At 62.2% G+C, this 57,671-nt stretch carries 51 protein-coding genes (2 of these 51 running past the window's edge); 27 read left to right on the plus strand and 24 right to left on the minus strand.

Annotated features, from left to right (window positions below; all coding sequences use genetic code 11):
- The 5 genes from urtE to urtA all read right to left on the minus strand — a co-directional run.
- Positions 1 to 48 carry the 5' end (the start) of an urea ABC transporter ATP-binding subunit UrtE gene (gene urtE / locus BUA38_RS08855; RefSeq protein WP_072817591.1) on the minus strand. Its footprint begins 648 nt before the window's first position, so 48 of the gene's 696 nt are visible here — the first part of the coding sequence; the start codon lies at positions 46 to 48; its stop codon lies off the left edge, out of view.
- A gap of 4 nt (positions 49 to 52) precedes the next feature.
- Positions 53 to 814 carry an urea ABC transporter ATP-binding protein UrtD gene (urtD, locus tag BUA38_RS08860; RefSeq protein WP_072817592.1) on the minus strand — a complete coding sequence of 254 codons (762 nt, stop codon included), beginning with the start codon at positions 812 to 814 and terminating at the stop codon, positions 53 to 55.
- A 5-nt stretch (positions 815 to 819) separates the two neighbouring features.
- Positions 820 to 1,989 (minus strand): urea ABC transporter permease subunit UrtC, encoded by a 1,170-nt coding sequence (gene urtC, locus BUA38_RS08865; RefSeq protein WP_072817593.1) that lies wholly within the window; start codon positions 1,987 to 1,989, stop codon positions 820 to 822.
- Positions 1,986 to 3,542 (minus strand): urea ABC transporter permease subunit UrtB, encoded by a 1,557-nt coding sequence (gene urtB / locus BUA38_RS08870; RefSeq protein WP_425304973.1) that lies wholly within the window; start codon positions 3,540 to 3,542, stop codon positions 1,986 to 1,988. The genes urtC and urtB overlap by 4 nt, the downstream gene beginning before the upstream one ends.
- Positions 3,543 to 3,683: 141 nt before the next feature.
- Entirely contained in the window at positions 3,684 to 5,003 is a 1,320-nt protein-coding gene (urtA, locus tag BUA38_RS08875) for an urea ABC transporter substrate-binding protein (RefSeq protein ID WP_072817595.1), read from the minus strand.
- Positions 5,004 to 5,553: 550 nt separating this feature from the next.
- Here urtA and BUA38_RS08880 point away from each other — a divergent pair.
- The 3 genes from BUA38_RS08880 (at position 5,554) to BUA38_RS08890 (ending at position 7,780) form a co-directional block, all read left to right on the plus strand.
- The gene (locus BUA38_RS08880) at positions 5,554 to 6,978 is read left to right on the plus strand and encodes a DEAD/DEAH box helicase (protein WP_072817596.1); all 1,425 of its coding nucleotides are present in this window, start codon (positions 5,554 to 5,556) and stop codon (positions 6,976 to 6,978) included.
- Positions 6,979 to 7,002: 24 nt separating this feature from the next.
- The gene (gene infA / locus BUA38_RS08885; RefSeq protein ID WP_072817597.1) at positions 7,003 to 7,296 is read left to right on the plus strand and encodes a translation initiation factor IF-1; all 294 of its coding nucleotides are present in this window, start codon (positions 7,003 to 7,005) and stop codon (positions 7,294 to 7,296) included.
- 271 nt (positions 7,297 to 7,567) lie between these two features.
- Entirely contained in the window at positions 7,568 to 7,780 is a 213-nt protein-coding gene (locus BUA38_RS08890; protein WP_056299463.1) for a cold-shock protein, read from the plus strand.
- A 155-nt stretch (positions 7,781 to 7,935) separates the two neighbouring features.
- Here BUA38_RS08890 and BUA38_RS08895 read toward each other — a convergent pair whose 3' ends face one another.
- Both BUA38_RS08895 and BUA38_RS08900 read right to left on the minus strand, forming a co-directional pair.
- A complete protein-coding gene (locus BUA38_RS08895; RefSeq protein WP_425304953.1) occupies positions 7,936 to 8,433 on the minus strand; it encodes a pilus assembly protein N-terminal domain-containing protein in 498 nt (165 codons plus the stop codon).
- A 129-nt stretch (positions 8,434 to 8,562) separates the two neighbouring features.
- Positions 8,563 to 9,390, minus strand: a complete 828-nt coding sequence (locus BUA38_RS08900) for a sterol desaturase family protein (protein WP_072817598.1) — start codon at positions 9,388 to 9,390, stop codon at positions 8,563 to 8,565.
- Positions 9,391 to 9,709: 319 nt separating this feature from the next.
- Between BUA38_RS08900 and BUA38_RS08905 the strand changes: the two genes are divergently transcribed.
- From BUA38_RS08905 to BUA38_RS08950, 9 genes are all read left to right on the plus strand, one after another.
- Positions 9,710 to 9,874: a Flp family type IVb pilin gene (locus BUA38_RS08905; protein WP_072817599.1), complete on the plus strand. Its 165-nt coding sequence runs from the start codon at positions 9,710 to 9,712 to the stop codon at positions 9,872 to 9,874.
- 311 nt (positions 9,875 to 10,185) lie between these two features.
- Positions 10,186 to 10,710, plus strand: coding sequence for an A24 family peptidase (locus tag BUA38_RS08915; protein ID WP_072817601.1), 525 nt, complete (start codon positions 10,186 to 10,188; stop codon positions 10,708 to 10,710).
- 137 nt (positions 10,711 to 10,847) lie between these two features.
- A complete protein-coding gene (gene cpaB, locus BUA38_RS08920; RefSeq protein ID WP_072825963.1) occupies positions 10,848 to 11,645 on the plus strand; it encodes a Flp pilus assembly protein CpaB in 798 nt (265 codons plus the stop codon).
- Between the two features lie 17 nt (positions 11,646 to 11,662).
- Entirely contained in the window at positions 11,663 to 13,126 is a 1,464-nt protein-coding gene (locus BUA38_RS08925; RefSeq protein ID WP_072825964.1) for a type II and III secretion system protein family protein, read from the plus strand.
- 21 nt (positions 13,127 to 13,147) lie between these two features.
- Positions 13,148 to 13,888, plus strand: coding sequence for a CpaD family pilus assembly protein (locus BUA38_RS08930; RefSeq protein WP_072817602.1), 741 nt, complete (start codon positions 13,148 to 13,150; stop codon positions 13,886 to 13,888).
- Positions 13,885 to 15,153, plus strand: coding sequence for an AAA family ATPase (locus BUA38_RS08935; RefSeq protein WP_072817603.1), 1,269 nt, complete (start codon positions 13,885 to 13,887; stop codon positions 15,151 to 15,153). Before BUA38_RS08930 ends, BUA38_RS08935 begins: the two co-directional genes overlap by 4 nt.
- A 23-nt stretch (positions 15,154 to 15,176) precedes the next feature.
- The gene (locus BUA38_RS08940; protein ID WP_072817604.1) at positions 15,177 to 16,640 is read left to right on the plus strand and encodes a CpaF family protein; all 1,464 of its coding nucleotides are present in this window, start codon (positions 15,177 to 15,179) and stop codon (positions 16,638 to 16,640) included.
- Positions 16,641 to 16,650: 10 nt separating this feature from the next.
- Positions 16,651 to 17,628 carry a type II secretion system F family protein gene (locus BUA38_RS08945; RefSeq protein WP_072817605.1) on the plus strand — a complete coding sequence of 326 codons (978 nt, stop codon included), beginning with the start codon at positions 16,651 to 16,653 and terminating at the stop codon, positions 17,626 to 17,628.
- A 9-nt stretch (positions 17,629 to 17,637) separates the two neighbouring features.
- Positions 17,638 to 18,612: a type II secretion system F family protein gene (locus BUA38_RS08950; protein ID WP_072817606.1), complete on the plus strand. Its 975-nt coding sequence runs from the start codon at positions 17,638 to 17,640 to the stop codon at positions 18,610 to 18,612.
- A 63-nt stretch (positions 18,613 to 18,675) separates the two neighbouring features.
- Here BUA38_RS08950 and BUA38_RS08955 read toward each other — a convergent pair whose 3' ends face one another.
- Together BUA38_RS08955 and BUA38_RS08960 are read right to left on the minus strand one after the other, a co-directional pair.
- Positions 18,676 to 19,479 (minus strand): tetratricopeptide repeat protein, encoded by an 804-nt coding sequence (locus tag BUA38_RS08955; RefSeq protein WP_072817607.1) that lies wholly within the window; start codon positions 19,477 to 19,479, stop codon positions 18,676 to 18,678.
- A 164-nt stretch (positions 19,480 to 19,643) separates the two neighbouring features.
- Positions 19,644 to 19,850 carry a hypothetical protein gene (locus BUA38_RS08960; protein ID WP_072817608.1) on the minus strand — a complete coding sequence of 69 codons (207 nt, stop codon included), beginning with the start codon at positions 19,848 to 19,850 and terminating at the stop codon, positions 19,644 to 19,646.
- Positions 19,851 to 20,042: 192 nt separating this feature from the next.
- On the opposite strand from BUA38_RS08960, the gene BUA38_RS08965 reads away from it, so the two are divergent.
- Positions 20,043 to 21,431, plus strand: a complete 1,389-nt coding sequence (locus tag BUA38_RS08965; protein WP_072817609.1) for a leucyl aminopeptidase family protein — start codon at positions 20,043 to 20,045, stop codon at positions 21,429 to 21,431.
- Positions 21,421 to 22,269, plus strand: coding sequence for an NlpC/P60 family protein (locus BUA38_RS08970; RefSeq protein WP_072817610.1), 849 nt, complete (start codon positions 21,421 to 21,423; stop codon positions 22,267 to 22,269). Before BUA38_RS08965 ends, BUA38_RS08970 begins: the two co-directional genes overlap by 11 nt.
- A 22-nt stretch (positions 22,270 to 22,291) precedes the next feature.
- Here the strand turns inward: BUA38_RS08970 and BUA38_RS08975 are convergent, their stop codons facing one another.
- Positions 22,292 to 24,562 (minus strand): FdhF/YdeP family oxidoreductase, encoded by a 2,271-nt coding sequence (locus BUA38_RS08975; protein ID WP_072817611.1) that lies wholly within the window; start codon positions 24,560 to 24,562, stop codon positions 22,292 to 22,294.
- Positions 24,563 to 24,840: 278 nt separating this feature from the next.
- On the opposite strand from BUA38_RS08975, the gene BUA38_RS08980 reads away from it, so the two are divergent.
- Positions 24,841 to 25,476, plus strand: a complete 636-nt coding sequence (locus tag BUA38_RS08980) for a LysE family translocator (protein ID WP_072817612.1) — start codon at positions 24,841 to 24,843, stop codon at positions 25,474 to 25,476.
- Between the two features lie 31 nt (positions 25,477 to 25,507).
- Here BUA38_RS08980 and BUA38_RS08985 read toward each other — a convergent pair whose 3' ends face one another.
- Positions 25,508 to 26,134, minus strand: coding sequence for a glutathione S-transferase family protein (locus tag BUA38_RS08985; RefSeq protein ID WP_072817613.1), 627 nt, complete (start codon positions 26,132 to 26,134; stop codon positions 25,508 to 25,510).
- A gap of 163 nt (positions 26,135 to 26,297) precedes the next feature.
- On the opposite strand from BUA38_RS08985, the gene pyrE reads away from it, so the two are divergent.
- Both pyrE and BUA38_RS08995 read left to right on the plus strand, forming a co-directional pair.
- Entirely contained in the window at positions 26,298 to 26,861 is a 564-nt protein-coding gene (gene pyrE / locus BUA38_RS08990) for an orotate phosphoribosyltransferase (RefSeq protein ID WP_072817614.1), read from the plus strand.
- A gap of 325 nt (positions 26,862 to 27,186) precedes the next feature.
- The gene (locus tag BUA38_RS08995; RefSeq protein ID WP_083587952.1) at positions 27,187 to 27,942 is read left to right on the plus strand and encodes a DUF2865 domain-containing protein; all 756 of its coding nucleotides are present in this window, start codon (positions 27,187 to 27,189) and stop codon (positions 27,940 to 27,942) included.
- 16 nt (positions 27,943 to 27,958) lie between these two features.
- Here BUA38_RS08995 and BUA38_RS09000 read toward each other — a convergent pair whose 3' ends face one another.
- The gene (locus BUA38_RS09000; RefSeq protein WP_072817616.1) at positions 27,959 to 28,390 is read right to left on the minus strand and encodes a hypothetical protein; all 432 of its coding nucleotides are present in this window, start codon (positions 28,388 to 28,390) and stop codon (positions 27,959 to 27,961) included.
- 166 nt (positions 28,391 to 28,556) lie between these two features.
- Between BUA38_RS09000 and BUA38_RS09005 the strand changes: the two genes are divergently transcribed.
- Positions 28,557 to 28,739, plus strand: coding sequence for an RNA polymerase sigma factor region1.1 domain-containing protein (locus BUA38_RS09005; RefSeq protein ID WP_072825965.1), 183 nt, complete (start codon positions 28,557 to 28,559; stop codon positions 28,737 to 28,739).
- A gap of 163 nt (positions 28,740 to 28,902) precedes the next feature.
- Entirely contained in the window at positions 28,903 to 31,392 is a 2,490-nt protein-coding gene (locus tag BUA38_RS09010; RefSeq protein WP_244553218.1) for a glycogen/starch/alpha-glucan phosphorylase, read from the plus strand.
- A 6-nt stretch (positions 31,393 to 31,398) separates the two neighbouring features.
- Here BUA38_RS09010 and BUA38_RS09015 read toward each other — a convergent pair whose 3' ends face one another.
- The 6 genes from BUA38_RS09015 to BUA38_RS09040 all read right to left on the minus strand — a co-directional run bounded on the left by BUA38_RS09015 (position 31,399) and on the right by BUA38_RS09040 (position 39,914).
- Positions 31,399 to 33,036, minus strand: a complete 1,638-nt coding sequence (locus BUA38_RS09015; protein WP_072817618.1) for an ABC transporter ATP-binding protein — start codon at positions 33,034 to 33,036, stop codon at positions 31,399 to 31,401.
- Between the two features lie 5 nt (positions 33,037 to 33,041).
- On the minus strand, positions 33,042 to 34,238 hold the full coding sequence (locus tag BUA38_RS09020; protein ID WP_072817619.1) for an ABC transporter permease: 1,197 nt from the start codon (positions 34,236 to 34,238) through the stop codon (positions 33,042 to 33,044).
- Entirely contained in the window at positions 34,238 to 35,347 is a 1,110-nt protein-coding gene (locus tag BUA38_RS09025) for a microcin C ABC transporter permease YejB (protein WP_072817620.1), read from the minus strand. The genes BUA38_RS09020 and BUA38_RS09025 overlap by 1 nt, the downstream gene beginning before the upstream one ends.
- 3 nt (positions 35,348 to 35,350) lie before the next feature.
- The gene (locus BUA38_RS09030) at positions 35,351 to 37,234 is read right to left on the minus strand and encodes an extracellular solute-binding protein (RefSeq protein WP_072817621.1); all 1,884 of its coding nucleotides are present in this window, start codon (positions 37,232 to 37,234) and stop codon (positions 35,351 to 35,353) included.
- Positions 37,235 to 37,248: 14 nt separating this feature from the next.
- Positions 37,249 to 39,138, minus strand: coding sequence for an extracellular solute-binding protein (locus tag BUA38_RS09035; protein ID WP_156898458.1), 1,890 nt, complete (start codon positions 39,136 to 39,138; stop codon positions 37,249 to 37,251).
- Positions 39,139 to 39,368: 230 nt separating this feature from the next.
- The gene (locus tag BUA38_RS09040) at positions 39,369 to 39,914 is read right to left on the minus strand and encodes a c-type cytochrome (protein ID WP_072817622.1); all 546 of its coding nucleotides are present in this window, start codon (positions 39,912 to 39,914) and stop codon (positions 39,369 to 39,371) included.
- Positions 39,915 to 40,137: 223 nt separating this feature from the next.
- Between BUA38_RS09040 and BUA38_RS09045 the strand changes: the two genes are divergently transcribed.
- Positions 40,138 to 40,878, plus strand: a complete 741-nt coding sequence (locus BUA38_RS09045; protein WP_072817623.1) for a 3-deoxy-manno-octulosonate cytidylyltransferase — start codon at positions 40,138 to 40,140, stop codon at positions 40,876 to 40,878.
- A gap of 19 nt (positions 40,879 to 40,897) precedes the next feature.
- Positions 40,898 to 41,767: a prephenate dehydratase gene (locus BUA38_RS09050; protein WP_072817624.1), complete on the plus strand. Its 870-nt coding sequence runs from the start codon at positions 40,898 to 40,900 to the stop codon at positions 41,765 to 41,767.
- Positions 41,768 to 41,784: 17 nt separating this feature from the next.
- On the opposite strand, the gene BUA38_RS09055 is transcribed toward BUA38_RS09050, so the two are convergent.
- A complete protein-coding gene (locus BUA38_RS09055) occupies positions 41,785 to 42,804 on the minus strand; it encodes an LLM class flavin-dependent oxidoreductase (protein WP_072817625.1) in 1,020 nt (339 codons plus the stop codon).
- Between the two features lie 378 nt (positions 42,805 to 43,182).
- Between BUA38_RS09055 and metF the strand changes: the two genes are divergently transcribed.
- From metF to BUA38_RS09075, 5 genes are all read left to right on the plus strand, one after another.
- Positions 43,183 to 44,094, plus strand: coding sequence for a methylenetetrahydrofolate reductase [NAD(P)H] (gene metF / locus BUA38_RS09060; RefSeq protein WP_072817626.1), 912 nt, complete (start codon positions 43,183 to 43,185; stop codon positions 44,092 to 44,094).
- A gap of 4 nt (positions 44,095 to 44,098) precedes the next feature.
- Positions 44,099 to 47,971: a methionine synthase gene (gene metH, locus BUA38_RS09065; protein ID WP_072817627.1), complete on the plus strand. Its 3,873-nt coding sequence runs from the start codon at positions 44,099 to 44,101 to the stop codon at positions 47,969 to 47,971.
- Positions 47,972 to 48,725: 754 nt separating this feature from the next.
- Positions 48,726 to 48,878 (plus strand): hypothetical protein, encoded by a 153-nt coding sequence (locus BUA38_RS37985; protein WP_244553102.1) that lies wholly within the window; start codon positions 48,726 to 48,728, stop codon positions 48,876 to 48,878.
- Positions 48,851 to 49,687, plus strand: coding sequence for an IS110 family transposase (locus tag BUA38_RS09070; protein WP_244553101.1), 837 nt, complete (start codon positions 48,851 to 48,853; stop codon positions 49,685 to 49,687). Before BUA38_RS37985 ends, BUA38_RS09070 begins: the two co-directional genes overlap by 28 nt.
- 328 nt (positions 49,688 to 50,015) lie before the next feature.
- A complete protein-coding gene (locus BUA38_RS09075) occupies positions 50,016 to 50,438 on the plus strand; it encodes a DoxX family protein (protein WP_072825967.1) in 423 nt (140 codons plus the stop codon).
- Between the two features lie 107 nt (positions 50,439 to 50,545).
- Here the strand turns inward: BUA38_RS09075 and BUA38_RS09080 are convergent, their stop codons facing one another.
- The 3 genes from BUA38_RS09080 to BUA38_RS09090 all read right to left on the minus strand — a co-directional run bounded on the left by BUA38_RS09080 (position 50,546) and on the right by BUA38_RS09090 (position 52,457).
- A complete protein-coding gene (locus BUA38_RS09080; RefSeq protein WP_072817628.1) occupies positions 50,546 to 50,761 on the minus strand; it encodes a hypothetical protein in 216 nt (71 codons plus the stop codon).
- Between the two features lie 164 nt (positions 50,762 to 50,925).
- Positions 50,926 to 51,837, minus strand: coding sequence for a LysR family transcriptional regulator (locus tag BUA38_RS09085; protein WP_072817629.1), 912 nt, complete (start codon positions 51,835 to 51,837; stop codon positions 50,926 to 50,928).
- Between the two features lie 62 nt (positions 51,838 to 51,899).
- Positions 51,900 to 52,457: a DUF3617 domain-containing protein gene (locus BUA38_RS09090; protein WP_083587518.1), complete on the minus strand. Its 558-nt coding sequence runs from the start codon at positions 52,455 to 52,457 to the stop codon at positions 51,900 to 51,902.
- A gap of 348 nt (positions 52,458 to 52,805) precedes the next feature.
- On the opposite strand from BUA38_RS09090, the gene BUA38_RS09095 reads away from it, so the two are divergent.
- Complete coding sequence (locus BUA38_RS09095) at positions 52,806 to 56,090, plus strand: efflux RND transporter permease subunit (protein ID WP_072817630.1); 3,285 nt, start codon at positions 52,806 to 52,808, stop codon at positions 56,088 to 56,090.
- Positions 56,091 to 56,097: 7 nt separating this feature from the next.
- Here the strand turns inward: BUA38_RS09095 and BUA38_RS09100 are convergent, their stop codons facing one another.
- Positions 56,098 to 57,123 (minus strand): cobalamin-independent methionine synthase II family protein, encoded by a 1,026-nt coding sequence (locus BUA38_RS09100; RefSeq protein WP_072817631.1) that lies wholly within the window; start codon positions 57,121 to 57,123, stop codon positions 56,098 to 56,100.
- Between the two features lie 126 nt (positions 57,124 to 57,249).
- Positions 57,250 to 57,671, minus strand: partial view of an ABC transporter ATP-binding protein gene (locus tag BUA38_RS09105; protein WP_156898459.1) — the 3' portion only. 313 nt of this gene lie beyond the right edge of the window; 422 of the gene's 735 nt are visible here — the last part of the coding sequence; the start codon falls outside the window, past its right edge — the gene reads right to left on this strand; the stop codon is at positions 57,250 to 57,252.

Below are 57,671 nucleotides of genomic sequence, written 5' to 3' on the forward strand. Positions count from 1 at the left end.
CGCCTGCGCTGCGCCGTAGAACAAACTGATGTTGTCGACCTTCAGCATGACTTTAGCGCCCCAGATACACTTCGACCACGCGCTCATTCGCCGACACCTGGTCGATGGTGCCTTCGGCCAGCACCGTGCCCTCGTGCAAACACGTCACCTTGACGCCAAGTTCGCGCACGAAGGTCATGTCGTGTTCGACCACCATCACGGTCTTGTCCTTGTTGATCTCCTTCAGAAGCTCGGCCGTCTGATGCGTTTCGACGTCGGTCATGCCGGCGACCGGCTCGTCCACCAGCAACAGTTTCGGATCCTGCGCCAGCAACATGCCGATCTCGAGCCACTGCTTCTGACCATGCGACAGGCTTCCGGCGAGCCGGCCGCGCGCGTCCTTCAGGCGGATGGTCTCCAACACACGCTCGATGCGTTCGGCTTCGGTCCTGCTGCCGCGCCAGAACAGCGTGCCCTTGACGCTGTGGTCGACATTGAGCGCGAGCAACAGATTGTCCTCGACCGACTGGCTTTCGAACACCGTCGGCTTCTGGAATTTGCGGCCGATGCCGAGTTCGGCAATTCGCGTCTCGTCGAGCCGTGTCAGATCGGTGACGCCGTCGAACAGTACCGTGCCCTCATCCGGCTTGGTCTTGCCGGTGATGATGTCCATCATCGTGGTCTTGCCGGCGCCATTCGGGCCGATGATGGCGCGCATCTCGCCGGGCTCCAGCGTCAGCGACAGGTTGTTGATGGCATGAAAGCCGTCGAACGAGACATGCACGCCGTCGAGGTAAAGCAGCGCAGACGTCGCACGGGTATCCCTGACGTTCATCGCTCTCACTCCGCCATATGAGGTTCGCTGACGCCGTCTTCGGCGGCGGCACTCTCGGCGTTCGCGCTCATTCGCCGGGCCTTTATCGGCTCCCACCAGCTGTTGAAGGTACCGACGATGCCTTTGGGCAACAGCAGCGTCACCAGGATGAACATAGCGCCGAGCATGAACAGCCAGTAGGGCGCGAGCGGACCCGATGTGAAGTAGGTCTTGGCGTAGTTGACGACGACCGCGCCCAGCGCCGCCCCGACCAGCGTGCCGCGCCCGCCGACAGCGACCCAGATCACGGCCTCGATGGAATTTCCGGGCGCGAACTCCGACGGGTTGATGATGCCGACCTGTGGCACGTAGAGCGCGCCGGCGACACCGGCCATGCAGGCCGACAGCGTGAACACGAACAGCTTGTAGGATTCGACGCGGTAGCCGAGAAACCGCGTGCGCGATTCGGCGTCGCGCACCGCGATCAGCACCTTGCCGAGCTTGGAGGTGACGACCGCCCGGCAGATCAGGAACGTCACGATGACCAGCAGACAACTCAGCGCGAACAGGGCCGCGCGGGTGCCGTCCGCCTGCACGTTGAAGCCGAGGATATCCTTGAAATCGGTGAGGCCGTTATTGCCGCCGAAGCCGAAGTCGTTGCGGAAGAACGCCAGCAGCAGGGCGTACGTCATCGCCTGCGTGATGATCGAAAGATAAACGCCGGTGACGCGGGAGCGAAACGCCAGCCAGCCGAAGCAGAAGGCGAGCAGGCCCGGCACCAGAACGACCATCAACGCCGCAAACCAGAACATGTCGAAGCCGTGCCAGTACCACGGCAGTTTCGGATAGTTCAGGAACACCATGAAGTCGGGCAGGATCGGATTGCCGTAGACGCCGCGGCTGCCGATCTGGCGCATCAGATACATGCCCATGGCGTAACCGCCGAGCGCAAAGAACGCGCCGTGGCCAAGCGAGAGGATGCCGCAATAGCCCCAGATCAGGTCGATCGAGAGCGCGAGCACCGCATAACAGGCGTATTTGCCGAACAGCGCGACCAGATAGGTCGGCACCTGCAACGCCGAGCCCGACGGCAGCAACAGGTTCGACAGCGGAATCAGAACGCCGAGAGCGGCCACCACCAGCACGAAAAGCGCCGCGCTGCGGTCGAGCGATCGCGTCAGAAGATGCGGCATCATGCTTCCACCGCCCGTCCCTTGAGCGCGAACAGGCCGCGCGGGCGCTTCTGGATGAACAGGATGATCAGGACGAGGATCGCGATCTTGCCCAGCACGGCGCCGGCGACCGGCTCGAGGAACTTGTTGGCGATGCCAAGCGTGAACGCGCCGACCAGCGTGCCCCACAGATTGCCGACCCCGCCGAACACCACGACCATGAAGGAATCGATGATGTAGCTCTGACCAAGATTGGGGCTGACATTGTCGATTTGCGACAGCGCCACGCCGGCGATCCCGGCAATCCCCGAGCCGAGCCCGAAGGTCAGCGCATCGACGCGGGAAGTCGCAATCCCCATCGAGGCCGCCATGCGCCGGTTCTGCGTCACCGCGCGCATCTCAAGGCCGAGCGCGGTGTAGCGCAGCATCGCCAGCAGGATCGCAAACACGGCAAGCGTGAAGCAGAGGATCCAGAGCCGGTTATAGGTGATGGTGATCTGCCCGAGTTCGAACGCCCCGCTCATCCAGGAGGGGTTGCCGACCTCGCGGTTGGTCGGACCGAATGCGGTGCGCACCGCCTGTTGCAGCACCAGCGAGAGTCCCCAGGTCGCAAGCAGCGTCTCCAGCGGGCGGCCGTAGAGGAATCGAATGATCGTCCGTTCGATCACGACGCCGATGGCGCCCGCAACGACAAAGGCCAATGGCACGGCGATCAGCAGCGAATAGTCGAACAGACCGGGATAGCTGGTGCGGATGATCTCCTGCACCACGAAGGTGGTGTAGGCCCCGAGCATCACCATCTCGCCATGGGCCATGTTGATGACGCCCATGACGCCGAAGGTGATGGCAAGCCCAATCGCAGCCAGCAACAGCACCGAGCCGAGCGAAATGCCGTACCAGGCGTTCTGCACCGCCGACCATACCGCCAGCGTGCTCTGAATGGCCGAAGTCGCGCTGGCCGCCGCGCGGGCGATCGCGGGCGGCTGTTCTCCGGTCAAGCCGGTTAGCAGCGCCAGCGCTTCCTGATCGCCCCTCGCCTTGACCGTGGCGATCGCCTCGAGCTTTTCCGCATCGCTGGCGTCGGATTTGTAGAGCAGGATCGCCGCGCGCGCCTCGGCAAAGGCTGCTTTCACCGACCTGTTGGTTTCCTTCGCCAGCGCGCCGTCGATGACAGGCAGCATCGTCTCGTCATGAGTCTTGAATACCGATTGCGCGGCCGCAATACGCTTGGCGGGATCGGGCGAGAGCAGGGTCAGGCCGCCCAGCGCCGCCTCGACCGAACGGCGCAAGCGGTTGTTGAGGCGAACCGCGACGGCATTCTCCGGCAGCTTGTCGACCGCAGCGCCGGTGGTGGCATCGACGACCTTGCCGTCATCCTGGGTAATGAAAACCTTCTTGGTGTCGGGATCGGCCGACAAACGGCCGTCCTGGAGCGCGCTGATAATGGGAAAAGCGAGCGGATTGCCCGACGTCGCAACGGCACCGACCGCCTCTTCGGTATCGGAGAATTCGTCGTTGGCGAATTTGGCGACCGCATCCTCAAAGGCGCCGGCGAATGCTGGCAGGCTCAAGCACACGACGACAAAAGCGGAAAGGGCGAGCGAACGAAAGCGCTCGAAAAAATTGACCACTGGACGACCCCGGCAGAAGTTAATGGGGAAGGCAACAGTTTCGTCGCCTTCCCCCTGTCTCGTGGATTGTACTTTAGTTCACGGAGCTCAGGATCCCTGACCGCCGCACTTGTTGGTCTTGGTGTTGTAGTTGCCGCACTTCTTGCCAACCCAGTCGCCGATCAGGTCCTTGGAGCCTTCAAGCTCCTTCGACCATGCATCGCCGGCCACCAGGCCCGGCGTCTTCCACACCACGTCGAACTGGCCGTTACCCTTGATCTCGCCGATGAACACCGGCTTGGTGATGTGGTGGTTGGGCAGCATCTTGGATACGCCACCGGTCAGGTTCGGCGCTTCGATGCCGGGCAGCGCATCGATCACCTTGTCCGGATCGGTCGACTTCACCTTCTCGACCGCCTTCACCCACATGTTGAAGCCGATCACGTGCGCTTCCATCGGGTCGTTGGTCACGCGCTTCGGATTCTTGGTGTAGGCCTGCCACTCCTTGATGAACTTCTCGTTGGCGGGCGTCTTGATCGACTCGAAGTAGTTCCACGCAGCGAGGTGGCCGAGCAGCGGCTTGGTGTCGATGCCGGCGAGTTCTTCTTCACCGACCGAGAACGCGACAACCGGAATATCGGTCGCCTTGATGCCCTGGTTGCCAAGTTCCTTGTAGAAGGGAACGTTGGCGTCGCCGTTGATGGTGGAAACCACCGCGGTCTTCTTGCCGGCCGAGCCGAACTTCTTGATGTCGGCCACGATCGTCTGCCAGTCGGAGTGACCGAACGGCGTGTAATTGATCATGATGTCTTCCTGGGCCACGCCTTTCGACTTCAGGTAGGCCTCAAGAATCTTGTTGGTGGTGCGCGGATAGACATAGTCGGTGCCGGCCAGCACCCAGCGCTTCACCTTCTCGTCCTTCATCAGGTAGTCGACGGCCGGGATCGCCTGCTGGTTCGGAGCAGCACCGGTGTAGAACACATTGCGCTCGCTCTCTTCGCCCTCGTACTGCACCGGATAGAACAGGATGTTGTTCAGTTCCTTGAACACCGGCAGCACAGACTTGCGGGAGACCGAGGTCCAGCAACCGAATACGACAGCGACCTTGTCCTTGGTGATCAGTTCGCGGGCCTTTTCGGCGAACAGCGGCCAGTTGGAAGCGGGATCGACGACGACGGCTTCGAGCTTCTTGCCGAGCACGCCGCCCTTCTTGTTCTGCTCGTCGATCAGGAAGAGAACGGTGTCCTTCAGCGTGGTCTCGCTGATCGCCATGGTGCCGGAAAGCGAATGGAGCACGCCGACCTTAATGGTGTCGTCGGCAGCCTTTGCGTTCGAGAACGCCGACAGGCCAAGCACCAGTCCCGCTGACGCCGCGAGCCACCGGCGACGGCTGAACGTCGCGTTCGCATGAATAAGTTTTGTAAGCATGAAATGTCATCTCCCTGACGCAGAGCGTTAAACGCTGCGAACGGCCCCACGGCCGCCTGCGTTTACGGAATCGCAAGAACCATGCCACGCCCCTTTCGACGGGCAAGCATATGTTTTATTTATGTAATTCGACAAAAGCGCCGGCCGGAATCGCGCTAATGATCTCTTTTTAGGCAGAAAAAATGGGTGGTATTTCCGCAATTTGACTAACTGATAGTCATTTTTGGCATGACTTAAGTGTGAAGGCACAAAAATATAGCACCGGCGCAGCGCGACACCTGGTTTTCCTGATGCTGGCATAACCCCACAATATGGACGACCCACCTTGAAAGCGCCGCGTTCCTGTTCCATATGGAGCCCATGCGACCCGAATCACGGGTTTGCGCGAGCTGCGTGTTCTCTGGCCCTTGCAGAAGTTGCAACGGCTTCTGGCTTGCCCTTTTCAGCTAACAACACCGATGCCCCGTACACGCGGGTGTCCAAGGCACCCAAACGCTGCCGGTCCAGACGACCGGGCGGCCTAACGCCTTGATATGGAAAGTACTCAATTTTGACCTCCTTTCAGGATTTCGGCCTCGCCGATCCCATTTCGCGCGCGCTCAGAGAAGAAAACTACCTGACGCCTACCCCCATCCAAGCTCAAACCATCCCCCTCGTATTGGCCGGCCGCGACGTCGTCGGCATCGCCCAGACCGGCACCGGCAAGACCGCGGCCTTCGCCCTGCCGATCCTCCACCGCATCCTGGCCAACCGCATCAAGCCGCAGCCCAAGAGCTGCCGTGTGCTGGTGCTCAGCCCCACCCGGGAACTGTCCGGGCAGATCCTCGAGAGCTTCAACGCCTATGGCCGGCACATGCGCCTGACCTCGACGCTGGCGATCGGCGGCGTTCCGATGGGACGCCAGGTCCGCAGCCTAATGCCGGGGGTCGAGATCCTCGTGGCCACGCCCGGTCGCCTGCTCGACCTCGTGCAAAGCAACGGGCTGAAGCTCAACCAGGTCGAGTTCCTCGTGCTGGACGAAGCCGACCGCATGCTGGACATGGGCTTCATCAACGACATCCGTAAAATCGTCGCCAAGCTGCCGGTCCGGCGGCAAACGCTGTTCTTCTCGGCGACGATGCCCAAGGATATCGCCGAACTGGCCGACACGATGCTGCGCGAGCCCGCCCGGGTTGCAGTAACGCCGGTCGCCTCGACAGTAGAACGCATCAACCAGCGGGTGCTCCAGGTCGATCACTCGGCCAAGGCAACCGTTCTGGCAGAGCTTCTCAGGCAGGAAGCGGTCGGACGCGCACTGGTCTTTACCCGGACCAAACATGGCGCCGACAAGGTCGTGAAGGGCCTCGCGCGCGCCGGCATCACCGCTGACGCCATCCACGGCAACAAATCGCAAAACCACCGCGAGCGGGTGCTCGCGGCGTTCCGCACCGGCGCCATCCGCACGCTGGTCGCCACCGACATCGCCGCCCGCGGCATCGATGTCGACGGCGTCAGCCACGTCGTGAATTTCGATCTTCCCAATGTTCCCGAAACCTACGTCCACCGCATCGGCCGCACCGCGCGTGCCGGCGCTGACGGCACTGCGATTTCGCTGGTCGCGGGCGCCGAGGAACTCGGCTATTTGCGCGACATCGAAAAGCTGATCCGCATGGCGTTGCCGAAGGAAGACCGGCGTACGCCCGGCCAGCGCGACACAGCGCCTCCGGCCGCGCATCGCGGCGGCGGCCGACCTGCGCCACGGGCGCATGCGGGGCGCGCAAATGGCGCTGGAGAAGGGCCGAAAGGCCCTCGCCGAAAGCACCGTCGTGGTGGTAATAATGACGCTTCAAAATTCAACCGGAACGAGGTCAATCGGCAGCAGCCGAACCGCCCCTCACAAAGCGGCGGTACCGCCGAAGGATTGCAGGGGGTCAGCTTTCTGTACCGGGAAAGCCGTCCGAAAACCCAACCCAACCGCAACCAACGGCCACGCTAGTCGCCTGTCGACCTGGAGAACATCATGGCGAAAGAAGAGCTGATCCAGTTCGAAGGGCTGGTCACCGAAATCCTCCCCGATGCCCGCTATCGCGTCCAGCTGGACGCGGGGCACGAGATCGTTGCCTATACGGCGGGCAAGATGAAGAAAAACCGCATCAAGACGCTCGCGGGCGACCGGGTGACGATCGAGATGTCGCCTTACGATCTCGAAAAGGGCCGGTTGATCTTCCGGCACAAGGACGAGCGACCGGGTGGAGGCGGCGCAGGCGCCCCCCAGCGCGGCGCAGCGCAGCGCGGCCAATTTCGCCGCAGATAAGTCGCACGAAACTGTTGGCCGCGTGACAGGACCGTGTCGGGGGCCGCGCGCCCCCACGCACGGTCCTGCGGACGCGCTCAAAAAATTCGCGTGCCTTGAGGATTGTTTGGGGCGCTACTTTGGAATATTATGACCTATCGATTTTCGGCCGGACGACATTAGCTATCCACCGGTACAGCCGGTTTAGACGCTGACGACCCTTCCAAAAATTCGATCTCACCAGCCAGCGAGAGTTGGCTTAGTTATATCTATCTTGAGAAGGGACTATCCCGTGAGCATGGGAACTGTAAAGTGGTTTAACGCGACCAAGGGTTACGGCTTCATCCAACCGGACGATGGCGGCAACGACGTTTTCGTTCACATCAGCGCCGTCGAACGCGCCGGCCTTGGAACTCTGCGTGAAGGCCAGAAGGTCAGCTACGAAATCGTCGCCGACCGCCGTTCCGGCAAGTCTTCCGCCGACAATCTGCGCGCAGCCGGCTGAATTCTGACACGCTGGAAATCACGGCGGCCGGATTATCGACCGCCGCGATTTTCGGCCTTGTGCCGACGAGTTCTTGTACGAAAGAAAAAGGGCCACGCATTCAGCGCGGCCCTTTTGTTTTGGCTGGACGTTACCGGGCCGAACCGGCGTCGCGCTTACTGCTTGGGCGCCGAGGCGCCAGTGGCTTGGCTGCTCAGATTGCCGGCCTGGTCCATCGCCGATTTGAAGTAGTTGTCGCCGTCGCCAAGCGTAACGCGACGCTGGCACACCGGCATGCAGCTATAGGATTCGCGCTCGACGCCGCGATAGACCGTGATGAGCTGATCGGTCGGACCTTCGACCTGGATCAGCCGGTCGACAAGAACCTCGCCCGAACGATCCATCGCAATGAAATTGGTGGCGCCGTAACCTTTCCCGGTCACGACCAGGACCCCGCCGGACTGAAGCGCGACGTCCGCGATCAGTGGATTTCCGACGACGATGGTGGCGACGCGGGCCGGAAGCTTCACAAGCCTCGCCTGATCGACATTCACCGAGACGGTGTTGGCGGAAGGCTCCGCGATGGCCGCCAGCGGCCATATCAGCATGCCGGCTGCAAGCGCGTGGAACGCGAAGCGCCGACGGGTGGAAAAACGCAAGGACTGAGGCGACATACAATACCCCGGGACGTTGACAAGCCGGCTTAAGCGATACGCAGCGGAGCCGGCGCCCGACGTGGCAAATCTGCCGTCAATTAGTGAATGAACTGCAAATGACGGCCGAATTCGCCAAGCCGCCCAGACCTACTGGCGAAAAGGGTAAGCAAGTTGCCCAACAATTTCATTAGGAATGTGCGGATCGTCGGTGCCGTAGACTTGCGGCAGCCGGTCCTCGGGCATCCGGAAGGTCCCGAATAGGATGTCCCAGATCGGAAAGGTGCCTGCGAAATTGGTATTGCCGCCGTCATCGGCCGCAGTGTGATGCCAGCGGTGAAACACCGGCGTCGCCAGCACATATTTGAACGGCCCCAGCGTCCAGTTCAGGTTGGCGTGCACGAAAGCGGAATGGAACGTGTTGAACGGACCGACCCACAGCATGATGTTCGGCGAGATCCCCGCCATCAGCAGGATGACATCGACCCCGATCGTTCCCAGGAACAGGTTGACCGGATGAAAACGCGCGGCCGAAATCCAATCCAGTTCTTCCGATGAATGATGGATCGCGTGGTACTTCCAGAAGCCGCCGCCGTGAAACAGCCGGTGCAGCCAGTACAGCATCAAGTCGGACAGCACCAGAAACAGCAGCGCCTGGCACCAGAGCGGCAACCGCGACAGCGGACCATGCCCGTTATCGTAGAATGCGATCAGATCGTCGGCGTTGTGGATGTCGAAGACCACCGAGGCGCCGAGCACGAGCAGGCCGATCCGCAGCACCCGTGCAAATACGGGAACGAAAAACCAGTAGCAGACATCGGTGATGATTTCCCGCTTGCTCCACCAGGGCTTTCCGTCATTGCAGGCCCAGAAGTGAGTCAGCACCGAGAACACCAGCGCTAGTGCGATCGTAATCGGCACTACCTTGGTAATCGTCTCGCCAAGCATTTCGACGATTTCCACGGGTAGATTGGACATGGCAGCGGCCTCTCTTGAACGAGTGTCTCAAGGCGTACGCCTCGCCGCTTAAGGAGCCGTAAAGCGAGAAGCCGCGGCAGTTCGCTCTCTCTATTTTATCAGGCGCGAGATGCTGCAAATCCCGTCACTTGAACTTGAGTGAGCCGGTTAATTCCAAATTTACTGTGCTCAAGAACTGCGCCGTTTGCGGCTTTTTACGCGGTCGAATTAACCGTGCCGAAATCGGTCCGCACGTAGGGTCGCGCCCATGGTCACGGTGCTGAGAACGCCGGCGAGACCAAAGTTAGTTCGACCAGCCACGTGTCACATGGAGCTATCTATGAAGAATCTGATTGCGCGTTTTGTGAAGGACGAGTCCGGCGCCACCGCCATCGAATACGGCCTGATCGCCGCCGGCATCGCGCTTGCGATTATCGCCGTCGTCAACGGCCTCGGCAGCAACTTGCAGGGCAAGTTCACCTCGATCAACAACTCGCTCAAGTAAGCGCTAGTTGATTTTTTGAGATCAAGGCCCCGGTCAATCCGGGGCCTTTTTTCTTCCCCGGTTCCACAGCGTTGCGTCATGCGTATCACCCCGTTCATGCCCGCTCCGGCGAAATCGCGGTCCGTTGCGAGCCGTGCCAAAACGGCTTCGCCAGCGGCGCTCATTTGCGCGGCCTTGATGCTCGCACTGGTGTTTCTCGCCATTCAGATCGCAAGCGTGCTGCGGACGTCTTCATTTTCCGATTGTTCATCTATCGGCGATAGCGTCAAAGAAAGCTGCCCGATCTAACTCACGCGAGCGGTCCCGTTTTCATGATCCTTGATGTTGCTCGCCTCCTGCTCTTCCCGGCCCTGATGGCGTTCGCTGCGGCAAGCGACCTCTTCACGATGACGATTTCGAACCGGGTATCGCTGGCGCTTGCGGCAGGTTTTGTCGTGCTCGCGCTTGCAAGCGGCATGGGAACGCCGGAGATCCTGATGCATCTGGCCGCGGGCGCGACCGTACTGGCCGTGGCGTTTGGCTGTTTTGCCTTTGGATGGATCGGCGGCGGCGACGCCAAGGTCGCGGCGGGAGCCGCACTCTGGTTCGGCTTTTCCCACCTGTTGAACTATCTGCTCTACGCCTCGGTGTTTGGCGGCGTGTTGACGCTTTTGTTGCTGCAGTTCCGCCAGTGGCCGCTCCCCTATGCGCTGGCAGGTCAATCCTGGCTGCTCAAACTTCACGCCAAGGACAGCGGGATTCCTTACGGCATCGCGCTCGCCATCGGCGCGCTTGTCGTCTATCCGGAGACCGAATGGATCAAGGCCGTCGACGTGGCGCGGCTCATGATCGGCTGATCGCCCAAATCGCGCGAGAGGTAAACTCTCGTTAAGGCGATTTAGATACGCCTCATTAACCATGCTTTGACGAATAGCTGGTCAACTCCCATTACGGCGATGCGAAGCGTCGCGGCGTAATGTGGAAAGTGAAGCGTATGAATAGGGCACGCATTATCGTCCTGACCATCGCTATCGGCGCTGGCGGTGTCGCTGCCTATCTCGCGAGCGGGTCGGACAGCAAAGCCCCGGCCCCGGCCGAACCGGTCGTGCAGCTACAGACCGTCGATGTCCTCGTGGCCAAGGCCGATATCAACCTCGGCCAGACCGTCACGCCTAACGACATGATCTGGCAGAGCTGGCCGGCCTCGACCGCCAGCAACGCCTTTATCCGCCGCAGCGACCGCCCCGACGCCACCAAGGAAATTACCGGCTCGATCGCGCGCTCCCCGTTCATTGCGGGCGAGCCGATCCGCGAGCCGAAACTGATCAAGTCCAACGGGTCGGGCTTCATGGCCGCGATCCTTCCGCAGGGGATGCGGGCGATATCGACCGAGATTTCTCCGGAAACCGGCGCCGGCGGCTTCATCCTGCCGAACGACCACGTCGACGTCATTCTTACCCGCCGCGAAAAGAATCCGGATCCGAAGGCTTCCGGCGATCTCGTGATTCCCGAGATCATTCTCAGCAATGTCCGCGTGCTGGCCATCGACCAGGCCCCGAAAGAGAAGGACGGGCAGAATACCGTCGTCGGCAAGACCGTGACGCTCGAGCTGAAGCCCGAACAGGCGCCGCTGCTGGCCGCAGCGCGCCAGGCCGGCACGCTGTCGCTCGCCTTGCGCAGCATCGCTGACGTCAACCAGCTGGAAATCGCCGATGACCGGTCCCGGCAGCGCGGCAACAATATCAACGTGGTCCGCTACGGCGTGACCAACTCCACGGTGGTTCAAAAGTGATCAAGGAACCAGACGACATGAAATGCAGGGAAAAACAGCTTCCGCCGCGGGCGCTCTGGGTCCGCGCCCTGTCGTTTTCGGCTGCTGCCGCGATGGTGCTCAATCCGGCGCTGGTGCCGGCGATAGCGGCCGACTACCGTCCGGTTCCGCAAGCCGTAGCCGCCGACGGGCAGATGAACGCGCGCGCTTTGTCGCTCGGCATCGGCAAGTCGATCGTGATCGACCTGCCCCGCGATATCAAGGATGTGCTGGTCGCCGACCCCAAGATCGCCAACGCGGTGGTTCGTTCGGCGCAACGCGCCTACATCATCGGCGCTGCGATCGGGCAAACCAACATCGTCTTTTTCGACTCGGCAGGCCAGCAAATCGCGGCCTATGACATCGCGGTCAAGCGCGACCTGAACGGCATTCGCGCCGCGTTCAAGCAGATTTCTCCGAATTCCGAAATTCAGATCGACGGTCTCGCCGACAGCGTGATCCTCACCGGCACCGCGGCAAACCCGATCGAAGCGCAGCAGGCCAACGACCTCGCCGCGCGGCTGGCGGGCGGACCCGACAAGGTCGTGAACTCCATCGTGGTGCGCGGCCGCGACCAGGTGATGTTGAAAGTGACGGTCGCCGAAGTGCAGCGATCGATCATCAAGCAGCTCGGCATCGATCTGTCGGGGTCGCTGAATTACGGCACCGCGGTCGTGAACTTCAACAACACCAATCCGTTCACCGCGACGGGCCAGCCGCTGGTCGGCACCAACGCCATCACAACGTCGTTCGGCGGGGCCCCTTCGGTCCAGGCGACGCTGCGGGCGATGGAAAGCGCCGGCGTGACCCGCACGCTGGCTGAACCCAACCTGACTGCGATTTCCGGCGAATCGGCAACCTTCATCGCCGGCGGCGAATTTCCGATTCCGACCGGCGTGACCTGTCAAACGTCGACCGGCGGCACCATCGGCCAGTGCGCGCCGTCGATCGCGTTCAAGAAATTCGGTATCTCGCTCAACTTCACGCCGGTAGTTCTGACCGAAGGCCGCATCAGCCTCCACGTCATGACGGAAGTGTCGGAAGTTTCCAACGACAACTCCATCACCATAACCGGCATCGCCGTTCCCTCGGTCAAGACCCGCCGCGCGGAGACGACGCTCGAGATTCCTTCCGGGGGCGCGATGGCGATGGCCGGCCTGATCCAGGATCAGACCAAGCAGGCGATCAACGGCCTTCCCGGCCTTTCGCAGCTCCCGGTCCTCGGCGCCCTGTTTCGCAGCCGCGACTTCCAGGACAACAAAACCGAGCTGATGGTGATCGTGACGCCCTATGTGGTGCGCGCGGTCGCGCAAAAGGACCTTTCTCGCCCCGATGACGGCTTCGCGGCGGCCTCCGATCCGCAAGCCGATCTGCTCGGCAGCATCAACCGCATCTACGGCGTTCCCGGCCGCACCGAGCCGGCCCGCAACTACCGCGGCACCTATGGCTTCATCACGGACTAAGGCGGGACAAGGACGACGATCATGACAGCCAGAACCCCCGTCGAATACCGGCGCGCCCTCCGCATCGCGGGCGCGCTTTTCGGTCTCGCCACCGCGCTTGGAGCCTGCACGCATACCGATGAGGTGGCGGCGACGGCGACCATTCCCGACGACTACCGCCTGCGGCACCCGATCGCGATCCAGGAGGCCAATCGTTCCGTCGTCATCTTTGTCGGCCAGGCGCGCGGCGGGCTGTCAGCGGAACAACGCGCCGACGTGATGGGGCTCGGGCAGGTCTGGATGCAAGAGGGCACCGGCGCCATCGTGATCGACGTGCCGACCGGCACGCCCAACGCGCGCGCAGCCACCGACGCATTCCGTGAAGCTCAGGCACTGCTGACGGCGGCGGGCGTGCCGCAGCGCGGCGTCGTTATGCACCATTACCATCCCGACGATCCGCGGCAGCTCGCGACGTTGCGCCTGAGCTATCCGAAAATCACGGCGGTGGCCGGCCCCTGCGGATTGTGGCCCGACGACATCGGCCCCTCGATCAAGGACAAGGGCTACTTCGAGAACAAGCCCTACTACAACTTCGGCTGCGCCTATCAGCGCAACATGGCGGCGATGGTCGACAATCCTTCCGACCTTGCGCAGCCGCGTTCCGAGACCCCCGCCTATACCGTGCGGCGTACGGAAGGCTACGAAAAATATCGCAAGGGCGCCACCACGACGACGACCTATCCCGAAGCCGACAAAGCCAAACTCAGCGATACAGGCAAATGATCAGTTACGCGCGTCAAGACTCGGAAGCACAGCCGGACGGAGATTCGCCGCAGGCAGAGGAGCATATTGCCCCGGCGCCGCGGGTGTCGGTGCAGGCTTTCTGCGAAACGGTCGAGACCGCCGCGGCGGTGCAGTCGGCGGGCGAAGACCGGCGGCTCGCCAAGGCGCATCTGAAGATTCAGATGGGCGGCATGGCGGCTGCGATCGAGGCGTATCGGACCGCGCCCACGCCGAACGTGATCATTCTGGAGACCGAAGGCCGCAACGACATCCTCGCCGGTCTCGACCAGCTCGCCACCGTATGCGACTCGGGTACGCGGGTGATCGTGATTGGCCGCATCAACGACATCACGCTGTATCGCGAACTGGTTCGCAGGGGCGTCAGCGATTACGTGATCGCCCCGATCAACACCATTGACGTGGTGCGATCGATCTGCGGGCTGTTCTCCTCACCCGAAGCCAAGGCCGTCGGCCGCATCATTGCCGTCGTCGGCGCCAAGGGCGGCGTCGGCGCATCCACGGTCGCGCACAACGTCGCCTGGGCGATCGCCCGCGACCTGGCGCTGGATTCGGTGGTCGCCGATCTCGATCTCGCCTTCGGTACTGCGGGCCTCGATTACAATCAGGACCCGCCGCAGGGCATCGCGGACGCGGTATTCTCGCCCGACCGCGTCGATACCGCCTTCATCGATCGCCTGCTGTCGAAGTGCACCGACCACCTCAGCCTTCTGGCGGCGCCGGCGACGCTCGACCGCGTCTATGATTTCGGCGCAGAAGCTTTCGATGCCATCTTCGATACGCTGCGGGCCTCGATGCCGTGCATCGTGCTCGATATTCCGCATCAATGGTCAGGCTGGACCAAGCGCGCACTGGTAGCGGCCGACGATATTCTGATCGTGGCCGCGCCAGATCTCGCCAATCTGCGCAACACCAAGAATATCTTCGATCTGCTGAAGGCGTCGCGCCCCAACGATCGCATGCCGCTTTATTGCCTCAACCAGGTCGGCATTCCCAAGCGTCCGGAGATCAACGCCGTCGAATTCGCCAAGGCGATCGAAAGCGATCCGATCGCATCGATCCCGTTCGACGCCCAGATGTTCGGCGCGGCCGCCAATAACGGGCAGATGATCGCCGAGATTTCCGAAAGTCATCGCAGCACCGAGATGTTTCGGCAAATCGCGCAGCGGCTCACGGGCCGCGGCGAGACCAAAAAGCCGAAAGCTTCGTTCCTGTCGCCCCTGATCGAGAAACTGCGGTCGAAATAAACTGACCCGCCTGGAGTGTAGTCGTGTTTGGTAAGCGTAGCGGAACAGACGATCCGAGAAGCATGCGGCCTCCCGCTGCCGCACCGGAGCCCGCCGCCGTCCCGGCGGCGGCGCCCCGCGCTGCGCCGCCTGCCGTCGCCTCGCCTCCCCTCGCGCCCGCCAAGCCGTCGGCCCCGCAGCCGCCCGCGGAAGCGCGCAAATCCGACAATTACTATCAAGTCAAGGCGACGATCTTCGGCGCACTGATCGAGGCCATCGACCTTGCGCAACTCGCCAAGCTCGACGGCGAATCGGCGCGCGAAGAAATCCGCGACATCGTCAACGAGATCATCGCGATCAAGAACATCGTGATGTCGATCGCCGAGCAGGAAGAACTGCTCGACGACATCTGCAACGATGTTCTCGGTTATGGGCCGCTCGAACCGCTGCTGGCCCGCGACGACATCGCCGACATCATGGTCAACGGTGCCGGCACGGTCTACATCGAAGTCGCCGGCAAGATCCAGCGCACCGGCATCCGCTTCCGCGACAACCAGCAACTTCTCAACATCTGCCAGCGCATCGTCAGCCAGGTCGGCCGGCGCGTCGACGAATCCTCGCCGATCTGCGACGCCCGTCTCGCCGACGGCTCGCGCGTCAACGCCATCGTTCCGCCGCTGTCCCTCGATGGCCCCGCACTGACGATCCGCAAATTCAAAAAGGACAAGCTGACGCTCGATCAGCTGGTCAAATTCGGTGCGATCTCGAAGGAAGGCGCGGAGATCCTGCAGATCATCGGCCGGGTCCGGTGCAACGTGCTGATCTCCGGCGGTACCGGTTCGGGCAAGACGACGCTTCTGAACTGCCTGACCAACTATATCGACGACGAAGAACGCATCATCACCTGCGAAGACGCCGCCGAACTTCAATTGCAGCAGCCACACGTGGTGCGGCTGGAAACCCGTCCGCCCAATATCGAGGGCGAGGGCCAGATCACCATGCGCGAACTGGTACGCAACTGCCTGCGTATGCGCCCCGAACGCATCATCGTCGGCGAAGTCCGCGGACCTGAGGCATTCGACCTGCTTCAGGCCATGAACACCGGCCACGACGGCTCGATGGGCACGCTGCACGCCAACAACCCCCGCGAAGCGCTGTCACGCTGCGAGTCGATGATCACCATGGGCGGCTTCTCGCTGCCTTCGCGAACCATCCGCGAGATGATCTGCGCCTCGATCGACGTGATCATTCAGGCCGCGCGTCTGCGCGACGGCTCGCGACGCATCACGCACATCACCGAGGTGATGGGCATGGAAGGCGACACCATCATCACCCAGGACGTCTTCCTCTACGACATGATCGGCGAGGACGCGAACGGCACGATTATCGGCCGTCATCGCTCGACCGGCATCGGCCGGCCGCGGTTCTGGGAACGTGCGCGTTACTACGGCGAGGAGAAGCGGCTCGCGGCCGCGATCGACGCCGCCGAAGTCGCGGCAGCGAGCTGAGGAGACCACGATGAACATGCAACCACTCGCTCTGGCCTTTCTCGCAACTGCAGCGGTCGGCGGCATTGCCTGGGTTTTCGTGTACCCCATGCTGTCCGGCGAAAAGAAGGCCGAAAACCGCCGCGCCTCCGTCGCCAAATCAGAACCTGTCGCCGCGCGCCAGTCGCAGAAAGACCAGCGCTCGCGCCGCGAACAGGTCGAAGGAACCCTGAAAGAGGCCGAAGCCCGGCGCGCCAAGGATTCTAAGGTCACCCTTACCACCCGCCTGACCCAGGCCGGACTCGAATGGGAGCCGCGTAAGTTCTGGATCTTTTCCTGCATTCTGGGCGCCGTGGGCTTTGCCGGCGCGATGTTGGCCGGTGGCGGCACACTTGGCGCCGTTGGCCTGGGTTTCGCGGCCGGCTTCGGCCTGCCCCGTTGGGTCCTGAGCTTCATGAAGAAGCGCCGCGAAAAGGCATTCTTGCGTGCGCTGCCGGATGCCGTCGACGTCATTGTTCGCGGCATCAAGGCCGGCCTGCCGCTGTTCGAATCGCTCAAGGTGGTCGCAGCCGACTCGCCGGAGCCACTGCGGTCCGAGTTCGCCGCGATCATCGAGACACAGGCCATCGGCATGCCGCTTGGTGAAGCCTGCGGACGGCTGTTCGAACGGATGCCGGTGCCGGAAGCGAACTTCTTCGGCATCGTCATTGCGATTCAGCAGAAGTCGGGCGGCAACCTCTCCGAAGCGCTCGGCAACCTCTCCAAGGTGCTGCGCGACCGCAAGAAGATGGCCGAGAAGATTCAGGCAATGTCGATGGAAGCGAAAGCATCAGCCGGCATCATCGGCTCGCTGCCGCCGATCGTCATGTTGCTCGTCTACCTTACGACCCCCGACTACATCTCGCTGCTGTGGACACATCCGACCGGCCAGCTGATGCTGGTCGGCTGCGTGATCTGGATGTCGATCGGCATCATGGTGATGAAAAAAATGATCAACTTCGACTTCTGACGGTGCCGCATGTTTAGTTTTCTGGTCGAAAAGATTCACGACGTCCGTTTCGTGACCATGGTGTTGGCGGCGATCGCGGCGAGTGCGACGGCCTATACCCTGGTCATGCCGCTGTTCGCGGGCGAGGGACTGGCCAAGCGCATGAAGGCGGTCGCCAACGAGCGCGAGCGGATCCGGGCGCGCGAGCGCGAGCGTCTCAACAAGACCGAGAAGGTGTCGCTGCGGCAGACGCCGAAGCAGGTCGTCTCCAAGGTCGTCGAGGACTTGAACCTCACAAAATACCTGGCGCAGGAAGCTGCCCGCGACAAGCTGGTCCAGGCCGGCTATCGCGGCCAGGCCCCCTATGTCACGTTCCTGTTTTTCCGCGCGGTGACGCCGATCCTGCTTTTTGTCGGCGCTGTGCTCTACGTGTTCGTGATCTCACATCTCGAAAAGTCGCTTCCGATCAAGATCGGCATCTGCGTCGTCGCCGCCTGGGCCGGCCTGCAGGCGCCGATGCTGTTCTTGAGCAACGCGATTTCGAAGCGGCAGCTGTCGATCCGCCGCGCCTTTCCGGACGCGCTCGACCTGCTCCTGATCTGCATCGAATCCGGCATGTCGATCGAAGCCGCCTTCCGCAAGGTCAGCGTCGAGATCGTGACGCAGTCGGTGGCGCTGTCGGAAGAATTTACGCTGACCACGGCGGAACTATCCTACTTGCAGGACCGCAAGGTGGCTTACGAAAATCTTGCCAGGCGTACCGGCGTCGACGGCGTCAAGTCCGTCTGTCTCGCGCTTCAGCAGTCAGAGCGTTACGGAACGCCGCTCGGTCAGAGCTTGCGCGTGATGGCGCAGGAAAATCGCGACATGCGCATGAACGAGGCCGAGAAGAAGGCCGCCGCATTGCCGCCGAAACTGACGGTGCCGATGATCCTGTTCTTCCTGCCGGTTCTGTTTGTGGTCATTCTCGGGCCGACCGGCATCAAGATCGCCGCCATGCAGTAAGGCGCTTTGGGATGCGCCGGGCGTCCCGAAGGCTTCAGTCAGCAGCAAAACAATGAGACGCCGTCACTCCGGACGGCTGAGCGAGGCCAGCGGTGTTTTCCCCGCGGCGCCCACGCGCGGATCGTCCTTGCTGCGGTTCAGCATCTGCTTGAGATAGGCGACGTTGGCCGTCGCCTCGTCCGGAGGAAGATCTGCGCGAACGATCTGCTCGGCCTCAGCAAAGCGGCCTTGCAGGCCAATCACCAACGCCAGGTTCTGCCGAACCCGCGCGTCGGCCCGGCCGCTCGCATAGGCCTGGCGAAGCGCCTCCTCGGCCTTCGGCAGGTTTTTCGTCAGCATGTAGGACAGGCCGAGATTTGAAAGCACGGTCGGTTCGCCGGGGACGATCCTGAGCGCGCTGTCGTAGTAGCGGCGGGCCTCCTCGTGACGGCCGAGCTGGTCAAGCGCGGTGCCCTGCACCGAAAGGATCCGCCAGTCGGGGTTGTCGGGCGAGTGCGCGCGATTGAGCACATCGAGCGCCTGTTGGAAATTGCCGTTGTCGACCAGCGCCCGGCCGTAGGCCGCCAGCAGCGCCCGGTCGCCCGGATGGGCAATGGTCGCCTGTTCGAGCATGGCGGCGGCCTGGCTACGCTGGCCCGAGGCCCGCAAGGCCTGGCCGTAGGCGAGCGCCGCTTCGACACTCTTGGGATCGGCACGGTAGCGATCGGCCGCGACTTCCACGGAGCGGCGCGGATCGGGCTCGGCGCTGGCCTGTGGTTTCGACGATACGGACCCGGTGATGTCGGACATGGTCTGGCAGCCGCCAAGACCTGCGGCCAACATCGCCGTGACGGCCACGGATGCAAGAAACCGGGACTGTTGACGCATGACTGGAGGACTCGCGGGGTGAGCGGCGGACCACGCCGAATTCGCCCAGCAATAGTCTGTTAACCCTAACGCCGGGTTAACGGCGCAGATCGGGCAGAACCGTGCAATCCCCGTGATGTCCGCGAGGCGGGTTAGCCACGCGGCGGACGGGCGGACCCGTGCGGTTACTTATGATGCTTGCGTAGATAGGCGTGAAGCGATTCCGTGCCCGTCTCGGCGAGCAGCGTCTTCAGCATCATGTCCTTGCGCCGGCCCTTGGCGAAGTGATCGCCATAAGTCTTGCGAAGGCTGCCGACGCGCGTGTTGCCGTGCTTCTTGTCGATACGGCCAGTCGTGTCGCGATGCCGGCCATCCAAACCTTTTCTAGCCATTTGACACTCCCCTGCTGAACCAGTCCGCACAAGCTATCACGACCATGCGGAAACGTGTAGATCGCGCGGCCACTCGTTCCGATATCGCTCGCCGAGGCAGAGCTGCGAACTTCGCAAAAGTGGGCTCTGGTTTGGCACCATGCGCCATTGTAGAACGTGGGAAGTTCGCTGCGATCGAAGATCGGGAGAAGCATGCATTCAGCGTTTGAAGCCGCACCTGCCACGCCGGCCATTCCGATTACGTTCGCAACAAAATCGACCTGGGATGCGATTGCCGCCGATCTTCCCTCGCCCGCCCGGCAGTTCGCTACCGCCAATGGATTTGCGGCCAAGCCCGGCGCCTGGCTCGCTCTGCCCGACGCCGATGGCAAGATCGCGCAGGTGATCTTCGGACTGGATAGCGAAGGCGGCAAATTCCGCGATCCGTTCCGGCCTGGGCAGTTACCCGGCCTGCTGCCGCCTGGCGTCTATCGTTTCGCCAATGTCGCCAGAGATCAGGCGCATCTCGCCACGCTGGCATTTGCGCTCGGCTGTTACCGGTTCGGCCGCTACCGCAAGTCGGAGCCGCCCGACGTGAGGTTGGTGCCTCCCGATGGCGTCGACATCGCCGACATCGCGCGCATGGCCAATGCGGCTGCACTCGCCCGCGACCTCATCAATACGCCGTCCAACGACATCGGACCTGAAGAATTGGCGCAAGCCGCGCAAAAGCTCGCGCAGGATTTTGGCGCCAAATTCACCTGCATCGTTGGTGAGGATCTGACGCGACAGAACTTCCCGCTGATCAATGCCGTCGGCATGGCCTCGTCCCGCGCCCCGCGCCTGGTCGATTTCACCTGGGGCGATCCGTCTCATCCCAAGGTGACACTGGTCGGCAAGGGCGTGTGCTTCGACACCGGCGGCCTCGATCTGAAGCCGTCCAGCAGCATGCTGATCATGAAAAAGGACATGGGCGGCGCCGCCAACGTGCTCGCGCTGGCGCAGATGGTGATGGATGCCAAGCTCAAGGTGCGGCTGCGCGTACTGATTCCGGCGGTAGAGAATGCAGTGGCCGGCAATGCTTTCCGCCCGCTCGACGTCTTCACCTCGCGCAAGGGTCTCACCGTCGAGATCGGCAATACCGACGCGGAAGGCCGCCTGGTGCTGGCCGATGCGCTGGCGCTGGCCGACGAAGAGAAGCCCGATCTCCTGATCGATCTCGGCACACTGACGGGCGCCGCACGGGTCGCGCTCGGGCCCGATCTGCCGCCGTTTTACACCAATGATGAAACGCTGGCCGGAACGCTGTCGACTTGCGCGAAGCAGGAGCACGATCCGCTGTGGCGACTGCCGCTTTGGCCAGCCTACGATAGCTGGCTCGACTCGAAAGTCGCCGACGTCAACAATGCGCCGTCCGGCGGCTTTGCCGGCTCGATCACCTGCGCGCTGTTTCTCCAGCGCTTTGTCGAAGCGGCCAAAAGCTGGCTCCATGTCGATATCTACGGATGGACGCCAAGCGCCAAGCCGGGACGGCCGGAAGGTGGCGAATGCCAGGCCGCGCGCGCCATTTATCGGCTGTTGAGCGACCGCTATGGACACTGATCCGCGCCTCACGCCCGCGAGAGACGATCTCGCGGCGAAATATCTCGAAGGCAAGGTGCAGGCGAAACGCTTCGTCACCGGCGAGGAATTCGAGATCGCGGACGCCATCGCGCCGCTTCGCCGTGCGCCATCGTCTGACGCCGAGTTGATGACGCAGGTGCTCAGGGGTGAGCGCGCCACGATCTATGATCGCAACGGCGAGGGCTGGGCCTGGGGCCAACTGGTCAGCGACGGCTATGTCGGCTGGCTTCCCGACCGCGCGTTGAGGAAATCTGCGGAAACGCCGACCCACAAGGTCACCGCCTTGCTGACGTTTGCCTTTCCGGGTCCATCGATCAAGCTGCCACCGGCTGAGACGCTGGCGATGGGAACGCTGCTCGCGGTGTTGCGCGAGGAAGGAACGTTCGCGCTCACGCGCGAGGGCTGGTATCTGCCGCGGCAACATCTCGACGCGATCGGCCACCGCGAGCCCGACTTTGTCGCGGTTGCCGAACGTTTCGTTGGCACCCCCTATCTGTGGGGCGGCAAGAGCAGCCTCGGCATCGACTGTTCCGGACTGGTGCAGGTCGCGCTCACCGCTGCCGGTACCGGCTGTCCGCGCGACAGCGACATGCAGCAGGACGGCCTCGGCCGCGAGCTCAGCGCACAAGAGGCGAAAAAGCTGAAGCGCGGCGATCTGATTTTCTGGAAAGGCCATGTCGCAATCGCCCGCGACGCCGACACCATCGTTCATGCCAATGCGCATCACATGATGACCGCGATCGAGCGTACGCGGGACGTGCTTGCCCGCAGCAAGGCCGCCGGCAACGCGATCACCTCGATCAAGCGGCTGGATTAGGTACGCCTCAGGCGCTTTGGCCTTACGCAGCGCGTCGGATGCGCACCGGCACTGACTTGTATGACGGCGTGCCGCTTTCCTTGTCCCGATAATCGAGCGGAACGAGCCCGTTTGCTTCCGGATAATAGGCGGCGATCGACCCGCGCGCGATGTCATGGGCGATAGCGGTGAGGCGCAGACGCCGAGGCTCGCCCGAGGGCAGTGCTGTCTCGACCTGGACCAGATCGCCATGCGCAAGACCAAGCTCGGCCAGGTCCGCCTCGTTCACGAACAGCACGTCGCGCCGGCCGAACACGCCGCGATAGCGGTCGTTCAGCCCGTAGATCGTCGTGTTGTACTGGTCGTGGCTGCGGATGGTGGTGAGCTTGAGGATAGTCTTGTCGGTCACAGCCGGATCCTCTTCAAGGCCATTGAAGAGGAGAAATTCGGCCTTGCCGGAAGCGGTCGTCCATTTGCGCATCGTCGGCGGCAGCGGCAAACGAAAACCGCCGGGATGTCGAATGCGCTGGTTGTAGTCCCTGAAATCAGGAAACACGCCCTCGATGGCGTCGCGGATGCGGTCGTAATCGGCGATCAGCTCGGCCCACGGCACCTTGCTCGCCGGCAACGTCGCCATCGCCATCCCGGCGACAATGGCCGATTCCGAACGGAGTTGCTCGGAAGCCGGATTGAGCCTGCCGCGCGAGGCATGCACCATCGACATGGAATCTTCCACCGTGATGGCCTGCGGTCCGCTGGCCTGGATGTCGCGCTCGGTCCGCCCCAGCACCGGCAGGATGATCGATTGCTTGCCGACTAGAAGATGCGAGCGGTTGAGCTTGGTGCCGAGATGTACGGCAAGCTCAAGCTTGCGCATGCCGGCCTCGCAACGCTCCGGATCCGGTAACGCTACGGCAAAATTACCTCCGAGACAGATCAAGACTTTCGAGCGGCCATCGGCGATCGCTTCCATCGCGGCAACCGAGTCATGGCCGTGATGACGCGGCGGTTTGAAGCCAAAGGTACGTTCGATCCCTTCAAACATCGGAATGCTGGGCTTTTCGGTAATGCCGACCGTGCGGTTGCCCTGCACGTTTGAATGACCGCGCAACGGGCAGATGCCGGCACCCGGCTTGCCGAAATTGCCTTTCAACAGCAACAGGTTTGCAATCTGCTGAACGTTGGCGGTACCACGGCTGTGCTGGGTGATGCCCATGCCATACGTGATGATGGTGGCATTGGATCTGGCATAGGCCGCAGCAACCTCGGCGAGTTGCGCGCGGGTGAAACCGGAGACGGCTTCGATCGATTCCCACGCCGTCGCGCGCAGGTCGGCCGCAAATGCTTCAAAGCCGTTGGTGTGCTCGGTGATGAAGGCATGATCGAGCACGTCGTGCGCGGCGTCGTCCTTCTCGATCAGCGCCTTCATGACGCCCTTCAACACCGCCGCGTCGGCGCCGACCTTCAGCTGATAGTAGGTTGACGCAATCGGCGTCGAACCGAAGGTGCCCATCTCGATCGGATTCTGCGGGTCGGTAAAGCGCTCGAGCGCACGTTCTCGAAGCGGATTGAAGACGATAATCGGCGCACCGCGGCGCGACACTTCATGCAAGGTCCCCATCATGCGTGGATGATTGGTGCCGGGGTTGTGGCCCATGGCGATGATCAGCTCGCAATGGTCGAAGTCCTCCAACGAGACTGTGCCTTTGCCAATACCGATCGAGTACGGCAGGCCGACGCTCGTCGCCTCGTGGCACATGTTCGAGCAGTCGGGAAAATTATTGCTGCCATACTCGCGTGCGAAGATCTGAAAGAGAAAAGCGGCCTCGTTGGAGGCGCGGCCGGAGGTGTAGAATTCGGCCATGTTGGGGTCGCCCAGGCCCCGCAACGTCTGTCCGATCTGCGCGAAGGCCTGATCCCATTCGATGGGCTGGAAGGTATCGGTCCTGGCGTCATAGACCATGGGGTGCGTCAGGCGCCCCTCGTTCTCGAGGTGAAAGTCGCTCCAGCCGAGCAGTTCGGTGACGGTGTGGTCGGCAAAGAACTCCGGCGTTACGCGCTTGCTGGTCGCTTCCCAGGTGACCGCCTTCGCGCCGTTCTCGCAAAATTGGAAGGTGGAGGTGTGCTCCTTGTCCGGCCATGCGCAACCCGGACAATCGAAGCCGTCGGGCTTGTTCATGTGCAGCAGGGTAATAGGCGCCTCGAGCACATCCATCTGGTCGCGAATGGCGATCGCAGTGGCCTTGAGGGCGCCCCACCCGCCTGCCGGGGCGTCGTAGGGTCTGATACCGGGAACGTCGCGCTTTTGGACCATATGCCCTCTCCCAATAATGACTGTGCCTCGCTCCTGAAGTTGATCGGCGGTTTGCCAGCGCGACCCCATCGACGTTCTCGATGTAGCGCGCGCGTCTCGTCGTCGAAGCCTAGCCTAAAGGGCTTGCGCCCGTGGTCAACAGTCCGTGCGGCGGGTTGTCATTTCCGGGTTCGTCGAAGAGCGACCCTGTCATATTCGGCCATCATCCATGCCATCCACGAAATGGTGCCGAGCGCCAAGGCGCGCTATGGAATGCCAGATTCACCAGCGAGACTGTTATGCCCCAGCTGACTGCCCTGCTCGGCTTTGCCCTTGTCTCCTTTGGCATGGTGCTGACGCCCGGCCCGAACATGATCTACCTGATTTCCCGCTCGCTCACACAAGGGCCGGCGGCCGGCATTGTGTCGCTCGGCGGCGTCGCGCTGGGCTTCGTATTTTACATGCTGTGCGCGGCGTGCGGCATCACCGCGCTGTTGTTCGCGGTTCCTTATGCCTACGACGCGCTTCGCTTTGCCGGCGCGGCCTATCTGCTGTGGCTGGCCTGGCAGGCGTTGAAGCCGGGCGGCCGCTCGCCATTTCAGGTCAAGACGCTGAAGGTCGACGGGCCCCGCAAACTGTTCGCGATGGGATTTGTCACCAACCTGCTCAATCCCAAGATCGCCATGCTCTATCTGGCGCTGCTGCCGCACTTCATCGACCCCACGCAAGGCAGCGTGCTGGCGCAGTCGGTGGTGCTGGGCTCGATCCAGATCGTGATCAGCGTCAGCGTCAACGCCATGATTGCGCTCGCGGCCGGATCGATCTCGCGCTTCCTTGGCTCGCGCCCGACCTGGCTATTGATACAGCGCTGGCTGATGGGCACCGTACTTGCGGGGCTTGCCGTGCGCATGGCGCTGGAAACGCGGAAAGCCTGACCGTCGCACCTTCTCCCTTGAGGAAGAAGGCCTAATCCAGCTTCGCTTCCATGCCGCGCTTGACGCCGGGCCGCGCCATCAGCGCGTCATACCAGCGCTTGACGCTGGGAAAATCCGCCAGATCCACCTTGTGACGCGGATGACGCCAGGCCCAGCCGAGAATGGCGAAGTCCGCCACCGACAAGGGGCCGGCGACGAAGTCGTGGTTCGCCAGACGCCGGTCCAGCACGCCATAGAGACGAACCGTCTCGGTCATGTAGCGCTTGAGGCCATAGGCGCGGTCCTGCTCGTTCTCCAGCGCGATGAAGTGATGCACCTGACCGGGCATCGGGCCAAAGCCGCCCATCTGCCACATCAGCCATTCGTAGACCGGAATGCGCTCGGCGAGCGGCACGGGTAAGAACTTGCCGGTCTTTTCGCCGAGATAGAGCAGGATCGCGCCGGATTCGAACACGCTGACACGCTTGCCGCCGGGACCGTCGGGATCGACGATTGCTGGAATCTTGTTGTTCGGGCTGATCGCCAGAAACGACGGCGCCATCTGCTCGCCCTTGCCGATGTTGACCGGAACGACCTTGTAGGGCAGCCCCATCTCCTCGAGCGCCACGCTGATCTTGCGGCCATTCGGTGTGTTCCAGGTATGAAGTTCGATGGTCATTACGGGTCCCTAAAAGGCGTTGGCGAGAGGTGAGCGTCTGTAGCATCGCCCGATATCCCCGGAAATGCCCTCGCGTGGGGCCTGCCCTGTTGACGGTGAGGGTTCCGCTCTGGAAATAGCGCCCGTCCACGAATAAATTGCGCCACCCGATCGGAGACCGCTGTTGTCCAAATCCGCTTCCCGTGCCCGCCTCGTCGAGATCATCCGCAAACGCTCGTTCGGGCGCGGCGAGATCACACTGGCCTCCGGGCGCAAGAGTGATTTCTACTTCAACCTCAAGCCGACCATGCTGGATCCGGAGGGCGCCGCCCTGCTGGCAGAACTGACTTATGAGGCGCTGAAGGACGACGGGCTTGACTATATCGGCGGCCTGGAGATGGGCGCGGTGCCGCTCGCCGGCGCGGTGGCGCAGATCTCGTGGCTCAAGGGCCATCCGATCGCGGCTTTCTTCGTGCGCAAAAAGCCGAAGGAGCATGGTGCAAAACTCGCGGTCGAGGGCCTCGCCAAAAACGAGAGCCTGAAAGGCAAGCGCGTGGTGATTGTCGAGGACGTCACGACGACAGGCGATTCGGCGCTGAAGGCGGTCGAGGCGGTGCGCGACGCCGGCGGCGAGGTGGTTCTGGTGCTGACCATGGTCGACCGCCAGGAGGGCGCTGTCGAGAATTTTGCTCAAGCCGGCCTCGCCTTCCGCTGGCTATTCCAGGCGAGCGAATATCTGAAGGACTAGTGGAGTGGATTTGACATTCGCTAGCCCCCGCAGCGAGTTCGTAAAGCGAATGTCAAATCCGAAACTCCACTAGAAACGTATGTTTGCTAGTGGTCCTTCTAATTCTAACATTCGCAAAAGTGGCCGCTGAGAAGGGATGCGAATGTTAGAATTGGACCACTAGGCGCCCTTCCCGGGAAGCACTTTCTTTGCCGCTCCCGCTCCGCTGCTCATAGCTCGTTTACCATCCCGCATTACTGTCAACGGCGCCGGACATCGGTTCGTCCGGACCGTTTTTGAGCGTCGCGTGGGGTAAGCGTTGCGTATCGAGTTGACCAATCAGCGCATGCGGCGCCGCATGCTCGTTGCCGCCGTCGTCTTCGCCAGCGCGGTGGGGCTCGCGCCCCACACGGCATCCGCCGAAGGCCTGTTCGACATGTTTTTCGGCGGCCTTGGCAAGCAACAACACCAGGCGTCGCCCCCACAGGCCAATTTCTTCGCTGATCCGTCTCAGCAGCCGGCTACGCCCGCCTCGCGGCCCGTCGCTTACGGCGGCAGTGGTCCCGCATTCTGCGTGCGAAGCTGCGACGGCAAGTACTTTCCGCTGACCCGCGGCAACGCCTCGCCGGTTCAGATGTGTCAGGCCTTCTGTCCGGCCAGCCCGACCAAGGTATTCTACGGCAGCAATATCGACGGTGCGACGGGCGCAAACGGCGAACGCTATGCCGACAGCGAGAATGCCTTTGCCTATCGCAAGGCGCTGCGCGCCGACTGCACCTGTAACGGCCGCGACGCCGCCGGCCTCGCGCCAGTCGACCTGACGCTTGACGCTTCGCTGCGCGCCGGTGACGTCATCGCCACTACCGACGGGCTGGTCGCCTATTCCGGCATCAAGGTCGGCAACAACAACAGCCCGGAATTCATCCCGGTCGCGAACTATCCCGGCCTGACGGCAGAGGTTCGCGCGCGGCTCGGCAATATGAAGGTCGCGCCGGTCACGGCAGATGCGATCAGTAACGAAGCGCCGAATAGCGACATCACCGCAACGGTAGCGCCCGCAGCGAAGCCGGTGTTGCGCGGCAAGCAGGCAGCGCTGAACTGACGGCTCGATAAAGCCGTCACCTCCCGACGATGACGCCGATCACATTCGGCGCCGCGCGGTATTTCTCCTCGATCTGCGCGCGTGCAGCGGTGCGGTTTTCCGGCGTGAGCAGGCCGCGTTTCTCGGCCAGGATCATCCAGCAATAGCCCCACCAGTCCGTCAGCATGCCCTCGTCGTCGACGAGGTCGTAGCCCTGCTCGGCGGCGAACAGGCGCGCCTGCGCCTCGTCGAGCGAATCCAGAAAGACGTGGTCCTGGTCGGAGAACAGATCGTCGCTGATGTCGTCGGTGGTGTAGCCCCAGACCGACTGGCAGACAGCATTGAATTCGCGGTCGATGGCGTCGTCATCGACCAGCTGGCGGCGCGAGGCCTTATGCAGGCGCGACAGCGATCGGGCGAAGTCGGCGATGCGGGTCAGGGCGAATTGATCGAAGGCGATGGTGGACATGTAGTCCTCGGCAAGCTCGATAGACCATAGATGTTGTGTGAACGGCGTCTCGAATCACAATGATATATCAAAGACTTGCTAAAGTGTTCTTAATTTGTTCCGAGGCCAATCCTCCTTGCGTGCATTGCCGCCCATTAGTAGAGGCCCGATTTCCGAGGAGGAGCAGATGCGAAATGAGATCGTCCGAAAGGCTATCGAGTTAGGCCGCCCGCACGGCTTTGTGACTTTCGATCAACTCGACGAGCTATTGCGGGTAGAAATGCAGGCGGAAACGATGGCACCGGAAGATATCGAAGCACTCCTGGGGGCGCTTAGTGACGAAGGAATCAACGTCGTTGAAGCATGCTGAGGCTGCTAGGATCGCGCTTGGCGTTCGTGGAACCCGGCCCGGTCCTTGCATGAAAACTGTGCATGCATAGGGTACCGCGAACCGCCGGGTTTCGGTCCCACGGTGAGCTGCGTATCATGGGGTCCCGTTGCAGGGGTTTATTTTGCCAGAGCCTTCACATCCAGTGAATTCGCCGGCGCCGGGCCAGCCCATCGACGAGCTGGCGCTGTCGGAAATCAAGAGCGCCATTCTTGCCAAGCTCCGCCTTGCCATCGGCAAGGACGCCGGCATGGCCACCAGGCACGACTGGTATAAGGCGGCAGCGCTGGCGCTGCGCGACCGCATCGTGCACCGCTGGCTCTCGGCGGAGAAGCAGAGCTATGACGCCGGCCGCAAGCGCGTCTATTATCTCAGCCTCGAATTTCTGATCGGCCGCCTTTTCACCGATGCCCTGAACAATATGGGACTGCTGGCGCTGTTCGACGCGGCGCTCGGCGATCTCGGCGTTGGCCTGTCCGATTTGCGCAAATGCGAGCCGGATGCCGCACTTGGCAATGGCGGTCTGGGGCGGCTTGCGGCCTGCTTCATGGAAAGCATGGCGACGCTTGGCATCCCCGCAATCGGATACGGCATCCGCTACGATTTCGGCCTGTTCCGCCAGATCATCAATAACGGCTGGCAGCAGGAATACCCCGACGAATGGCTGAGCTTCGGCAACCCTTGGGAATTCCAGCGGCCGGAGGTGGTCTATCACGTTCATTTCGGCGGCGGCGTCGAACACGTCGAGACCCGGGGGCGCGACCACGCGATCTGGCATCCGGCCGAAACCGTGCAAGCCGTTGCCTACGACACACCGATCGTCGGATGGCGTGGTCATAACGTCAACGCGCTGCGGCTGTGGTCGGCGCGCTCGCCCGATCCGCTCAAGCTCGACGTCTTCAACACCGGTGACTATGTCGGCGCTGCCGCCGAGGAAACACGGGCGGAATCGATCTGCAAATTTCTCTATCCGAACGACGAAAGCCCTGCCGGGCGCGAACTGCGGCTGCGCCAGGAATATTTCTTCGTCTCCGCCTCGCTGCAGGATCTGGTCAAGCGTCATTTGGCGGCGGACGGGCAAATACGCGGCCTCGCGGCGAAAGTCGCGGTGCAGCTCAACGATACCCACCCGAGTCTCGCCGTCACCGAGTTGATGCGCATTCTCGTCGACCTGCACAACATCCGCTGGGACGATGCGTGGAAGATCACGGTCGCAACGCTGTCCTACACCAACCATACGCTGTTGCCCGAAGCGCTCGAGACCTGGCCGGTCGAGTTGTTTCAACGGCTATTGCCGCGGCATCTAGAGATCATCTACCGCATCAATGTCGCTCATCTTGCGCTTGCCGAGGAGCGTTGTCCCGGCGACGTCGATTTCCGCGCTTCGGTCTCCCTGATCGACGAGAAGTCCGGACGGCGGGTGCGAATGGGGCAGCTCGCGTTCGTCGGCTCTCATCGCATCAACGGCGTTTCGGCGATGCATTCCGACCTGATGAAGGAGACCGTGTTTCACGACCTCAATCATCTCTATCCCGGCCGTATCACCAACAAGACCAATGGCATCACCTTCCGCCGCTGGCTGATGCTGGCCAATCCGAAGCTCACCGAGCTGTTGCGCGAGGCCTGCGGCGAAGCCGTGCTCGACGATCCGACGCGGCTGCAACTGCTCGAGAAGAGCGCCGGCGATTCCGCGTTTCAGGACAAGTTCCGTAACGTCAAGCATCACAACAAGATCGCGCTAGCCCGCCTGATCGGCGAAAAGATCAACATCAAGGTCGATCCGGGCGCGTTGTTCGATGTGCAGATCAAGCGCATCCACGAATACAAGCGACAACTGCTCAATATCCTGGAAGCGATCGCGCTTTACCACGCGATCAAGGACAATCCGCAAGGCAACTGGGTGCCGCGCGTCAAGATTTTTGCCGGCAAGGCGGCCGCCAGCTATCGCTACGCCAAGCTGATCATCAAGCTGATCAACGACGTCGCCGAAGTCGTCAATAACGATCCCGTCGTCGCCGGACGCCTGAAGGTCGCCTTCCTTCCCGATTACAATGTCAGCCTCGCCGAAGTCATCATTCCGGCCGCCGATCTCTCCGAACAGATTTCGACCGCCGGCATGGAAGCCTCCGGCACCGGCAACATGAAACTCGCGCTCAACGGCGCGATCACCATCGGCACGCTCGACGGCGCCAATATCGAAATCCGCGATCACGTCGGCGTCGAGAACATCGCGATCTTCGGCATGGAAGCGGGCGATGTGATGGTGCGGCGCAAGCAGGGGCTGGATGCCAGTGACGTCATCCGCGGCTCACCCGGCCTGTCGCGTGCGATCAATGCGATCGGCAGCGGCGAATTTTCGCCTGATGATACCCACCGCTTCGAATCGATCGCGCATGCGCTGCGTCATCTCGATCACTACATGGTCAGCGCGGATTTCGATTCCTACTTTGCCGCGCAACGCGGCATCGATGCGCGCTGGCAGACGCAGGCGGCGTGGGCGCGGGCCTCCATTCTCAACGTGGCGCGGATGGCTTGGTTTTCGTCCGACCGCACTATTGCGGAATATGCCGAGGATATCTGGAACGTCCCGGTCAACGGACGCGCGCCAAGCGAGCCGCTTCGCGCCAAGGGATAGGCCTTCTCACTCGCTGACGATGCCTTCGCCGGCAGCCTCGAGGCGGAAGGCGGCCGCGAACAGCGCGCGGGTATAGTCGGTCTGCGGGCGCTTGAACAGATCTGCCGCCGGCCCCTCTTCCACCACCTTGCCGTTGCGCATCACGATCAGATGGCTTGCAAGGGAAGCGACCACGCGCAGGTCGTGCGAGATGAACATGTAGGTCAGGTCGCGCTTGCGCTGCAATTCGCGCAGCAGATCGACCATCTGGGCCTGGAACAGCATGTCGAGCGCGCTGGTCGGTTCGTCGAGCACCACGAAGTTTGGCTCCAGCACGACCGCGCGTGCAATCGAAATGCGCTGCCGTTGGCCGCCGGAGAATTCGTGCGGATAACGGAACCGCGTCGCCGGGTCGAGGCCGACATCGCGCAGCGCCTGGATCACCCGCGCCTCGCGTTGGTCTCTCGAAAGCTGCGGCTGGTGCACGCTGAGCCCTTCGGCGACGATATCGCCGACCGACATGCGCGGGCTCAACGCGCCGAACGGATCCTGAAACACGATCTGCATGTCGCGGCGGAAGGGCAGCATTTCCTTGAAGCGCAGACCCTGAATCTCGCTGCCGAGAAAAACGATCGGCCCGTCGGAGGAAATCAGGCGCAACAGCGCAAGACCGAGCGTGGTCTTTCCCGAACCGGACTCGCCGACGACGCCGAGCGTCTCGCCCTTGCGCACCGACAACGTGACGCCATCGACCGCCTTGATGTGCCCGACCACCGAGCGCAGCAAGCCGCGCCTGATCGGAAACCAGACCTTGAGATCGGCCGCGGAGATCACCACGGGCGATTCCGGCCGCGGCGGCGCCGGGTCGGGTTTTGGCTCGGCGTTGAGCAGTGCACGGGTATACGGATGCTTCGGCGCGGTGAAGACCTCTTCGACCGGCCCGTGCTCGACGATCTTGCCGTTGTTCATGACACAGACCACGTCCGCGATGCGGCGCACGATGCCGAGGTCGTGGGTGATGAACAACAGGCTCATGCCGAGCCGCTTGCGGATATCCGCAAGCAACGCCAGAATCTGCGCCTGCACAGTGACGTCGAGCGCCGTGGTCGGCTCATCCGCGATCAGCAAATCCGGCTCGTTGGCGAGCGCCATCGCAATCATCACCCGCTGGCGCTGGCCGCCGGAGAGCTGATGCGGATAGCTCCTGAGCCGCGTTTCCGGTTCAGGAATGCCAACCTGTGTCAACAGTTCAAGCGTCCGCGCACGCGCCATCTGGCCGGTGACGCCCTGATGCAATTGCAGAATTTCGCCGATCTGCTGCTCAATCGTGTGCAGCGGATTGAGCGAAGTCATAGGCTCCTGGAAGATGATCGAAATATCGTTGCCGCGGACACCCCGCATTTCGCGCTCCGGCACCTTCAGGAGATCGCGGCCATTGAACAGGATGCTGCCGGAGGGGTGCGAGGCGGTCGGATACGGCAACAGCTTCAAAACCGAGAGCGCACTGACCGATTTGCCGGAGCCAGACTCCCCGACCAGCGCCACGCATTGCCCGCGCCGGATCGAAAATGAAATGCGATCGACCGCAACCGTATCGCCACTCGGCTGGTGAAACACCACCGAGAGATCACGTACATCGAGCAGGGGTTGGTTGATGGCGTCCATGGCGCTCACCTGAACGTCTTGCGCGGGTCGAAGGCGTCGCGGACCGCCTCGCCGATGAAAATCAGAAGCGACAGCATGATCGCTACGGCAAAGAAGCCGGTGAAGCCGAGCCACGGCGCCTGAACGTTGGCCTTGCCCTGCGACAGCAATTCACCAAGCGACGGCGATCCCGGTGGCAGGCCGAAGCCAAGGAAATCGAGCGCGGTCAGCGTCATCACCGACGACGAGACGATGAACGGCAGGAACGTCATGGTCGCGACCATCGCGTTCGGCAGCAGATGGCGGAACATGATGACGGCGTTGGAAACGCCGAGCGCGCGCGCCGCCTGGATGTATTCGAAGTTGCGCCCGCGCAGGAACTCGGCGCGCACCAGGCCAACCAGCGACACCCAGGAAAACAGCAGGAGAATGCCAAGCAGCACGAAGAAGCCGGGCACCAGCACCGACGACAGGATCAACAACAGATAAAGCGAAGGAATTGCGGTCCACACCTCGATCAGGCGCTGGAACGTCAAATCGATCCAGCCGCCGAAATAGCCCTGGATGCCACCCGCGGCGACGCCGATGATCGAGGAGATGATGGTGAGGCTGAGACCGAACAGCACCGAGATGCGGAAGCCGTAGATCAGCCGCGCGACAACATCGCGGCCCTGATCGTCGGTGCCGAGCCAGTTATATTCGAGATCGCGGCAGCCCTTGAGGCCTTTTCTATCCACGACCTCCTTGCACTGCGCCTCCGTCAGCATCCAGGTTGGCGGCGACGGTGCCGGCGTCGGCAGATCGAGGTTATGGGTGTCGTAGGAGTAGCGGATCAGCGGCCAGACGATGGTGCCGCCCTTCGCAGCAATCAGCTTCTGCAAATAAGGATCGCGATAATCCGCCGCCGTTTCGAAGTCGCCGCCGAACGTCGTCTCCGAATAGCTGATGAACGCGGGCCAGTAGAGGTGCCCGTCAAACCGGATCAGGAACGGCCGGTCGTTGGCGATGAGTTCGGCGAACAGCGAGACGAAAAACAGGATCAGGAAAATCCACAGCGACCAGAATCCGCGGCGATTCGATTTGAAATTCTGCCAGCGCCGGCGATTGAGCGGCGAAATGTTGAGCCCGTGATTCGTCGCCGGGACCGCCGTTCCCATCGGCGACTGCGTGGTGGTCTCGACGGGCGTCGGTGCTGGGTTCTCCTTCTGAAGCTCGTAAGTCATCAGACCTCCCGCGCCTCGAAGTCGATCCGGGGATCGACCCACATGTATGCGAGATCGGAGATCAAATTGACGACAAGGCCGACCAGCGAAAAGATATACAGTGTGCCGAACACCACCGGATAATCGCGGTTGAGCACGCTCTCGAAGCCGAGCAGGCCGAGGCCGTCGAGCGAGAAAATCGTCTCGATCAGCAGCGAGCCGGAGAAGAAAGCGTGGATGAACGCGCCGGGAAAGCCCGCGATCACGATCAGCATGGCGTTGCGGAAGATGTGACCGTAAAGCACCTGGTTCTCGCTGCACCCCTTGGCGCGCGCGGTCATCACATATTGCTTGCGGATTTCATCGAGGAAGGAATTCTTGGTCAACAGCGTCATGGTGGCGAAGGCGCCGAGCGCCATCGATATCAACGGCAGGGTGATGTGCCAGAAGTAATCCAGAATCTTCCAGTACCATGGAAATTGGGACCAGCCGTCCGACGTCAGCCCACGCAGCGGGAAGATGCTGAAGAACGAGCCGCCGGCAAACAGGATGATCAGGAGGATCGCGAACAGGAAGCCGGGAATCGCAAAGCCGACGATGATCACCGCCGAGGTCCAGATGTCGAATTCCGAGCCGTCCGCGACAGCCTTGCGGATGCCGAGCGGAATCGAAATCAGATAGGTCAGAAGCGTCATCCAGATGCCGAGCGACATCGAGACCGGCAACTTTTCCTTGATCAGTTGCAACACGCTGACGTCGCGGAAATAGCTCTTGCCAAAATCGAACCGCGAAAAATTCCACACCATCAGCAGGAATCTCTCGGGCGCCGGCTTGTCGAAGCCGAATTGCTTCTCCAGGCTCTTGATGAAATCGGGATCGAGGCCCTGCGCGCCGCGATATTTCGAGCTGACCGCATCCGACGATGCGCCGACCTGGCCCCTGGCTCCGAAATCTCCGCCCGGCGAACCCGAGATTCGCGACGTGCCGCCGGTGTCGGCGCCAGAGAGCTGGGCGATCACCCGCTCGACCGGACCACCGGGCGCGAACTGCACCACGACAAACGACACGAACAGGATTCCCAGCAGGGTGGGAACCATCAGGAAAATGCGGCGTGCGATATAGGCGCCCATGCGTTACTTCGCCTGCTCGAGCTTCGCCGCCTTGGCGGCATCGTACCACCAGAGCTCCGGGGTGCCGGCGCGCGATGCGTAGCGCGGCAGCTTTTCAGGGTGATCGAACATGTCCCAGTAGGCCAGCTTGTGCGTGTTGGCGTACCATTGCGGAATCCAGTAGCGGCCGGCTCGAAAAACGCGATCGAGCGCCCGGCATGCCGTCCTGAGTTCGGCACGCGATTGCGCGGCAATGGCCCGCTCGACCAGCGCATCAATCGCCGGATTGGCAACGCCGGCCAGATTGTAGGAACCCTTGGTCGCCGCCGCCTGCGAGGTGAAATAAGGCCGCAAGCTGTCGCCCGGTGTTGACGACAGGCTGAGGCGCTCGATCGCGATATCGAAATCGAAATCCTCGACACGGGCGCGAAATTGGACGGCATCGATCAGGCGGATGCTGGCGTCGATGCCGAGCAATCCGAGATTCTTGACGAAGGTTGAGTGATGCGGCTGGAAGCTCGGCTCATCGAGCAGAAATTCGACCGACAAGACCTCGCCGTTCGGGAGCTGCCGCTTGCCATCCTTGACCGGAAGACCCGCCTCCTGAAGCAGCTGCTGGGCCTTGCGCAGCAGGTTGCGGTCTTGTCCTGAGCCATCCGAGACCGGCGGCACGAAAGGTTCCTTGAACACCTCGTCGGGCACCTGGCCGCGAAACGGTTCAAGCAGCTTCAGTTCCTCCGGCGATGGCGCCCCGCCTGCCACCATGTCGGAATTCTGGAACGGCGAAATCGTGCGGGCATAAGCGCCGTACATCACGCTCTTGTTGGTCCATTCGAAATCGAAGGCGTAGATCAGGGCTTCGCGGACGCGCGGATCCTTGAACTTGTCGCGCCTTGTATTGATGAACCAACCCTGTCCGCCGGACGGCGTTTCGTCAGGCACCATTTCGCGCTTGACGCGGCCGTCTTTCATGGCCGGAAAATCATAGCGTGTCGCCCAAATCCGCGAGGTGAACTCCTCGCGAAAGAGGTAGTTCTTTCCGGTAAACCCTTCGAAGGCGACATCTCGATCGCGATAAAATTCATAGCGAATGACATCGAAGTTGTAGCTGCCGCGATTGACCGGCAGGCCGGCTGCCCACCAATCTTTCACGCGGTCGAATTCGATGAACCGGTTGGCCTCGAATTTCCCGACCCGGTACGGCCCCGATCCCAAGGGGGTGTCCAGCGACGATTCTTCGAACGCACGTGTCGAATAGTAGGCTTTGGAGAAAATCGGCAGGCCTGCCACGTAGAGCGGAACGTCGCGCGCGCGGTTGGGAGCGAAAGTGACGACGACGGTCGCATCGTCTGCCGCCTCCGCCTTCACCAGGTCCCGCAACTGCACGATAATCAGCGGGTGGCCCTTTGCCTTCAGAGCATTGAACGAGAAAGCGGCATCCTGCGCCGTTAGCTTCGAGCCGTCGTGAAAGCGCGCCTCGGGCCGGATCTTGAAGCGATACTCCAGCCTGTCCGGCGATATCTGCACCGATTTTGCCGCCAGACCATACATCGCATCGGGCTCGTCATTGGCTCGCGCCATCAACGATACAAAGGTCAGGTCCATGCCTTGCGCACCTTCGCCCTTGAGGACGTAGGCATTGAGCGAATTGAAAGTGAAGAAGGATTGGTTATAGGCACGCGTCGGCGGAATCAGCGAGAATAGCCCGCCCTTGGGCGCATCAGGATTGACGTAGTCGAAGCGTTGAAAATCGGCGGGATATTTCAGGTCGCCGAACGCCGAAATCCCGTGGGCCCCACTGCCCGTCTCGGCGGCAAACATCGGCCGCAGCGAGGACGTGCCCAGAGCGCCCGCGCCGAGAACGCCGGCGCCAAGACCGAGCACGTGCCGGCGAGAGAGAAACGCCATGCGAGAAAAATCCCTCAAGATTTCTTGCCGATCCTGGCCGCTTTTTCGGCATCGTACCACCACAGCGATGGCAGGCCCGAGCGGGCGTATTTGGGCAATTCGGCGTGGCTGAAGCGGTCCCATCGTGCGTAGCGCGTGAAGCCGTAGGTGAATTGAGGAACGACGTAAAAATTCCACAGCAGGACGCGATCGAGCGCCCGGGTCGCCGCCACCAATTCCGCACGGTCCTTGGCGAAGATGACCTTGTCGATCAACGCATCAACGGCAGGGTTCTTGATGCCGATGGTATTTCTGGAGCCTGAGACGTCGGCGGCCTGGGATCCCCAATATTCACGCTGTTCGTTGCCCGGAGAAAGCGACTCCGGCCAGACATCGACGATCATATCGAAATCGAAATTGCGCTTCCGGTTTTCGAACTGCGCATCGTCCACGACGCGGATCGAAGCCGTGACCCCGATACGTTCGAGCGAGGGTTTGAAAAACAGCGCGATGCGCTCGGTCGAGGGGTCTTCGACCAGGATCTCGATCGTGACGGGCTTGCCTGCAGTATCGACCAGCTTGCGGTCCTTGACTTCGAATCCCGCCTCTTTCAGCAGCCGCGCGCTTTCGCGCAAATTGGTGCGGACCGCATCGGGATTGCCGCCCACCGGATTCTGGTAGGCCTTGGTGAAAACGTCCGCCGGCACCTTGTCGCGCACGGTCTCGAGGATCGCCAGTTCCTGTCCCTCCGGCAGGCCGGAGCAGGCCAGCTCCGTGCCCTGAAAGTAGCTGTTGATGCGGCTATATTGTCCGAAGAACAGCTGCTTGTTCATCTCCTCGAAATCGAATGCGAAATTGAGGGCCTGCCGCACCCGCGCGTCCTTGAACTGGTCGCGGCGCAGGTTGGGAACGAAGGCCTGCATGCGGCCGGAGTCGCTGACCGGAAATTCTTCCTTGACCACGCGCTTTTCCGCCACAGCCGGAAACTCATAAGCGGTCGCCCATTGCTTGGCGGAGTTTTCGGCGATCCAGTCCGCCTGATCGGCCTTGAAGGCCTCGAGCGCGACGACGTTGTCGCGGAAGAATTCGAAGCGCAGCTCGTCGAAGTTATTGTGGCCGACCTGAACGGGCAGATTGGCGCCCCAATAATCCTTGACGCGCTCGAGCTTCACGGAGCGGCCGGCGACAAACTCCTTGATGCGGTAAGGGCCGGAGCCCAACGGCGGCTCCAGCGTCGTCTGCGAAATATCGCGCTTGCGGCCCTGGCTGTCGGTGCCGTCCCAATAGTGCTTGGGCAGCACCACGAGCTCGCCGACGATATGCGGCAGTTCGCGATTGCCAGGAGATTCGAAAGTAAACTTCACTTCCCGTTCGCCGATCTTTTCGGTCTTCGCGACGTGGCGATAATAGGAGGCATACATCGGGCTGAGTTTTTTCAGCATCTCGATCGAAAAGATGACGTCTTCCGGCGTCACCGGCTTGCCATCGTGCCAGCGCGCTTCCTTGCGCAGACGATAGGTCACCCAGGCGAAATCGTCCGGATGTTGGGCTGCTTCCGCGAGCAGGCCGTATTCGGTCGCAACCTCGTCCTGCGCACGCTCCATCAGCGTCTCATAGGTGAGCCCCACCGCCGGCGCGATCGAACCTTTGACGCCCGATACCGCGATGTTGAAATTGTCGAACGTGCCGAGCGAAATCTGCCGCGCCATGCCGCCCTTCGGCGCATCGGGATTGACGTAATCGAAGCGCTTGAAGTCGGCAGAATATTTGAGGTCGCCAAACAGCGACAGCCCGTGACGCCAGGCGGGCCCGCCGGCCTGCGCGTTTGCGGAAGCGATGATCGAAAAACCGGAAGCCGAGCCGAGCGCCGGCGCGATCGCGGCCACTGCGCCGCCCTGCAAGAGATGTCTTCGATTCAACGTCAAAGGCAAAATCCCTCTTTGTTACCCGCGTTATCAAGACCGGAGTATAGGGCAAGGTTTCGGCCGATTAAGTTGCTTTTTGCTCATGATGACACCCGTTATGGGGCGAAAGGCCGCGGTAACAATGGCGACATCGGCGCGGCCCTCCCCCGATTTGGGGAACCAATGGCCTGAAAGCAAAACGGCCGGGAGTGAACCCCGGCCGCCGAATAAAATGCCCAGATAAACAGCAGTTATTTCGCCGCGGTCGGCAAAGGCTGCGGGCTGTCAGACAGCGAATTCAGATAGACGAGCAGGTCAGCACGCTCGCTGTCCTTCTGGATGCCGGCAAAGCCCATCGCGGTGCCCGGAATGAAGCCCTTCGGATTGTCGATGAACTTGTTGAGGTCGTCGATGGTCCAGACGCCGCCCTTGGCCTTCATCGGCGCCGAGAAATTGAAACCACGGCCTTCGCCCTTCTTGTCGCCGACGATGCCAAAAAGATTCGGACCAACCTTGTTGGGACCTCCCTTGGTAAAGTCGTGGCACGCGCCGCACTTCTTGGCCGACTGCTCACCCTTCTGGACGGAAGCGGTCTGCAACAGTTTCTCGATCGGCTCAGCGGGCGCGGCCGCGGCCTTTTCGCCACCTGCGGCTTCTTCCTTGACCGCGATTTCGAAGCCAGGCTTTTCCAGCTTTGCGGGAGAGAAAATTGCGCCGGCAGCGAAGCTCGTGACCAGCAAAACGAGACAGGTACCGAGGATGGCACCGAGGACTTTATTGAGTTCGAAGGAGTCCATTTTGGATCAGGCTCCGGGCCGGAAATTTAGACGTTCGGCCGGTGAGAAACGGCCGCGATAAGCACCAGGAATCGGCCTTTTGCGCCGCACCCCAAGTCCGCATCAGATATCGGTTTGCCGGTGCTCTGGCAACCCGTATAAACGCTCTGGCTTTAGACCCTTCCCCCACTATTTCCCGCCGCTAGTGGAGCGGCTTACCTTGGGGGTACCAGATCCGATCCCGATGACCGATCCCCGTATTTTGGTGCTGATTCCTGCCCGCATGGCGGCTACCCGCCTGCCCGGCAAGCCGCTCCTCGAAATGGCCGGCCTACCGATGATCGTCCACGTGATGCGCCGGGCGGAGGACGCCCGCATTGGCCGGGTCGCGGTCGCAACCGATGCGGCGGAGATCGCCTCGGTCGTCACGGCGCATGGCGGAGAAGCCGTCATGACCCGGACTGACCACCCTTCGGGCTCGGACCGGATTTTTGAAGCGCTCGGCGCCCTCGACCCTGACCGACAGACCGAGATCGTCGTCAATTTGCAGGGCGATTTTCCGACCATCAGCCCGGACAATATTCGCGACGTGCTGGCGCCGCTCGCTGACCCCGAAGTCGACATCGCAACCCTGGCCGCCGAAATCCATACCGAGGAAGAGGCCACCAATCCCAACGTGGTGAAGGCGGTCGGCACGATGGTCGGCCCGCGGCGGCTGCGCGCGCTGTATTTCACCCGGGCCACCGCACCCCATGGCGACGGGCCGCGCTATCATCACATCGGGCTCTACGCCTATCGCCGCGCGGCGCTGGAGCGCTTCGTCCGCCTCGCCCCCTCGCCGCTGGAGCAGCAAGAGAAGCTCGAACAGTTGCGGGCGCTGGAGGCCGGCATGCGGATCGACGTCGGAATTGTCGACACCGTGCCGCGTGGCGTCGACACCCCGGCCGACCTTGAAACCACGCGCCAGATACTGGCCAAATCGTAGCCGGCTGCTACAAGGCGCCATGACCAAGACGACCAAGACCATGAAAATCGCATTCCAGGGCGAACCGGGCGCCAACTCCCATATCGCCATCGCCGAAGCCTATCCCGACGCAGAAGCGCTGCCGTGCCCGACCTTCGAGGACGCGCTGGCCGCGATCTCTTCGGGCGAGGCCGATCTCGGCATGATCCCGATCGAGAATTCGGTCGCCGGCCGCGTTGCCGACATCCATCACCTGTTGCCCCAGTCCGGTCTCTTCATCGTCGGCGAGTGGTTTCTGCCGGTCCATCATCAGTTGATGGCGCCGCGCGGCGCCAAGATCGGTGACATCAAGACGGTCGAAAGCCACGTCCATGCGCTCGGCCAATGCCGGCGCATCATCCGCAAGCTCGGCATCAAGCCCATCGTCGCCGGCGACACCGCCGGCAGCGCCCGCATCGTCGCCGAGCGCGGCGATAAAACTTGCGCCGCGATCGCCTCCAAACTTGCCGCCGAAATCTACGGCCTCGACATCCTGACCGAGGATGTCGAGGACGAGTCCCACAACACCACGCGCTTTGTTATCCTGGCGCGCGAGGCCACCTGGGCCAAACAAGGCGCGGGGCCGCTGGTCACCACTTTTGTTTTCCGGGTGCGCAACCTGCCCGCAGCGCTGTACAAGGCGCTCGGCGGCTTTGCCACCAACGGCGTCAACATGACCAAGCTCGAAAGCTACATGGTCGACGGCAACTTCTTCGCCACGCAGTTCTACGCCGACGTCGACGGCCATCCCGACGACCGGGGCCTCGCCTTTGCGCTGGAAGAATTGAAGTTCTTCTCGCGCGAACTGCGCATCGTCGGCGTCTATCCGGCGCATCCGTTCCGCGCCACCTTCAGCGAGACGCAGGACTGATCTTACGACCGCTGATCTTACGCCGCCGCCTTGCTGGTGAGCCCGTAGGCGTCCGCGATCAGGCTGTAGGACTTCTTGCGCGCCTCGTGATCGTAGATCGCGCTGACGACCATCAGTTCGTCGGCCTGGCTTGCCGCGATCATTGGCTCCAGTTTTTGCATCACGGTCGCCGGACTGCCGACAAAGATGCGCGAGCGGTTGCGCGCGATCGCGGCGCGATCGGCGTCCGTGTAGGCATAGGCCTGCGCCTCCTCGGGGCTGGGCAGCGGGATATATTGGCCGCGGTCACGCAACAACCGATTGAGATCCATCGACGCGGCGAGCCGCTCGGCCTCGGCGTCGGTTTCGGCGGCGACCACGGCGACCGCCAGGATAGCGTAAGGTGTCTCGCGCCAGCCGGTCTGCTTGAAGTGGGCGCGATAGTTCGTCATTGCCGCGATCGCGTCATAGGACGCAAAATGATGCGCGAACGCGTAGCCCATGCCGACCTGCGCCGCCAGTTCCGAACTGTAATCGCTTGAGCCGAGCAGCCACATCGGCGGCAGCGACGTATCGTCGGGCATCGCCACCACCTGATTGAAGGGATGGTTGGGCGGAAAGTTGCGCGTCTCCCACAACGTCAGTTCATGCAGGCGCTCCAGGAAGTCATCGCCCTCGCGGCGATCGAGCCGGGAGCGCAACGCATAAGCCGTGGGTCCATCGGTGCCCGGCGCGCGGCCAAGCCCGAGATCGATCCGGCCGGGAAACAGCGCCTCCAGCATCTTGAAGCGCTCCGCGATCACCAGCGGCGCATGGTTGGGCAGCATCACCCCGCCGGAGCCGACGCGGATGTTCTTCGTCACCGCGGCGATCTGGCCGATCATGAGATCGGGCGCAGGGCTCGCGACCGACGCCAGGTTGTGATGTTCGGCCAGCCAATAGCGGGTGAAGCCGAGCGCGTCGGCGTGACGGGCGAGATCAATGCTGTTGCGGAGCGCCGTGGCAGGTTTGGTGCCCGACGTGACGACCGATAGATCAAGGACGGAAAGCGGAATCATGGCCGTAAACCTAGTGCGGGGAACCGGCCGCACAACGGCTGGCTGCGCAGATCAGGCCCTTGAAGGCCTCGGCGATAACCTCCTCTGCGAATGAGTGGGTAATATGTTCTATATTTCTTAACTCTATCGCCTTGCCCAATGCTATTTCATCCCTGCAAGATAGAATAGTATTATATATCAAATAGTTGTAACAATATGCTCTGCCCATCATTCGAAATTTTCTTCCTGTATCCGATATTTTATGCCGGTATTGGGCAATTTCCCATCCTTGGTGGGCTGTTTGGGGCAAGTCTTTTCCCTTATGTTGGACCGATCAGTTTTGGTCGGGACGACAGCACTGCGCGCCACCCGGTTTTGTTGCGGAGATTTTCGAAAGTCATGAGCGAGACCATCCCTGCCCCCGCCACGTCGCGGGCACAAAGCCAGCCGGCAATCTCCTTCGAGTTCTTCCCGCCGAAGACCGCGGAAATGGAAAACAGCCTGTGGGAGACCATCAGCCGTCTGGCGCCGCTCACGCCGAACTTTGTCTCGGTGACCTATGGCGCCGGCGGGTCGACCCGCGAGCGTACACACTCGACCATCGCCCGCATCCTGAAGGAAACCGACCTGCTGCCGGCGGCGCACCTGACCTGCGTCGGCGCGGCCCGCAGCGAGATCGACGACATTGTCGGCCGCTATCACGAGACCGGCGTCCGCCACATCGTGGCCCTGCGCGGCGATCCGCCCGGCGGCATCGGCACGCCTTATCTCACCCATCCCGACGGCTATCAAACCTCTCCCGAGCTCGTCGCCGGCATCAAAAAGCGGTTTCCCGATATCGAGGTCTCGGTGTCGGCCTATCCGGAGAAGCATCCGGAGAGCCGGAATTTCGACGCCGATATCGATACGCTGAAGGCCAAGGTCGACGCCGGCGCGACGCGCGCCATCACCCAGGTCTTCTTCGATAACGATCTTTACTTCCGCTATCTCGACCGCGTCCGCGCCCGCGGCATCGATATTCCGATCGTGCCCGGCATCATGCCGATGCACAATTTCAAGCAGGCGCGGAATTTCGTCACCCGCGCCGGCACCACCGTGCCGAACTGGCTCGCGGAAAAGTTCGACGGCCTCGACGACGACGCCGAGACCCGCAAGCTGGTGGCTGCGACGGTTGTCGCCGGCCAGGTACAAAAGCTCAACAAGCACGGCGTTGATACCTTTCATTTCTACACCATGAACCGCGCCGATCTGGTCTTCGCGATCTGCCATCTGCTCGGCATCCGCCCGGCCGGCGCGCAGAAAGCTGCCTGAAGCAATGACTTTGCCCGTCTCCCCGAAACGCTCCGCGTTCCTTGCTGCCGCGAAGGAGCGCATCCTCGTGCTCGACGGCGCCATGGGCACCATGATCCAGGCGCTGCAATACGATGAAGCCGCCTTCCGCGGCCCGCGATTCGCCGACTTTCATCGCGACGTCAGAGGCAACAACGACCTGTTGATCCTGACCCAGCCGAAGGCGATCGAGGATATCCACGCCGCCTATTTGCGCGCCGGCGCCGACATCGTCGCCACCAACACGTTTTCCTCGACCTCGATCGCACAGGCCGACTATGACATGTCGGACCTCGCCTACGAGCTCAATCTCGAGGGCGCCAGACTCGCGCGTGCCGCTGCGACGCGCGTGAGCAAGGAAGACGGCAAGCCGCGCTTTGTGGCGGGCGCCATCGGCCCGACCAACCGCACTGCCTCGATCTCGCCTGACGTTTCGAACCCCGGCTACCGCGCTGTCACTTTTGACGATCTGCGCAAGGCGTATGGCGAGCAGATCAAGGGACTGCTCGACGGCGGCGCCGATCTTCTGCTCGTTGAAACGATTTTCGACACGCTCAACGCCAAGGCCGCGCTGTACGCGATCGCCGAGATCAGCGAAGAGCGCGGCGTCGACGTGCCGGTCATGGTGTCCGGCACCATCACCGACAAATCCGGCCGGCTGCTGTCGGGCCAGTTGCCGGAAGCGTTCTGGAATTCGGTGCGGCACGCGAAACCAATCACGATCGGCTTCAACTGCGCGCTCGGCGCCGAAGATTTGCGCGCCCACATCGCGGACATCGGCCGCGTCGCCGACGCGCTGGTCTGCGCCTATCCCAATGCCGGCCTTCCGAACGAGTTTGGCCAGTACGACGAAAGCCCGGAATATATGGCGCGGCTGATCGGCGAGTTCGCCTCCGCCGGCCTCGTCAACGTGGTCGGCGGTTGCTGCGGCACCACGCCCGACCATATCGCGGCGATCGCGGCTGCGGTCCGTCCACACCGAGCGCGCGTCGTGCCCGAGATCGAGCCGCGATTGCGGCTGTCCGGCCTTGAGCCCTTCGCGCTGACGCCGACCATTCCCTTTGTCAATGTCGGCGAACGCACCAACGTCACCGGCTCGGCACGCTTCCGCAAGCTGATCACGGCCGGCGACTATGCGGCCGCCCTGCAAGTCGCGCGCGACCAGGTCGAAAACGGCGCGCAGATCATCGACGTCAACATGGACGAGGGCCTGCTCGATTCGGAAGCGGCGATGACCACCTTCCTGAATCTTGTTGCTGCCGAGCCCGACATTGCCCGCGTGCCGGTCATGATCGACTCCTCGAAATTCCACGTGATCGAGGCCGGCCTGAAATGCGTGCAGGGCAAGCCGGTCGTCAACTCGATCTCGATGAAGGAAGGCGAGGAGAAATTCATCTTTGAGGCCAATATCGCCAGGCGCCATGGCGCTGCGGTCGTGGTGATGGCCTTCGACGAAAAGGGCCAGGCGGATACCTTCGCGCGCAAGACCGAGATCTGTAAGCGCGCCTACGACATCCTCGTCAATCGGGTCGGCTTCCCGGCAGAGGACATTATTTTCGATCCGAATATTTTCGCGATCGCGACCGGCATCGAGGAACACAACAACTACGGCGTCGACTTCATCGAGGCGACGCGCTGGATCCGGCAACATCTCCCGCACGCGCATATCTCCGGCGGCGTATCCAATTTGTCGTTCTCGTTCCGCGGCAACGAGCCGGTGCGCGAGGCCATGCATTCGGTGTTCCTGTATCACGCGATTCATGCCGGCATGGACATGGGCATCGTCAATGCCGGACAGATGATCGTCTATGACGACATCGATCCCGAGCTGCGCCAGGTGTGCGAGGACGTCATCCTCAATCGCGATCCCGGCGCGGCCGAACGGCTGCTCGCTTTGGCTGAAAAATTCCGCGGCAAGGAGAAGAAGACCGAGGCGCAGGAGCTGGTCTGGCGCGAATGGCCGGTCGCCAAGCGATTGAGCCACGCGCTGGTGCACGGCATCACCGAATATATCGACACCGATACCGAGGAGGCCCGTGCATCCGTCACGCGGCCGCTCGACGTGATCGAGGGTCCGCTGATGGACGGCATGAACATCGTCGGCGATCTCTTCGGCGACGGAAAGATGTTCCTGCCGCAGGTGGTGAAGTCGGCGCGCGTGATGAAGCAGGCGGTCGCCTATCTGATGCCGTTCATGGAAGAGGAAAAGGCGCGCAACAAGGCCAACGGCACCGTCGATGACGGCCGCAATGCCGCCGGCAAGATCGTGCTCGCCACCGTCAAGGGCGACGTCCACGACATCGGCAAGAACATCGTCGGCATCGTGCTGCAATGTAACAATTTCGAGGTGATCGACCTCGGCGTGATGGTGCCGGCGGCGAAGATCATCGAGACCGCCAAGCGCGAAGACGCAGACATCATCGGCTTGTCCGGACTGATCACGCCATCGCTCGACGAAATGAGTTTCCTCGCCGGCGAAATGGAACGCGAGGGACTGAACATCCCGTTGATGATCGGCGGCGCGACCACGAGCCGCGTCCACACGGCCGTGAAGATCGATCCGAATTACCGGTCGGGACCGGTGGTCCATGTCAACGATGCGAGCCGCGCGGTCGGTGTCGCTTCCTCGCTGCTGTCGCCCGACAAGCGCACGGCCTACGCCGCCGAAATCCGCGAAGAATACGCCAAGATTTCCGCGGCGCATTTCCGCGCGCAGGCCGACAAGAAGCGGCTGAAGCTTGCCGCTGCGCGTGCCAATGCCGTGCCGGTCGATTTTGCCAAGACGCCGCCGACAAAACCGACATTTTTCGGCATCAAGACGTTCCGCGAATACGACCTTGCGGAATTGGCCAAATACATCGACTGGACGCCGTTCTTCCAGACCTGGGAACTGACCGGGCGTTTTCCCGCCATTCTCGACGATGCCAAGATCGGCGATGTCGCCCGCTCGCTCTATGACGACGCGCGCAAGATGCTGGATCGCATCATCAAGGAAAAATGGTTCACCGCGCAGGCCACGATCGGCTTCTGGCCCGCGAACGCGCAAGGCGACGATATCCTCGTTTACGCCGATGAGACGCGCAAGACACCGATCGCGACGCTGCATACCTTGCGCCAGCAGCTCGAGAAGCGCGAGGGCCGCTACAATGCCGCACTGTCCGACTTCATCGCGCCGGCTTCGTCCGGCGTGAAGGATTATGTCGGCGGCTTCGTGGTCACGGCCGGCATCGGCGAGGACGTGGTCGCCGACCGCTTCAAGAATGCCAACGACGATTATTCCTCGATCCTGTGCAAGGCGCTGGCCGATCGCCTGGCGGAAGCCTTTGCCGAGCGCATGCACGCGCGGGTCCGCCGCGAGTTCTGGGGCTACGCGCCCGATGAGAACATTCCGCCTGAGGATCTCATCCTCGAAAAATACGATGGCATCCGTCCGGCACCCGGCTATCCGGCACAGCCCGATCACACCGAGAAGGCGACGCTGTTTCAGTTGCTCGATGCGGAGGCGACCTGCGGCGTCAAGCTCACCGAGAGCTATGCGATGTGGCCGGGCTCCTCGGTGTCCGGGCTTTATTTCAGCCATCCTGAAAGTTTCTATTTCGGCGTCGGCAAGATCGAGCGCGACCAGGTCGAGGACTATGCCGCGCGCAAGGGCTTTAGCGTCGAAGAGACCGAGCGCTGGCTCGCGCCGATCCTGAACTACATCCCGGGTCACGATGCCTCGGTGCAGGACCGCAGCGCCAAGGCGCCGTTCCCGGCAACGCCGGCCAACGACGAGGCAGAGGGCTTGTCGTCGCATCCGCCGGGCTGTACCTGCGCGGTCCATCTTGCCTGGCGCAAGAAGAAGGTCGGCGCGGGGTAGGTCCGTATTGCCTTGCTTTATGTCGTCCCCGCGAAAGCGGGGACCCATAGCCACCGATGCCAGTCGTGATCGAATTGTTGCCCCGGCTTCATTCAATTCGTGCGCCGGTGGTTATGGGTCCCGGGTCGCGCTTCGCTTGCCCGGGACGACGTGAATAGATTCAATTCTCAAACAGCCACACTTTCGCATTCCCGCGGCACGTTTCGCGCCCGAGTGATGCATCGTCGTGTCCCTCGTAAGAAGAGGGCACAGGGAATGCCGGTGCGCGAACGCACCCGCAGCCTCGCGTGCAAAACAAAAAAGCACACGAGTTAGTCACCACAGGTACGCCGAAACATCCGGCATTCCCTGCGCGATGGTTCTTGCGGCTTATGACGCGCTCTCCCCGGTGTCCGGGCTTGTTAGCCACCGTCGTTCGCGGGCTCGTCACCCGCAAACTTGATCCCAGCGTCGGGAGATCAGGACCACACGATTTCGCCGCACGCTTCCAGCCAGCGCCCGTCTTGCGCTGCCGAAAGCGTCCATCGCATCCCGCGCCAACGTCCGTGACGATCGCGATACGCCCCTTGTGTCCAGGAAATCTGGCAGAACATGCGAACGGGCGGTTGGATCAAAACCGCCCGTTGCTGGAACTGAGCCCGTTACGCCCCAAAGGCGGCAAAGCCTGTATTAGAGCGAGGGACAGCTCCGGTGTCTTCCTCAACCCGAACAGTTGCATGGGCTTGGAGCCCGAACCGAGCAAGGAAGGGAGTGGATGATGGCACAAAATGATCTCGCTGTCGTGGGCATCGACGTCGCCAAGGACAAGGTGGACCTGTCATTCGAGCATTGGCGTTGCGGCAGACCTGTCCGAACACCGCCCAAGGTCGCCGCAAACTGGTGGCCTGGCTTCGCAGGCACCAGGTAGGCAAGGCGGTGATGGAGGCGAGCGGCGGTTACGAGCGTGAATGGCGCAAGGTGCTGCTCGATGCCGGCATCGAGGTACGGATCGTGGACCCAAAGCGGGTTCGTCACTTCGCTCAATCGGCCGGACGGCTTGCCAAGAATGATACGATCGATGCTGAGATGATCGCCTGGTTTGCCGAGACGTTCGGCGAGACGCCGAGCCAGACACATGATGCTGCCCAAGAGGAACTGGCGGCCCTGGTGAAAGCACGCCTAGCGCTCGTTGAGCTGAAGGTCCGATTGCAAAGCCAAAGTGCACATGCCGCGCCGGGACCGGTTCAGAAAGCACAGGCCCGCGTCTTGAAGAGTCTGGCGACCGAAATTGAAAAGCTCGAGCTCGCGATCGCAGCCAAGGTCAAGGCTACACCGCACCTTGCCGAGCGTGCCGAGATTATCGAGAGCGTGCCGGGCTTCGCCGAAACGACCTCCGCGATCCTCGCTGCAGGGATGCCAGAACTCGGGCAAGTGAACGATAAGATCGCCGCGGCTTTGGTAGGCATCGCTCCTTACGACGATGACAGTGGAAAGCGCCGGGGCGAGCGCCACATCAAGGGCGGCCGCCGCTGGATCCGCAACGCCATCTACATGCCTTGCCTCGGCGCTGCCACGCAGAACAATCCAGTCGCCAAGGCCTTCTATCGCCGCCTGATCGCCAAGGGAAAGGAGCCGAAGGTGGCCCTCGTAGCCTGCATGCGCAAGCTGATCTGCATTCTCAACGTCATGATCGCTCGCCACCAGAAATGGGATGCCGCTCGCTACGTACCCGCCTGATCGCGCGAACCTTTATCGCGCCAAGGCCCTAGTCTATCTCGACACAGTTGCTCGTAGGGGCGCGGGACGCGCGAAGAAGTGCCAGTGATTTGCCCGACGGCGAAAGCGGAAAATTTTCGCAAGCGAGAGTGGACTTTGCGAATGGGTAACAGGCGCGGACTGATTTGCCCGTCGGGCAAGCGTGCGGCGCTCCGGACTCCGACCATCCAATAGCTTATTTTTGGAAACGATGCTTTTCGATCATTTCTATTTCGAAACGACGGATTGCGCCGCAGATTTTGCCAGCCCGCCACCGAAGGCGGAAATCTTTAACTCAAGGAGACTTTCGATGAGCGCCACCCGTTATCTTCCCTTCGCCGGCCGGCTGTTGCTCGGCCTGCCCTTCGCCATGAGCGGCTTCGGTAAACTCGCCGCTTACAGCGCCACCGTCGGCATGATCACCGCCGTGGGCCTGCCGCTTCCGCCGCTCGCCTATGCGGTGGCTGTCGCCGTCGAACTCGGAGGCGGCCTGCTTCTGATCGCGGGTTACCAGACCCGCTACGTTGCTGCGGCCCTCGCAATCTTCTCACTGGCGACCGCGTTTTCGTTCCACAACAACTTCGCCGACCAGAACCAGATGATCCATTTCCTCAAGAACGTGATGATCACTGGCGGCCTGCTTCAAATCGTTGCCTTCGGCGCTGGTGCGTTGAGCTTCGATAGCCGCCGCAACGGCAACGCCGTTGGCTCGCGTCAGGCCGCGGCTGCCTGAATGCTACAAACGGAATTCATCGAAGGCGGCCCGGTCAATATCGCTGGGCCGCCTTGGTGCATGACCTGCCTGAGTCCTGCTGTGTTCAGCCGCAGCAAAACGGAGACTCAGTGGCCCGCCGGTGCCGATCCGGCTCCGTTGCGATAGCGCGCAACTTCGTCCTGGTCGACCGCGACCGCGGCATTGGCGTTGCGAACCTGTTCGCTCGTGGCGACGGCCGCGTGCTTCCTCGTACGTTCGCCTGCGCTAGCGGTCTGGATCATCGACATCGCGATCAGTGCTGACACGGCTGAAGCGGCGATGCGCCTGCTTGTGCTGTTCATGGTTTTATCTCCCGGCTTTGCGAAGCGAGATTGCCTCGTATGGCGGCAAGCTAGACACGGCCAGGCCGGACGATAATCCGCTAAAGCTGAAACAGATTGTTTCGCTGCATTTGATAATCGGACCTTGAAAATATCTAGCGGCGACAGATGCAACGCACCCGCCGTCAGCAAAACGGATCGATCAGCTTTTTCTGTTCGGCGCTGCGCTGCACCAAAAGGTCGATGAAGGTTCTGACCTTTGCCGATAGCTGATGACGATGCGGATAGATTGCATTCATCGAGAGCTCGACCGGCCGGTATTCCGGCAGCAGGCGGACCAGCCGGTTTGCCTCGAGATCTCCATGGACCAGAAATCCGGCGGCGAGACCGACGCCGATCCCCTCCAGCAGGGCTGTCCGCAGCGCTTCGGCGCTGTTGGTGATCAGATTGCCTGACACCTTCACGGCGGCCGGAGCGCCTTTGCGATCCGCGAAATGCCATCCGTCCTGGAAAGGATAGAGCACGTGACGCAGGCAATTGTGGTTGGCGAGATCGGCGAGTTGCCGCGGCCGTTCGTGCTTTTCGAGATAGCCGGGCGAGCAGCACAGCACGTGACGCCAGGTGGCGAGACTGCGGACGATCAGGCTGGAATCAGGCGCCGGCGTCAGGCGGATCGCCATGTCGTAACCTTCCTCGATCAGATCGACCGTCCGCTCGCCCATCGTCAGGTCGACGCTGACCGCGGGATGATCTTTGAGGAATTCAGTGACGACCGACGACACGAACGGGACCATGCTGCTCACGGTATAGATGCGCAGTGTGCCGCGCGGCGTCGAATGCAAGGCGCCCGCAATGTCGTCCGCCTGCTCAAGGTCAGCAAGGATGTGGGTGCAGCGATCGTAATAGGCCTTTCCGGCCTCGGTCACGCTGATCTTGCGCGTGGTGCGGTTCAACAGCCGCACGCCCAGCCGCGCCTCGAGCGCCTGCACATGATTGCTGATCATGGCCGTGGACATGTTGAGACGGCGGGCCGCGGCGGAAAACCCTCCGCTGTCGACGACCCGGACAAACGCCGTCAGGCTGGTCAGCCGATCCATCCCGATCCCAAACCATCAAATCGTGCCAGATGATGTTACATTATCGATGGCTGGCGACCAACTTACTTGCCCGGCTGTGACGGATCGGCCCCGAGCGCGCGCTTCTGCAATTCCGGAATGTTGACCTTGACGCCGTTCGCCATGATGACATCGCCCGCCTGTTGGCCGGCTGCGCAAGCGCTCAGCCATTTGCCCTCGATTGTCATCTTCACCGGAGGCAACGCGCCGCCTTCCGCCGTCACCGTCATGGTATAGGCGCTGTCGAAACTGCCTGACACGACCGCGTGCGCATTCGCCGCTTTGCCATTGAAGCTGCAATGGGTGTCGATCGTCATGCCGGCGTCGGATTTCGTCACGTCGCGCCCCGTGCACAGGGGCGCTGCGAAGGGCCCCGCACTCGATTGCAGCATCTGATCGGTCGCGGCATCGATGCATTGCTGCACCGTGACCGGGCGCCCCTGCCCTTCGATCGCGGTCTTCACTTCCCACAGGCCGGCTTTACGCGCCGGCGCGTCGGCGGCGAAGGCGGACGGCCCGAACAACAAGCCAAGCGCCGCGCCCATCAAGGGCATGACGTGTAACCCGACCTTGCCTTGCAACCTTGTTTTACAGTGATTCATCCGAATGTGACCCCGCGGTATGCAGCTTCCTATCAATATCGCTAGTGGAGTGGATTTGACATTCGCTACCGTCTAGCCGCAAGTTCGTAAAGCGAATGTCAAATCCGAAACTCCACTAGAAACCTATATTTTCTAGTGATCCTTTGATTCTAACATTCGCAAAGGTGCACGTTGGGCCGGGATGCGAATGTTAGAATCGGACCACTAGCCCCTGCGCAACAGTGCTTCTAGACGTGTCGGGTCTCTTGATTTGGGGCGGCCGTGTGACGATATCGTGTGACATTGTGAGGCTTTTGCATCGGGGCGTCACCGGATAGAAGCTCACCGGTAACGGCCATCACGCATGTTATGAACCTCTCTGCACCCTTTATCCGCCGCCCGGTCGCAACCACGCTATTGTCGCTCGGACTTGTGGTGGCCGGCGTCATCGCCTTCTTCAAGCTGCCGGTGTCGCCGCTGCCGGACGTCGACATTCCGACGATTGCGGTCCAGGCGACCTTGCCGGGCGCCAGCCCCGCGGACGTCGCGAAGACGGTCGCAAGCCCGCTCGAGCGCCACCTTGGGCAGATCGCCAGCGTCACCGAGATGACCTCGGCGAGCACGCTGGGTTCGGCCAGCGTCGTCCTGCAATTCGAGATCGGCCGCGATATCAACGGCGCCGCGCGCGACGTGCAGGCCGCGATCAATGCGGCGCGTGCCGATTTGCCGGCCAGCTTGCGCAGCAATCCGACCTACCGCAAGTTCAATCCGGCGTCGGCGCCGATCCTGATTTATACGCTGACGTCCGACACGCTGATGCCGGGCGAACTCTACGATGCCGCCTCGACCGTGCTGGCGCAAAAACTGTCGCAGATCGAAGGCGTGGGCGAAGTCGCCGTCAGCGGCGGATCGCCGCCCGCCGTGCGCGTCGAGCTGCTGCCGCCGGCGCTCTATAAATACGGCATCGGACTGGAGGACGTCCGCGCCGCGCTGGCGTCAACCAACGCGCACAGCCCGAAGGGCGGCATCGACGTCAACAGCCGCCGCTACCAGCTCTATTCCAACGACCAGGCCAACAAGGCCGAGGATTACAAGTCGCTGATCGTGGCCTACCGCAACGGCGCGCCGGTGCGCCTTTCGGATGTCGGCGAAGTCGTCAATTCCGTGGAGAACGTGCGAACGCTCGGCCTCTCCGACGGCAAGCCCGCCGTGATGATGATCGTCTACCGCCAGCCCGGCGCCAACATCATCCAGATGGTCGACCGCGTGAAGCAATTGATGCCGCAATTGCGCGCCTCGGTCTCGCCCGCCATCGACATCAACCTCGCCGTCGACCGCTCCAAGACCATCCGCGCCTCGTTGCGCGACGTCGAGATCACGCTGCTGATCGCGGTGGCGCTCGTCATCCTCGTGGTGTTCGCGTTCCTGCGCAACGCGCGCGCGACGCTGGTGCCGGTGGTGGCGGTCGCGGTATCGCTGGTGGCGACATTCGCCGTGATGTATCTATTGGGCTACAGCCTCGACATCTTCTCGCTGATGGCACTGACGGTCGCGACCGGATTTGTCGTCGATGACGCCATCGTGGTGCTGGAAAACATCGCCCGCCACCTGGATGCGGGCATGTCGCGGATCGAAGCCACGCTGCTTGGCTCGCGCGAGGTCGGCTTCACTGTATTGTCGATGAGTGTGTCGCTGGTCGCCGTTTTCGTGCCGATCCTGCTGATGGGCGGTCTGGTCGGCCGGCTGTTTCGCGAATTCGCCATGACGATCACGATTGCCATTGCGATCTCGCTCGTGGTCTCGCTGACGACGACGCCGATGATGTGCGCCATCCTTCTGCGCAGTCATCGCGACGAGCCGCATGGCCGGATCTATCGGGCCAGCGAATGGGTCTTTGAAACCATGCTGCGCGGCTACAGGTGGACGCTGGCAATCGCGCTGCGTCACCCGTTGTCGGTGATGCTGATCCTGGCGGCGACGCTCGGCTTGAATTTCCACCTCTACCGCGTGGTACCGAAGGGCTTCGTGCCGCAGCAGGATACGGGGCTGCTGCGGGGATCGATCCAGGCCGATCAAAGCACCTCGTTCCAGCTGATGCGCGAGAAACTGACCCAGTTCATCCAGATCGTCAAAAGCGATCCCGCGGTCGATACCGTTTCCGGCTTCACCGGCGGCGGCGGTCCCGGCCCGGCTCAGGCCACCAACACCGGCACGGTGTTCGCCTCGCTCAAACCGTTGGGCCAGCGCGACCTGTCGGCCGAGCAGGTGATCGAACGGCTGCGCGGCCCGCTGGCGGCCGTGGCCGGCGCCACGCTATTCCTGCAATCAATCGGCGACCTCGGCGCCGGAGGCCGTTCCGGCAACGCCGCCTATCAGTACACGCTGCAAGGCTCGACGTCCGAGGAGCTGAGCGAATGGACTCCCAAGCTGGTCGCAGCCTTGCAATCCGAGCCGGCGTTGACCGACGTCTCGACCGACCAGCAAACCAAGGCGCTGCAATCCAACCTCGTGATCGACCGCGACGCGGCGTCCCAACTCGGCATCACCGTCAGCCAGATCGATAATACGCTCTATGATGCGTTCGGCCAGCGGCAGGTCTCGACGATCTATGTCGCACGCAACCAGTACCATGTGATCATGGAGGTGACGCCGAGCTACTGGCAGAACCCGGAGACGTTGAAGGACGTTTACATCAGCACGATCGGCGGGCCTGCGACCGGATCGCAGACCACCAACGCCGTGGCCGGAACGATCACGTCATCCGCGCAGAAGAATTCGCTCAGCGCGATCGTGAACAACGCGGTGCGCAATCAGGCGACCAACTCGATCGGCTCTGCCGGCAAGGGGGCGTCATCGACCGGAACGGCAGTCTCGACCAGCACGGAGACGATGATTCCGCTGGCGAGCGTCGCCCGCTTTGCGCAAAGTCAGACGCCGCTTTCGGTCAACCATCAGGACAGTCTGGTCGCAAGCACCATCTCCTTCAACACGCCTCCCGGTGCTTCGCTGAGCGCGGCGACGACGGTGATCGAGGCAACCATGAGGAAGATCGATATGCCCGCGGACATTCGCGGTGCGTTTTCCGGCGCCGCCAAGATCTTCCAGCAGTCGCTGGCGAGCGAGCCTTATCTGATCCTGGCGGCGTTCGCGACCATCTACATCTCGCTCGGCATGCTTTACGAAAGCTACATTCATCCGCTGACGATCCTGTCGACGCTGCCATCTGCGGGCGTCGGCGCGGTGCTCGCGTTGATGCTGTCTGGCACCCAGTTCGACATCATTGCGATGATCGGGGTGATCCTCTTGATCGGCATCGTGAAGAAAAACGCGATCATGATGATCGACTTCGCGCTCGACGCCGAACGGCAACGCGGGTTGTCGTCGCGCGACGCCATCTTCGAGGCCTGCATCATGCGGTTTCGGCCGATCATGATGACGACCATGGCGGCGCTGTTCGGCGCGGTTCCGTTGATGGTCGGGCTTGGCGAAGGCAGCGAGTTCCGCCAGCCGCTCGGCATCGCCATCTTCGGCGGGCTGATCCTGAGCCAGATCCTGACGCTCTATACGACGCCGGTCGTGTATCTTTATCTCGACCGCGCCCGGCTCTGGCGTCAGCGGCGGCGGGAGCGGCGGCTGGCCGCCCGCGCCGGATAAAGCGCAACTAAAGTTCCCCGCGCACCATCGCCGCGCCGTCCGCGAGCGCCTTGAGCTTGGCAAAGGCAAGCTCGCGCGGCAGGTACTTCATGCCGCAATCCGGCGCGGGCACGAGGCGCTCGGGCGGCACATGCTTCAGCGCGGCGCGGATGCGGTTCGCGACGACATCGGGCGTCTCTGCCTTGGGATCGGCAAGATCGATCACGCCCAGCATGATCGTCTTCGACGAAAGCTCCTTCAGCACGCCGAGATCGAGCTTCGGCTGCGCCGCCTCGATCGAAATCTGGTCGACCTTGCAGGCGCCGAGTTCGCCGAGGAACGAATAGCCGACCGGCTTCTCGCCCTTGACGATCGCCGCATAGCCAAAACAAAGATGCACCACAGTCGTGATTTTAAGGTCCTCCACCGCGCGGTCGATCGCCTTCACGGCAATGCGCTTGGCCGCCGGGGGATCCTGGCGCAGCCACGGCTCGTCGAGCTGGATCACGTCGGCGCCGGCCTTTTCGAGATCGCGCGCTTCGGCGTTCACGGCAGCGGCGAAGTCCATCACCATCTCGTCGTCGTCTTTATAATATTCGTTGACCGCCTGCCGGCTCATCGTGAAAGGCCCCGGCAGCGTGATCTTCGCGGCGCGCTCGGTGTTCTTGCGCAGAAACTCCATGTCGCGGGCCTCGACCGCCCGCGTGCGCCTGACCGGACCGACGACGCGCGGCACGGCGGTGGGAAGCCCGGCTTTCGAGAGTACTTCGCCCGGCTTGCCGGTGGAAATACCGTCCAGCGCGGTCGCAAAGCGGTTGGAATAGCTTTCCCGTCGCATCTCGCCGTCGGTGATGATGTCGATGCCGGCGCGCTCCATGTCGCGGATCGCGAGCAGCGTCGCATCGTCCTGCGCCTGTTCGAGCCAGGGCTCGGCGACGCGCCACAGATCGAGCCGCACCCGCGCGACACCTTTCGATAGTATCTGGCGATCGACCAGCCAGTCCGGCTGCGGATAACTGCCGACAACCGTGGTCGGCAAGAGTTTTGTCGTCATGGATGCTCCGTATTCAAAACGGCCTCATGGTTCGAGACGCCTGCGGCTCCTCACCATGAGGGGTTAGACCTCATCCCGAGGAGGCGCGAGAGCGCCGTCTCGAGGGATGTTCAAGAACTCCGATGGTTACGCCGCCCCGCCGAGATAAAGCCGCTTGACGATATCGTTGCCATGCAGCTCGTCGACATTGGCCGCGACCACGATCTCGCCGTGGACGATGATATAACCGCGATCGGCGATGCGCACCGCCTGATTGAAATTCTGTTCGGCCATCAGAACCGTGAGATCGAAACGTTCGCCGAGCTCGCCGATCTTGGTGATCATCTGCGAAACCAGCAGCGGCGACAGGCCCACCGAAGGCTCGTCGATCAGAAGCAGCCGCGGCGAGGACATCAGCGCGCGCGCGATGGCCAACATCTGTTGCTGCCCGCCCGACATGGTGCCCGCGAGCTGGTTGGCCCGCTCCTTCAACACCGGAAATGTTTCAAAAGCGATGGCCAGATTGCGATCGATGTCGCGGCGGGCGGCGCGGCGGAACGCGCCCAGCA

This window comes from Bradyrhizobium erythrophlei, assembly GCF_900142985.1.
In the GTDB taxonomy this organism is placed as follows: Bacteria; Pseudomonadota; Alphaproteobacteria; order Rhizobiales; family Xanthobacteraceae; genus Bradyrhizobium; species Bradyrhizobium erythrophlei_B.

Excerpts from the sequence above, each read along its gene's own strand:
- urtD (WP_072817592.1), bottom strand. The coding sequence starts at position 814 with ATGAACGTCAGGGATACCCGTGCGACGTCTGCGCTGCTTTACCTCGAC.
- urtC (WP_072817593.1), bottom strand. The coding sequence starts at position 1,989 with ATGATGCCGCATCTTCTGACGCGATCGCTCGACCGCAGCGCGGCGCTT.
- urtA (WP_072817595.1), bottom strand. The coding sequence starts at position 5,003 with ATGCTTACAAAACTTATTCATGCGAACGCGACGTTCAGCCGTCGCCGG.
- infA (WP_072817597.1), top strand. The coding sequence starts at position 7,003 with ATGGCGAAAGAAGAGCTGATCCAGTTCGAAGGGCTGGTCACCGAAATC.
- BUA38_RS08895 (WP_425304953.1), bottom strand. The coding sequence starts at position 8,433 with ATGTCGCCTCAGTCCTTGCGTTTTTCCACCCGTCGGCGCTTCGCGTTC.
- BUA38_RS08900 (WP_072817598.1), bottom strand. The coding sequence starts at position 9,390 with ATGTCCAATCTACCCGTGGAAATCGTCGAAATGCTTGGCGAGACGATT.
- BUA38_RS08905 (WP_072817599.1), top strand. The coding sequence starts at position 9,710 with ATGAAGAATCTGATTGCGCGTTTTGTGAAGGACGAGTCCGGCGCCACC.
- BUA38_RS08915 (WP_072817601.1), top strand. The coding sequence starts at position 10,186 with ATGATCCTTGATGTTGCTCGCCTCCTGCTCTTCCCGGCCCTGATGGCG.
- cpaB (WP_072825963.1), top strand. The coding sequence starts at position 10,848 with ATGAATAGGGCACGCATTATCGTCCTGACCATCGCTATCGGCGCTGGC.
- BUA38_RS08925 (WP_072825964.1), top strand. The coding sequence starts at position 11,663 with ATGAAATGCAGGGAAAAACAGCTTCCGCCGCGGGCGCTCTGGGTCCGC.
- BUA38_RS08930 (WP_072817602.1), top strand. The coding sequence starts at position 13,148 with ATGACAGCCAGAACCCCCGTCGAATACCGGCGCGCCCTCCGCATCGCG.
- BUA38_RS08935 (WP_072817603.1), top strand. The coding sequence starts at position 13,885 with ATGATCAGTTACGCGCGTCAAGACTCGGAAGCACAGCCGGACGGAGAT.
- BUA38_RS08945 (WP_072817605.1), top strand. The coding sequence starts at position 16,651 with ATGAACATGCAACCACTCGCTCTGGCCTTTCTCGCAACTGCAGCGGTC.
- BUA38_RS08950 (WP_072817606.1), top strand. The coding sequence starts at position 17,638 with ATGTTTAGTTTTCTGGTCGAAAAGATTCACGACGTCCGTTTCGTGACC.
- BUA38_RS08955 (WP_072817607.1), bottom strand. The coding sequence starts at position 19,479 with ATGCGTCAACAGTCCCGGTTTCTTGCATCCGTGGCCGTCACGGCGATG.
- BUA38_RS08960 (WP_072817608.1), bottom strand. The coding sequence starts at position 19,850 with ATGGCTAGAAAAGGTTTGGATGGCCGGCATCGCGACACGACTGGCCGT.
- BUA38_RS08965 (WP_072817609.1), top strand. The coding sequence starts at position 20,043 with ATGCATTCAGCGTTTGAAGCCGCACCTGCCACGCCGGCCATTCCGATT.
- BUA38_RS08970 (WP_072817610.1), top strand. The coding sequence starts at position 21,421 with ATGGACACTGATCCGCGCCTCACGCCCGCGAGAGACGATCTCGCGGCG.
- BUA38_RS08975 (WP_072817611.1), bottom strand. The coding sequence starts at position 24,562 with ATGGTCCAAAAGCGCGACGTTCCCGGTATCAGACCCTACGACGCCCCG.
- BUA38_RS08980 (WP_072817612.1), top strand. The coding sequence starts at position 24,841 with ATGCCCCAGCTGACTGCCCTGCTCGGCTTTGCCCTTGTCTCCTTTGGC.
- BUA38_RS08985 (WP_072817613.1), bottom strand. The coding sequence starts at position 26,134 with ATGACCATCGAACTTCATACCTGGAACACACCGAATGGCCGCAAGATC.
- BUA38_RS08995 (WP_083587952.1), top strand. The coding sequence starts at position 27,187 with ATGCGGCGCCGCATGCTCGTTGCCGCCGTCGTCTTCGCCAGCGCGGTG.
- BUA38_RS09000 (WP_072817616.1), bottom strand. The coding sequence starts at position 28,390 with ATGTCCACCATCGCCTTCGATCAATTCGCCCTGACCCGCATCGCCGAC.
- BUA38_RS09005 (WP_072825965.1), top strand. The coding sequence starts at position 28,557 with ATGCGAAATGAGATCGTCCGAAAGGCTATCGAGTTAGGCCGCCCGCAC.
- BUA38_RS09015 (WP_072817618.1), bottom strand. The coding sequence starts at position 33,036 with ATGGACGCCATCAACCAACCCCTGCTCGATGTACGTGATCTCTCGGTG.
- BUA38_RS09020 (WP_072817619.1), bottom strand. The coding sequence starts at position 34,238 with ATGACTTACGAGCTTCAGAAGGAGAACCCAGCACCGACGCCCGTCGAG.
- BUA38_RS09025 (WP_072817620.1), bottom strand. The coding sequence starts at position 35,347 with ATGGGCGCCTATATCGCACGCCGCATTTTCCTGATGGTTCCCACCCTG.
- BUA38_RS09030 (WP_072817621.1), bottom strand. The coding sequence starts at position 37,234 with ATGGCGTTTCTCTCTCGCCGGCACGTGCTCGGTCTTGGCGCCGGCGTT.
- BUA38_RS09040 (WP_072817622.1), bottom strand. The coding sequence starts at position 39,914 with ATGGACTCCTTCGAACTCAATAAAGTCCTCGGTGCCATCCTCGGTACC.
- BUA38_RS09045 (WP_072817623.1), top strand. The coding sequence starts at position 40,138 with ATGACCGATCCCCGTATTTTGGTGCTGATTCCTGCCCGCATGGCGGCT.
- BUA38_RS09050 (WP_072817624.1), top strand. The coding sequence starts at position 40,898 with ATGACCAAGACGACCAAGACCATGAAAATCGCATTCCAGGGCGAACCG.
- BUA38_RS09055 (WP_072817625.1), bottom strand. The coding sequence starts at position 42,804 with ATGATTCCGCTTTCCGTCCTTGATCTATCGGTCGTCACGTCGGGCACC.
- metF (WP_072817626.1), top strand. The coding sequence starts at position 43,183 with ATGAGCGAGACCATCCCTGCCCCCGCCACGTCGCGGGCACAAAGCCAG.
- metH (WP_072817627.1), top strand. The coding sequence starts at position 44,099 with ATGACTTTGCCCGTCTCCCCGAAACGCTCCGCGTTCCTTGCTGCCGCG.
- BUA38_RS37985 (WP_244553102.1), top strand. The coding sequence starts at position 48,726 with ATGATGGCACAAAATGATCTCGCTGTCGTGGGCATCGACGTCGCCAAG.
- BUA38_RS09075 (WP_072825967.1), top strand. The coding sequence starts at position 50,016 with ATGAGCGCCACCCGTTATCTTCCCTTCGCCGGCCGGCTGTTGCTCGGC.
- BUA38_RS09080 (WP_072817628.1), bottom strand. The coding sequence starts at position 50,761 with ATGAACAGCACAAGCAGGCGCATCGCCGCTTCAGCCGTGTCAGCACTG.
- BUA38_RS09085 (WP_072817629.1), bottom strand. The coding sequence starts at position 51,837 with ATGGATCGGCTGACCAGCCTGACGGCGTTTGTCCGGGTCGTCGACAGC.
- BUA38_RS09090 (WP_083587518.1), bottom strand. The coding sequence starts at position 52,457 with ATGAATCACTGTAAAACAAGGTTGCAAGGCAAGGTCGGGTTACACGTC.
- BUA38_RS09095 (WP_072817630.1), top strand. The coding sequence starts at position 52,806 with ATGAACCTCTCTGCACCCTTTATCCGCCGCCCGGTCGCAACCACGCTA.
- BUA38_RS09100 (WP_072817631.1), bottom strand. The coding sequence starts at position 57,123 with ATGACGACAAAACTCTTGCCGACCACGGTTGTCGGCAGTTATCCGCAG.